The following is a 57,671-nucleotide window of genomic DNA, read 5'->3' as shown; positions in this document are numbered from 1 at the left end:
AGAGCCTGTTCTGGATCGGCCGTTACATCGAACGCAGCGACGGCACCGCGCGCATCCTGGATGTGCACCTGCAGCTGCTGCTGGAAGACCCGTGGATCGAGGAGAACCTGGCCTGCCGGTCACTGCTGCACCTGATGGGCAGCCCGGTGCCCCCGGACCGTGACCTCACCCGCAAGGATGTGCTGGCGACCCTGGCGGCCGACCGCACCAATCCGGCGTCGATCGCGTATTCGCTCGGTGCCGCCAGAGAGAACGCCCGCCGGGCCAGGGAGATCGTCTCCACCGAGCTCTGGGAATGCCTGAACACCACCTACACGAAGATGCCGAAGAACATCGCCAGCGCCAAGACCCACGACTTCTTCGGCTGGGTGCGCGAACGCGCGGCCCTGGCCGTCGGCATCGTCGAGTCCAGCGCCAGCCGGGACGACGCCTGGCACTTCTTCACCCTGGGCCGCAGCCTCGAGCAGGCCGACATGACCGCGCGGCTGCTGGCCACCCGGTCACTGACCGAGAACAGCGGACCGTCCTGGACCACGATCCTGCGCTCCTGCGGGGCATACGAGTCGTATCTGCGCACCTATCGTGGCGTGCCGTCAGCGCGGAACGCCGCCGAGTTCCTGCTGCTGGACCGGCTCTTTCCCCGGTCGATCGTGTTCTCGATTTCCCGGGCCGAGCAGTGCCTGCAGGAACTCGAACCCCGCACAGACCGGCTGGGCGTCTCCGAATCGTCGCAGCGGGTGCTCGGCCAGATCCGCAGCCAGCTGGAATACCGACCGATCATGGAGATCCTGAACGACCTGCCGGGGCACATGGACATGGTGCTGGACGCCACCAGCACCGCGTCGGAGTCGATCGGGCACCGGTACTTCCCGACCAGCGCGGTGCCGACCTGGACCGGAGAAGCCTCGTGAAGCGCCTACGGATTCGCCACACCACCGGCTACAGGTATCAGGGCGAAGTAGCCACCTCCTACAACGAGGCCAGGATGCTGCCGGTCACCTCCCCCGACCAGTTCGTGCTGTATTCCAACCTGGACATCAGCCCGGTCTCGAGCAACCACAACTACGTGGACTACTGGGGTACCAGGGTGTCGTCGTTCGAGGTGCTCACCCCGCACGCCGAACTCACCCTCACGGCCAACAGCCTCGTGGAGGTGTCGCCGCGGGAGCACGCGCTGCATCCGATGCCCTGGGCGGACCTGGCGGCGTTGGTGGCCCGCTCGACGGCTTCGGTCGAACAGTCCTGGCAGACCTCGCTTACCGAACCGCCGGCGGACGTGGTGGCCACAGCCGCCGAGATCGCCGGTCGGCTGGACCCGTGTGACGCTGCGCTGGCGATCTGCCGGTTCGTGGGGGAGAACATGGCCTACGTGCAGGGTGTCACCGGGGTCAAGACCAACGCCCGTGAGGCCTGGGCCGACAGGCGCGGCGTCTGTCAGGACATCACCCACGTGGCGCTGGGCGCGCTGCGGTCGGTGGGGATCCCGGCCCGCTACGTGTCCGGCTACCTTCACCCCAGGCCGGAGGCCCTGATCGGTGAGACCGTCACCGGCGAATCCCACGCCTGGGTGGAGTGGTTCTGCGGCGAGTGGCGCGGCTACGACCCCACCAACCTGATCGACATCGGTGACCGGCACGTGGGTGTGGGTCGCGGCCGCGACTACAACGACATCGCCCCCTTGCGCGGGGTGTACGCGGGGTCGAGCGGGTCGCAGCTGTTCGTGAAGGTGGAGATCACCCGGGAGTCGTAGCCGGGCGCTGGCGAAGACCGCCTCGCTGCATAGACTGGTAGTTGCAAGCGCGGTGTACTTGCGTCGTGTAGTCGGAGTCGGGTCGGGTCGAAAGAGCATGGAGAAGCACGAATGAGCATCGAAGACGACGCCGTCGAGGTTCGGGCGCAGGGTTGGCGCACCCTGGCCGCGCTGCATGGCCGCATCGAAGCCGTGCTGGAGCGGGCCCTGCAGGCCGGCTTCGACCTGTCGGTGGTCGAGTTCACCGTGCTGGACGCCCTCAGTCGCCAGCACGGCTGGCACATGCGGATGCAGCAGCTCGCCAGGGCCGCCGCCCTCTCGAGCAGCGCGACGACCCGCCTGGTGAACCGGCTGGAAGACCGGGCGCTGCTCACCCGCATCCTCTGCGCCGACGACCGCCGCGGCATCTACACCGAGCTCACCGAGGCCGGTGAGGCACTGCTGGCCCGCGCCCGACCGGTCTACGACGAGGCCCTGGCTGGCGCCCTTGCCGCCGCCGAAGAGGAACCTGAACTCGGCCCCCTGGTCGACGCCCTGCACCGCCTGCCCGACCTGGCCCGCGCCGCCGTCTGAATCCGCCCGCATCCGTGCGCATCCGCCCGCACGGACGCTCGCGACTTGCCGCACAATTCTCCATCCGGCGCTCCCCAGGCGCACATTGCGGCACGTCGGCACACTCTGTCTCAGGCGGGGGCGTGCGCCTCGAGGAACTGATACACCTCGGTGGGGTCGACGCCGGGGAAGGTGCCCGTCGGCAGGGCGGCTAGCAGGCTGGTGGGGGTGCGGGCGACCGGCCAGGCCTGGCCCTCCCAGCGGTCGGAGAGTTCGTCGGGCGCCCGGCGGCAGCAGGATTCGTCAGGGCAGCGCGACACGGCCCGGTTCGGGGTCTCCCTGCCGCGGAACCAGTTGACGTGGGCGAACGGCACGCCGACGCTGACGGAGTAGTCGCCCTCCTTGGCCTTCTCGATGCGGGAGGTGCACCAGAAGGTGCCGGCCGGGGTGTCGGTGTACTGGTACCAGGGGCTGAACCGGTCCGGCACGTCGAAGACCGTGCGCGCCGTCCAACTGCGGCACACCGTGCTGCCCTCCACGGCGCCGAGCGCGTCGCTGGGGAACTGCACGTCGTCGTTCTCGTACGCCTTGATGATGGTGCCGGACTCGTGCACCTTCATGAAGTGCACCGGGATGCCCAACCGCGCGGTGGCGAGGTTGGTGAACCGATGCGCGGCGGTCTCGTAGGACACCGAGAAGGCATCCCGCAGGTCTTCGAGCGAGATGCGCCGGGCCGCCTTGGCGTCGTTCAGCAGTCGCAGGGTGTCGGTCTCCGGCAGCAGGATGGCGGCGGTCAAGTAATTGGTCTCCACCCGCTGTCGCAGAAAATCGGCGTAATTTCCCGGTTCGACGTGCCCGCAGAGGTGGCTGGCGAAGGCCTGCAGGATCGGTGAGCGGCTGTCACGGGACGCGGCCTGCTCGGTGGGCAGATAAATTCGGCCGTTGCGCTTGTCGGTGACGGACCGGGTGGAGTGCGGCAGGTCGCCGACGTAGTGCAGCGAGAAGCCGAGGTGTGCGGCCATGTCGGCCACGACCTGATGCGAGACGGGGCCGCCGGAGTGCCCGACGGCCGTGAGGAGCTCGAGCGCTTGCGCCTCGAGTTCGGGGAAGTAATTGTCGCGGGCGCGCATCTCGGCGCGCAGTTGGGCGTTGGCCCGCCGCGCCTCTTCCGGGGTGGCCGCGCGTTCCCGGTGCAACCGTTCGATCTCGTTGTGCAGGGTGAGGATGGTCTGCAGGGTTTCGTCGGGCTGGCCGGGGCCGACCCGGAGCCGGGGCAGCCCGAGCGCCGTGAACACCGGCCCACGCTGGGCGCGTTCGACAGCGATCTCCAACGCCGCCCGGGGAGTGGGCGCATCCGTCCGCAGTAGTTCGTCGACGGTGGTGTTCAGGGCTGCGGCGATCAGGCGCAGCATCGACAGGCGCGGTTCCCGTTTGCCGTTTTCGATCATCGAGATCTGCGAGGGCGCCCGGTCCACCGCCGCGGCGAGTGTATCGAGGGTGAGGCCGAGTCGGTGCCTGCGGTCCCGGATGCGCCGGCCCAGGGTGAGCGCGTCGAGGCCGCCCTCGCCCGGCTCGGCGTCGCCCGGTGCGGGGGACCCGGCGGCTGACGGGCTCGGTGCTGGCGCTAGGGGCGGGAGAGCTGGATCGACGGTGACCATGTGCTCATGCTCACATGCGGTGATTGTTCACACAACCGGAAGAACAGGATTTCTTCTTCGGATTGGGCCCGGGGTGCGGTCGATGGCGCGCAGCAGAGTGGGTGCACGCACCAGTTCCGCAATGACGCTGACCGAGGAGAACACCATGACGAACCCCACCGCATCCGGCCCCACCGCATCCGGCAGCCCCGCCGCCCGCCCCGGCGACCAGACCCAGACGGCCGCGGAGCTTGCCCTGGAATGGGCGGCCGACCCGCGCTGGGAGGGTGTGCGCCGCGACTACACCGCCGACGACGTGATCGCCCTGCGCGGTGCCGTTCGTGAGGAACGCACCCTGGCCCGGCGCGGCGCCGAGAAGCTCTGGGAGCTCATCCACCAGAACGGCACCCCGGAGAACCCCGAGTGGGTCCACGCGCTCGGCGCCCTCACCGGCAACCAGGCCGTGCAGCAGGTGCGCGCCGGGCTCAAGGCCATCTACCTGTCCGGCTGGCAGGTCGCCGCCGACGCGAACCTGTCCGGCCAGACCTACCCCGACCAGTCGCTCTACCCGGCCAACTCGGTGCCGGCCGTGGTGCGGCGCATCAACAACGCGCTGCTGCGGGCCGGCCAGATCGAGGGCGCCGAGGCGGCCGCATCCGGGGCCGAGCCCGGCATCGACTGGATGGCGCCCATCGTTGCCGACGCCGAGGCCGGCTTCGGCGGACCGCTGAACGCCTACGAGCTGATGGCCTCCATGATCGAGGCCGGCGCGGCCGGTGTGCACTGGGAGGACCAGCTCGCCAGCGAGAAGAAGTGCGGCCACATGGGCGGCAAGGTGCTCGTGCCCACCGGCCAGCACATCCGCACCCTCAACGCGGCCCGGCTGGCGGCGGATGTCGCGGGCGTGCCCACCATCATCATCGCCCGCACCGACTCGCTCGCCGCCACCCTGATCACCAGCGACATCGACGAGCGTGACCAGGAATTCCTCACCGGCGGCCGCACCGCCGAGGGGTTCTACGACACCGCGAACGGACCCGACGTGGTGATCATGCGCGGCCTGGCCTACGCTCCGTACGCCGACCTGCTCTGGGTCGAGAGCAGCGAGCCCGACCTCGAGCTCGCCCAGCGCTTCGCGAAGGAGATCCACGCGCAGTTCCCCGGCAAGAAGCTCGCCTACAACTGCTCCCCGTCGTTCAACTGGAAATCCCACCTCAACGACGAGCAGATCGCCGCGTTCCAGCGGGAGCTCGCGGCCTGCGGGTACGCCTTCCAGTTCATCACGCTGGCAGGCTTCCACGCCCTCAACCACTCCATGTTCACCCTGGCCAAGGACTACTCCGAGCGTCAGATGAGCGCATACGTCGACCTGCAGGAGGCCGAGTTCGCCTCGGAGGCCGACGGCTACACCGCCACCCGCCACCAGCGGGAGGTGGGCACCGGCTACTTCGACCGGATCGCCACCGCGCTCAACCCCACCAGCGCCACCCTCGCGCTGGCCGGTTCCACCGAGGCCGAGCAGTTCTAGCCGGCCCGGCCCAGACATCCGCATCGCTTCGAAGGAGAAAACGATCATGACCACGACAACCCAGGCGACGGCCGAACGGCCGACACCGCCCACCACCGGGCGGGCCTTCGGTGAGACCAGCACCGGCAGCTTCGCCACCATCCATCCGCACCTCGAGGTGACCGGGTCCCTCGGTGAGCGCTACGACGAGATCCTCACCCCGGCGGCCCTGGAGTTCCTCGCCGAGCTGCATGACCGCTTCGCCGGCACCCGGCACGACCTGCTGGCCGCCCGGCTGCAGACCCGGGTGGACGCCGCCAACGGGCGCGACCCGCGGTTCCTGCCCGAGACCGCGCACATCCGCGATGACCCGACCTGGCGGGTGGCCGGCGCGGGCCCCAGCCTGGAGAACCGCCGGGTGGAGATCACCGGGCCGACAGACCGCAAGATGGCCATCAACGCGCTCAACTCCGGCGCGGCCGTGTGGCTGGCCGACCAGGAGGACGCGACCAGCCCCACCTGGGCGAACGTGATCGAGGGCCAGCTCACCCTGTACGACGCCGTGCGCGGCACCTTGTCGTACGACGGCCCAGACGGCAAGGCGTATCGGGTCACCGGCGCCCCCTCCGACCGGCAGGATGGCGGCACCCCGGGGTCCACCCCGACCATCGTCATGCGGCCGCGCGGCTGGCACCTGGTGGAGAAGAATCTCACCTTCGTCGACCGGGCCAACCGGCGGATGCCGGCCTCCGGCAGTCTGGTGGACTTCGGCCTCTACGCCTTTCACAACGCGCACCGGCTGATCGAGAACGGCAGCGGGCCCTACTTCTACCTGCCCAAGCTCGAGAGTCACCTCGAGGCTCGGCTGTGGAACGACATCTTCAGCCACAGCGAGGACCACCTGAACCTCGGACACGGCACCATCCGCGCCACGGTGCTGATCGAGACCATCCAGGCCGCGTTCGAAATGGACGAGATCCTCTACGAGCTGCGCGACCACTGTGCGGGCCTGAACGCCGGGCGCTGGGACTACATCTTCAGCATCATCAAGACCTTCCGCGCCAGGGGCCGCCGGTTCGTGCTGCCCGACCGCAAGGAAATCACCATGACGGTGCCGTTCATGCGGTCATACACCGAACTGCTGGTGGCCACCTGCCACCGCCGCGGCGCATACGCCATCGGCGGGATGAGCGCCTTCATCCCGAACCGGCGGGACCCCGCCGTGACTGAACGAGCCCTCGAACAGGTGGCCGCGGACAAGCGCCGCGAGGCCGGTGACGGCTTCGACGGCACTTGGGTGGCGCATCCCGACCTCATTCCCACCGCGAGGGCCGAGTTCGACGCCGTGCTCGGCGACCGGACCAACCAGCTGGAGCGCACCCGCGATGAGGTCCAGGTCACCGCGGCCGACCTTCTGGATGTGGCGTCGGCCGGCGGTCAGATCACCGAGGCCGGGGTGCGCGACAATGTGCGCATCGCCCTGCGCTACATCGAGTCCTGGCTGCGCGGCGTCGGCGCCGCGGCGATCGACAACCTGATGGAGGATGCCGCCACCGCGGAGATCTCCCGCTCGCAGATCTGGCAGTGGATCCACGACAACTCGGCCCTCGCCGACGGACGCCGGATCGACGCGGACTGGGTGGCCGGGCTGGTCGCCGAGGAGATGGCGGCGTTGCCCCGTACGGCAGAGGACAGGTTCGATGACGCCCTCGAGGTGTTCAGGGCCTCGGCGCTCGAACCCGAGTTCCCGACCTTCCTCACCGTCGCCGCCTACGCCCGCTACCTGTAGGCGACAGGCGTCAGCGAACGGCCCCGCCGGCACCCCCGGCCGGGCCGTTTGCGCGTCCGGAGCCGGACTGAGAAGCTGGGACGGTGACCGAGACCACACCGACAGACCCTGCTTCGACAGGCCCCGCACCGACAGGCCCCGCTTCGACAGGCCCCGCACCGACTGGCCCAGCACCGACCGACCCTGCACCGACCCGGCCCGCCGCCGAGGTGCGGATTCGCCCGGCCCGTCCCGACGAAGCCGCGGCGCTCGCCGAGCTGGCCGAGGCCACCTTCGCCCTGGCCTGCCCGCCGCACACCAGCGCCGACGCCATCGCCGCGTTCCTTACGCGTGTGCTCGCCCCGGCGAACTTCGAGGCCTTCCTCGCCGACCCGGACCGGCTCCTGCTCGTGGCCGAAACCGGCGCGGGCACCCTCACCGGCTACACGATGCTCGTCTTCGGTGAACCGCACGACGCGGATGCCGCCGGCGCGATCCGGATCCGCCCCACCGCCGAGCTGAGCAAATGCTATGTGCGCGCCGAGGCGCACGGCAGCGGCACGGCCGCCGCCCTGATGGCGGCCACTCTCGATGCCGCCCGGGAGCGTGGGGCCGCCGGCTCCTGGCTCGGCGTGAACCAGGAGAACGTGCGCGCCCTGCGCTTCTACGGCAAGCACGGCTTCGAACAGGTGGGTATCAAACGGTTCCTGGTGGGCGAGCGCTACGAAGACGACTACGTGCTGGAGCGCGCCCTCTAGATCCGCGAACCGTGAGAAAAAGCCCCGAAAACCTCGAGATTCCGGGGGTTAACTCACAGGTCGCGAGTTCTTGACCTGCTCGTAGGCGGCCAGGGCGGCCCGGCGGGTTTCGCCGAGGTCGACGATGGGCTGCGGGTAGGCCCCGGTGCCCCATTCGGGCACGTTCTGCCGCACGTATTCGTTGGCGGGATCGAACTTGGCCGCCTGCAGTTCGGGGTTGAACACCCGGAAGTACGGCGCGGCATCCGCCCCCGACCCGGCCACCCACTGCCAGCCGAAGGGGTTGCTGGCCGGGTCGGCGTCGACGAGGGTGTCCCAGAACCACTGCTCGCCCAGCCGCCAGTCGATGAGCAGGTTCTTGATCAGGAACGACGCCGTGACCATGCGCACCCGGTTGTGCATGCTGCCGGTGCGCCACAGCTCACGCATGCCGGCATCCACCAACCGGAAGCCGGTGCGGCCCTGCCGCCAGGCCTGCAGGGCGCGCTCGTCCAGCGGCGGCCAGGGGAAGGCGTCGAAGCCGGGGCGCAGGTTGGCCGTGGCCAGATCGGGTGCGTGGAAGAGCACGTGGTACGCGAACTCACGCCAGCCGACCTCGGTGAGGAACCGGGTCGCGCTGCTGGCGGCTGCGCCGGTGAGGCCCCGCCGGGCGACGTCGGTGGCGTGCCAAATCTGGTGCGGACTGATTTCGCCCCAGCGCAGGTACGGCGAGAGCCTCGAGGTGGCCTGTTGCGCCGGCAGGTCGCGTTCGGTGCCGTACCGCGGCAGGGCGTCGTCGAGGAAGGCCGCGAGCAGCTGCTGCGCGGCGCCTTCGCCGGGGGTCCAGGCCTCGCGCAGCCCGTCGGCCCAGTCCGGGTGGCGCGGCTCCAGCTCCCACGAGTCGAGGTCGTCGGAGGGCAGGGTGGCGGGGGTGCTGCGCGCTGGGCTGGCTGCGTCGGTGTCGCCGGGCAGATCGAGCGATGCCGGTGCGGGGTAGGGCGTCCGTGGCGGTGGGCCGGCGGTGCACGCCCGCCAGAACGGGGTGAACACCGTGTACGGGGTGCCGCCGCCGGTGCGGATGGTCCACGGTTCGAAGAGCAGGGAGCCGGCGAAGCTGTGCGCCACGATGCCGGCCTCGGTGAGGCTCGCCTTGATCTGGGTGTCCACGTCGCGCTCGGCTTCGCCGTACCGCCGGTTCCAAAACACCGCGCCGGCGCCGAGCTCATCGACGAGCTCGGCGATCACGGTCGCCGCGGCACCGCGGCGCAGCACCAGGCGGCCGCCGAGGGCCGCCGTGTCGGCGGCCAGGGAGACCAGGCTCTGGTGCAGCCACCAGCGGGCGGCGCCGCCGAGCGGGCGGATGCCGGGGGAGGTCTCGTCGAGAAGATAGACCAGCGTGAGCGGCCGGTCGCGATCGACCGCGGCGGTGAGGGCTGGGTTGTCACCCAGCCGCAGGTCATCACGCAACCAGACCAGCGAAGGCCCGTCGGGATGGGCCGGGCCTGTTTGGGCCGCGGAACCGCCTGCGCCGGTCACGCGGCGCTCTCGTCGACGTCGGAGACCCGCAACACGATCTTGCCGCGGGTGTGGCCGCCCTCGATGGCCCGGTGTGCGGCGCCGCCGTCCTCGAGATCGAAGACCGAGTCGATGTTCACCCGCACGCTGCCGTTGTCGATCAGTGCCGTGATGGTGTCGAGCACCCGGGCGTCGGCAGCGACCTTGTAGCCGGTGGCGCGCACGCCAGCGGCGGCGGCGTCGGCCTGCATGGTGGGCCAGCTGCCGGTGGGGGCGTTCACGAGCAGGCCGTCCGGCCGCAGCACCGCGAGCGAGCGGGTGCCGGTGTCATCGTGCACATTGCCGATCAGGTCGATGACACTGTCGAGGTTCGTGAGGTTCTCCTCGAACCGGGTGGTGCTGTAGTCGATCACCTCGTGCGCGCCGAGGCGCTGCAGGAACTCGATCGAGGCCGTGGAGCCCGTCGCGATGACGTGGGCGCCCAGGTGCCTGGCGAACTGCACGGCGAAGTGGCCGACGCCGCCGCTGCCGGCGTGGATGAGTATCCGCTGGCCGGGGCCGGCCTCGGCGAGGTTCACCATGCCCCAGGCTGTCATCGCGGCCAACGGGATGCCGGCGGCCTCGACATGGCTCACCGCGGCGGGCTTGCGGGCGACGGACAGGCTCGACACCACGAGGTATTCGGCGTAGCTGCCCGCGATCCGCGGCGGCCGGGCCATGCCGTACACGGCGTCGCCGGGCTGCAACTCAAAGGTGTCGTAGGGGGCGCGCACGACGACCCCGCTGAAGTCGTTGCCGAGCACTGTGGGGTAACCGCCGATTGCGGCTGCGGCGCCGGACCCGGCCCTGGTCTTCGCGTCGATGGGGTTGATGCCCGCGGCCACCACGCGCACGAGGAGCTCGTCGCCTACCGCGATGGGCAGTGGCAGCTCGGCCACGTGGAGTTCGTCGGGGCCGCCCGTGCGGTCGATGACCAGGGCGCGCATGGAGGTGGGCATAACCGGGGAAAAGGGCATGTGCCTATTCTGCGCCACTATCCTGGCGTCTTCCCGGCCGGGCGCCCCGGCCGGCTAGGTGCCGGACGGGCCGCGACTGGCGAAACGCTGCTGCAACAACACCGCGACCACGATGATGAGGCCCTTCGTGATGGACTGCACCGAGGTGTCCAGGTTGTTCTGGGTGAACACATTGGTGAGGGTGCTGAAGATCAGCACGCCGAGCACCGTGCCCACGATCGTGCCGCGGCCGCCGATGAGCAGGGTGCCGCCGACCACCACGGCCGCGATGGCGTCGAGCTCGTACAGGCCGCCGTGGGTGGATGTGCCCGCTGTGGTGCGGCCGAGCATCATGATCCCCGCGATCCCGGCGGTCAGGCCGCTGAGCACGTAGACGTAAACCAGGTGTCGCTTCACCCGGATTCCGGCCAGCCTGGACGCCTCCCGGTTGCCGCCGATGGCCACCGTGCGCCGGCCGAAGGTCGTGCGGTTCAACAGGAACCAGGCCAGGATGGCGACGATGAGGAAGACCCAGATCAGCAGGGGGACGCCGATGATGCTCGACCGGGTGAACTGCAGGAAGCCGGTTTCGATGACGATCTGGGTGCGGCGACCGGAGATGAGTTCGGCGAGTCCGCGGGCGCCGACGAGCATGGCTAGCGTGGCCATGAACGCCACGACATTGCCGTACGCGATCACGATCCCGTTGATCAGCCCGGCCGCGATCCCCACGCCGACCGGGATCAGCACCATCAACAGCCAGGAACTCTGGGTGGCGGCGGCCTGCACGGCGGTGAGGCTGGCGACCACGGTGGCCAGGCCCATCACCGACCCGACGGACAGGTCGATGCCGCCCGCGATGATCACAAAGGTCAGGCCGATGCTGATCACCCCGATGATCGAGGCGAAACGGATGATGGTGAGGAAGTTGTCGTAGCTGGCGAATCTGTCGCCGGCGGTGACGGTGCCCACGATCACCAGCACCACCAGCGCGATCACCAACCCGAGGTTGCGGCCGACGGATCCGCTCATGATCCGCCTGAGCACACCTGGACGGTTTTCGCCTCCGGTTTCGGGGACGGTCTGGGCGGCGATGGCACCGTTGGGTTCGCTCACGCTGCTGCTCCTTTCATGACCAGATCGAGCACGCCGGCCTCGTCGATGGCGTGCGCGTCGGTGGTGGTCAGCACCTCGCCGTCGCCGATGACGAGCACCCGGTCGGCGAGTCCGATGACTTCCTCGATCTCACTCGAGACCAGGATGATGGCGGTACCGGCGGCGGCCAGCCGGCGGATGAGGGCGTAAATCTCGGCGCGGGCGCCCACGTCGACGCCCCGGGTCGGTTCATCCAGCAGAAGCACCTTGGTGCCGTGCAGCAGCCAGCGGGCGAGGAGTACCTTCTGTTGGTTGCCGCCGGACAGCGTGCGGGTGGCCCGGTCGGGGTCGGCCGGTCGCAGCTCGAGGGCCTGCATCTGCTCGAGCGCTACTTGCCGTTCGCGGCGCTCGTCGAGGAAACCGCCGCGAGCGAACCTGGCGAAGGTCGACAGGGTGACGTTGCGGTAGACCTGTTCGTCCAGGATCAGGCCCTGGCTCTTGCGCTCTTCCGGAGCCAAGCCGATACCGGCCTTGACGGCGTCATTCACCGAGCCGGCCGCGAGCCGCACCCCAGCCACGGTCACGTGCCCGGCCGAGGCCTTGCGAGCCCCGTAGATGGTCTCCAGGATCTCGGACCGGCCGGACCCGACCAGCCCGGCGAGGCCGACGATTTCGCCCCCGCGCACGCTCAGGCTCACGTCGGCGAAGATGCCGCGCAGGCCGAGGCCCGCCACCTCGATGAGCACCGGGGCCTCGGCGGGCACCGGAACCCGGTCGGGGAAGACGTTCGCCACGGTCCGCCCCGTCATCAGGGTGATCAGGTCGGCGGTGGAGGTGTCCGCAACGCTCAGTCCGACGGCCATGCTGCTGCCGTCCTTGATCACGGTGATCCGGTCGCCGATCTGCCGGATCTCCTCGAGGCGGTGCGAGATGTACACCACGGCGACGCCCTGGGCGGTGAGCTCGCGGATGACCCTGAACAGGTTTCGCACTTCCTCGGAGTCCAGCACCGCGCTGGGCTCGTCCATGATGATCAGCTTCGTGTCGTGGGACAGCGCCCGCGCCATGCTGACGATCTGCTTGTTCGCGGCGGACAGCCGGCCCACCTCAGTGCTGGGCGACAGATTGCCGTGGCCGAGCCGCACGAGTAGGGCGCGGGCGGCGCGATTGGCCTCCTTCACCTTGAGCAGGCCCCCGGAGGAGCGCTCGTGCCCGAGGAAGATGTTCTCGGCGATGGTGAGGCCGTCGACGACGTCGAGTTCCTGGTACATCGTGGCGATGCCGAGGCCGAGCGCGAAGACCGGATGGATGATCGACACTTCATCGCCCTGCCACCGGATGACGCCCCCGTCGGGTTGATACACACCGGAGAGCACCTTGATCAGGGTGGACTTGCCGGCGCCGTTCTGCCCCAAAAGGCAGTGCACTTCGGCCGGGCGAACCTCCAGGTCGACCCCCTTGAGCGCCTGCACGCCGGCGAACGCCTTCGTGATTCCGTGCACCCTGAGCAGGGGTTCCGAATGGTCGTCGTCGATCATGCGGGCAACATAACACACATATGTCGATGCACGAGATTAAGTCGGCGATAAATGGGGATACTTCTGCTACTGTGTGCCGCGTCAGCGTTGATAGGCCTCCGGGATGCACCCTTTCGCCCGGTTTGCTGCGCACCTCTTCGTTGGCGAACCTGCGATTCACCAATAAGGAGGACCACATGCATGCACTACGCACCAGGCGCCGCACGATGCTCCTGGCCGCCGGAACCTCGCTCGCCATGGTCGGACTACTGGCGGCCTGCACCCCCGGCAGCACTGAAGAATCCGACACCGAACCCACCAGTGCCTCGCTCGAAGAGAACGCCGAGACCGGGGACACCGTCGTGATCGGCTTCTCCGGTCCCGCCGCCGACCACGGCTGGCTCGCCGCGATCAACTCGGCGGCCATCGCCGAGGCGGAGAAGTACCCGGACATCGACCTCAGGGTCGCCGAAGGCACCAACGACGCCAACCTCCAGATCAGCCAGGTGGAGGGCTTCATCAACGACGGCGTCGACGCCATCGTCCTGCTGCCCACCGACGGCGCCGCCTTGACCGAGGTCGCCATCCAGGCGATGGAGGCGGGAATCCCGGTGATCAACATCGACCGGGAATTCTCCAGCACCTTCGCCGCCCGCACCACGATCCTCGGCGACAACTACGGGATGGGGGTGAGCGCGGGCACGTACATCTGTGAGGAGGTCGGCGACAACCCTGACGCCGTCGTCGCGGAGATTGCCGGCGTCGACTCGCTGCCGCTGACCCAGGACCGTAGCCGCGGCTTCGCTGATGCCCTCGACGACTGCGGCCTGGCGGTCGAGAACCGGGTGGCGGCCGACTTCACAGTGCAGGGCGGCGAGGCGGCGGCATCCCAGCTGCTCTCTGCGGCCCCGCAGATCGACGCCCTCTGGAACCACGACGACGACCAGGGTGTCGGCGTGCTCGCGGCCATCGATGCGGCCGGCCGGGATGAATTCATCATGGTCGGCGGCGCCGGCTCGGCGAACGCGATGCGAGAGATCGAGTCCGGCGACAGCGTGCTGCAGGCCACGGTCATCTACCCGTCCACCCAGGCCGCAGATGGCATCCGGCTGGCCCGCCTGCTGGTGCAGGACAAGGCGATGAGCGATCTTGTCGAGGTCGAGGTGCCCACCCGCATCGTGCTGAACGCGCCGGTGGTCACGAGCGAGAACGTCGACAAGTACCTGCCGACCGCCTTCGAATCCTGACCAGGCGGGACGCCCGCGGGTACCCGCGGGCGTCCCGCGACACCCACTTCATTCACGCCACGCCGGAAAAGAGGACACGTTGGACGCTCGCCAGTTGAGGATTGCCATGGTCGGCCACGGATTCATGGGGGCGGCGCACTCCCAGGGCTGGCGGGTTGCGCCACGGTTCTTCGATTTGCCGGCGCGGCCGGAGATGGCGCTGCTCGTGGGCCGGAATCCCGATTCCGTGGCCGCCGCCGCCGAGAAGTGGGGTTGGGCCCAGACCAGCACCGACTGGCGGTCGGCGGTCACCCGCGAGGACATCGACGTGGTCGACATCGTCACCCCCGGCCACAGTCACGTCGAGATCGCGATAGCCGCCCTCGACGCCGGCAAGCACGTGCTTTGCGAGAAACCCCTGGCCAATACGGCCGAAGAGGCCGAACGGATGGCGGCCGCCGCCTCCCGCGCGGCGGCGAACGGCGTGTTCGCCATGGTGGGCTTCACCTATCGAAGGGTGCCGGCCGCCACCTTCGCCCGAGACCTGGTGGCCGCCGGAACCATCGGCGAGATTCGTCAGGTGCGCGCCGCGTACCTGCAGGACTGGCTGGTCGACCCCGCGGTGCCGTTGGCATGGCGGCTGCAGAAAGACCTGGCCGGGTCCGGCGCCCTCGGTGACATCGGTGCGCACGCCATCGACCTGGCCGAGTTCATCACCGGTCAGCGGCTCACCTCGGTGAGCGGGGTGATGAAGACGTTCGTGACGGAGCGACCGTTGCTGGCCAGTGTGTCCGGACTCTCCGGCACCGCCTCGGTCGAGCGCGGCGCGGTGACCGTGGACGATGTGGCCCTGTTCACCGGTCGTTTCGACGGCGGCGCTCTCGGATCGTTCGAGGCCAGCCGGATGTCGACGGGGCGCAAGAACGCCCTGCGAATCGAGGTCGCCGGTTCCCTGGGGGCGGTGTCGTTCGATCTGGAAGACCTCAACGCGCTCGGCTATTACGACAGGGCGGCGCCCGCAGACCGGCAGGGCTTCACCCGGGTGCAGGTCACCGAGCCCGAGCATCCGTATATCTCGGCGTGGTGGCCGGCGGGTCACCTGCTGGGCTACGAGCACGGGTTCACCCACCAGGCCCGGGATCTTGTGGAAGCGATCATGGCCGGCCGCCAGCCGACACCGTCATTCGCGGACGGCCTGCACGTTCAGCGGGTGCTCACGGCCGTCGAACGCAGTGCCGCGACCGGTAGCGCCTGGACCCCGACCCTCGAAAGTGCTTGAGCACACCCCCTCTACCCAGCACGGTTCCACCTCAACCCAGGAGAATACGATGCCCCGTCCCGTCACCCTGTTCACCGGCCAGTGGGCCGATCTGCCCTTCGAAGACGTAGCCAGGCTTGCGTCCGGCTGGGGCTACGACGGGCTGGAGATCGCCTGCTGGGGCGACCACCTGGATCCCTGGCGCTGGGATGACGACGCCTACGTGGCGGATCGGCTGGCGATATTGGCCCGGTACAACCTCAAGGTCTACGCGATCTCGAACCACCTCAAGGGCCAGGCCGTGTGTGACGACCCGATCGACCAGCGGCACCGGGACATCCTGCCCGACGTGGTGTGGGGAGACGGCGACCCTGAGGGGGTGCGACGACGTGCGGCCGAGGAGATGAAACACACCGCCAGGCTCGCCGCGAAGCTGGGCGTGAAGACTGTGATCGGCTTCACGGGTTCATCGATCTGGAAGTACATCGCCATGTTCCCCCCGGTGTCGCAGGAGGCCGTCGACGCGGGCTACCAGGACTTCGCCGACCGGTGGAATCCGATCCTGGACGTCTTCGATGAGGTGGGCGTGCGGTTCGCGCACGAGGTGCACCCCAGTGAGATCGCCTACGACTACTGGACCACGGTGCGCACCATGGAGGCGATCGGCCACCGGGAGGCGTTCGGGCTGAACTGGGATCCGAGTCACTTCGTCTGGCAGGACCTGGACCCCGTCGGATTCCTCTGGGACTTCAGGGACCGGATTTACCACGTGGACTGCAAGGACACCAAGAAGCGCATGGTGAACGGGCGCAACGGGCGGCTGGGCTCCCACCTGGCCTGGGCGGACCCGCGCCGGGGCTGGGACTTCATCTCCACGGGCCACGGTGATGTGCCCTGGGAGGACAGCTTCCGGATGCTCAACACCATCGGCTACGACGGGCCGATCTCGGTGGAATGGGAGGACGCAGGTATGGACCGCCTCGTCGGCGCCCCTGAGGCGTTGGAGTTCGTGCGGAGGTTGGCGTTCGAAGCGCCGACGGCCTCGTTCGACGCGGCATTCAGCAGTCGCTGACGGTCCTATTTCGCCAGCGCGGCGGTTTCCATCAGTTCCAGCACCATGGCGTCCACCCGGGCGGGCGAGAGGGCGTGATGGATGGCCAGCATGCTGGCGCCGATCACGGCGGCGTCCGGACCCGCGCCGGACTGGGTGATCTGCAGATGCTGGGTCGCCAGGGGCATCGACCTCGTGTACACGACCTCCCGCACGCCGGCGATCAGGTGTTCGCCGGCCTGCGCCATGGAGCCGCCGATCACGATGACGGACGGGTTGACCAGGCTGACGCAGGCTGTGAGCACCTCACCGAGGTCCCGGCCGGCCTGTCGCACGGCTTGGATGGCCTCGAGGTTGCCGCGCTTGACCAGGTCGACCACATCCTGGTTGGAGTCGACCGGCAGGCCCTGGCCGCGAAGCTGCGCGGCGAGGGCGGGACCGGACGCCAACGCCTCAAGGCAGCCGCGGTTGCCGCAGTGGCAGGGAACCTCGGCCCCACGCTGTACCTGCACGTGGCCGATGTCGCCCGCGATGCCCTGGGCGCCGCGCTGCAGGATGCCGCCGGAGATCACGCCGGAGCCGATGCCGGTGGCCACCTTGACGAAGATGAGATGGTCCACATCCGGCCAGGCGGTCTCGCGTTCCCCGAGCGCCATGATGTTCACGTCGTTGTCGACCAGTACCGGAACGTGGAAATGCGCTTGTAGGGTGCCGCGCACGTCGAACCGGTCCCAACCGGGCATGATCGGCGGGTTGATCGGGCGGCCGCTGCTGTATTCGACCGGTCCGGGAAGGCCCACCCCGATGGCGAGCAGGTCATCCGCGGGCCGGCCGGACGCGCGCAAGAGGCTGTCACCGGCCTCGATGACCCAGTCGAGCACCGAGACGGGCCCGTCGGCGACGGCGATGGCGGCGCTGGTCTCGTGCAGCGGGCGCCCGGTCAGGTCGCTGACCGCGATCCGTATGTGCGAGGCGCCGATATCCACGCCGAGCACGATTTTTGTGCCGGTGGCCAGCGCCACCTGCGAGGACGGCCGGCCACCGGTGGACGGTGCGTCCGTGCTGGGGCCGACGAGGCCGAGCTTGACGAGGGAATCGATGCGCAGGGCTATGGTCGAACGAGCGAGCCCGGTGAGAGCAGCCAGTTCGGTGCGTGTGCGGGAACGGCCGTCGCGAAGGATCTGAAACAGATCACTCGTGCCGGTGGAGCCGAGCGCATCTCCACGACTTATGTCGATCATTGGACAATCAAATCACATCGGTCGACTTATTTCTGTCGAACAGAATCGAATCATCGGGCGGCCGGCTCAGCGGCCGTAGTCGTAGGGTGGCGGGGCGGCGGCACGCTCGCGCTCGCGTTGGTGGTTGAGCAAATCGATCAGCTGGTCGGCGAATCCCACCAGGATCCTGATCTGGTCGTCGTCCCGGTCGATCCAGCGGCACTCCGGCACAGCGTTGCGCGGCACGAAGTTGTCGTGCTCCTCCCACACCAGCAGGGTGCGGTCGGCGCCGAGCACGTACTGCTGCCACCAGATCTGCCGCAGGTAGGAGCGGGGGATGCTGCGCCAGGGCTTGCTGGTGGTCTTGATCTCGGCGAGTTCGAAGACCCCGTTGCCCGCCAGGCCCAGGCCGTCGGGAGTGGCCAAGTGGCGGGGTTGACCCGCGGCATGGAACAGGTTGGTGCTCGGTTCGATGCCGTAGTTCGCCAGCACCCAGGCCGCGATCTCGGGTTCCCGGGCCCGACCGTGGTCGGTGTACGGGTTGCCGCCGAAACCGCTGCCGTTGATCTTCTCCCTCGCCGCGTTGTGCACGGATTTCTCGGTGGCGAGCTTGGCGACATCCGTGGCGGTGATGCCCTGGCTGCGAGCGCGCAGCCAGGCGACCCTGTCGGTGGAGTCGGCGACGATGCGCAGCAAGTGGGCGCTCACGGGCAGTGCGGCGGGCGCGGCCCGGACGGGCGGTGCGAGCATGTCGCCGGTCTCCTCGCCCAGGTCGAACAGGGCGAGCAAGTCATGGGGCACCTGCCCATTCTGCCGCACGCAGAGGCCGGATTTGTGCGGCCGGGCCGATGCCCGAGGGAACGGATGATGGGTTGGAAATCCCAAGCTGACTCGGACTGGGGGTGCGTACTTCCTAGGGAATGCGGGCCGCCTTCCCTAGGCTTGTCCTCATAAAGGGGGACCGGCCGCCAATCCAAAAGGCCGAGAGCGAGTAGGCCCGATCGGCCTTTACACCAGCCACGCAACCGTGGACAGGTGGCCGATAGCAGGCGGTCGTAGTGCACCACGATGTCATCGAGGCGCCCACCCACGCCCACCCACGCCCACTCGCGTCCATATCACCCGGGGCATCGTCCCGGGCCTCCTTCAGCGCGCCCCGCCGAGCGATTCGGCGCGCGCAATTCGTAGTACTGCCGCGCCTTCACCCGAGTGTGCGCGCATACACATTTCGACTGACCCATGAGGTAAAGAAAAATGACCACGATCCCTACCAAAGCCGCGACAATCTTCGGTTCCGTTCTTCTCGTCGGCGGCCTCGCCGTCGGAGGCGCTGCCGTGCCGGCGTTCGCCCACACTCCGGCCGTGAGCGCTGACTGCACGTCGCTGTCGATGAAATTCGAGAGTTACAACGTGATCGCCGCGAAGCCGGCCAGTGGCGGCAAACCGGCCGTTGCGGCCGACGCCACGCCGAATACGGTCACCGTCACCATCGACGGCGTCGCCTCGGCACCGGTGAAGTTCGGCAAGACCTATTCCTCGACGATCGCACTGGACGGCCAGAGGCCGCACACCTATTCGGTGGTTCTCGGCACGCACGACGGGTATGACCGCACCTTCGCCGACAAAACTGTCGCCTGCCCGACCCCGACGCCTTCAGTGCCGCCGGTGACGTCGACGCCGACGCCCACGCCTTCAGTGCCCCCGGTGACGTCGACGCCCACGCCCACGCCTTCTGTGCCGCCGGTGACGTCGACGCCCACGCCTTCTGTGCCGCCGGTGACGTCGACGCCCACGCCGATCGTGCCGTCGGTGAGCGAGACGCCCGCACCGATCGTGCCGCCGGCGAACGCCACGCCCACCCCGACGGCGACTGCCGTCACGCCGGCAGCCGTAACGGCGCCGGCGCCCACCCCCGCGGCGTCAACGCGTGAGCTTGCCGAAACCGGCGTCTCGACCTGGAGCGTTCCGGCCATTGCGGCGAGCGTCCTCGCGATGCTCCTTGGCGCCGGCCTGCTGCTGGCCCGCCGGTTCCGCCGCGCATAACCCGGCATAATCCCCAAGAACGCCCCGGACGAGGAATCGTCCGGGGCGTTCTGTCGTACTCGCGAGCACCTGCGGCCAGGCGGCCCGCTAACCGAGCGGGGGCCCGTCGGGTGCGGTCTGCGTGATGATGGCGCGAAGCAGGTGCATGGGCACCTTGGGCCTGCGGTTGTCATCGAGCAGTCCGTTGGTTTCCTGGAGGGTGTCGGTCAGTTGGGTATAACAGAACCCGGCCAGGAACGAACTGGAGTGGATTGCCGCCACGACGGCGTCCAGACGCTCGAGGAAATCGTCCGCGGTCTGGGCGCTCGAGTAGCCCCAGGCGTCACTGTCCGCATAGTGGGTGGCGAACGAGATGCCGCCGAATTCGGTGAGCATGACGGGCCGCTCACCGATCTCCTGGCCGGCGAGAAGGAGACGGCGCCCCGCGGGCCCGAGGTCGCTGAGAAGCCGGCGTTTTGCGTCGTCGTCGCTGTAACGCTCGCGGAGGGTGTCGCCGATCGATTCATAGTCGTGCACCGAGAGGATGTCGGAGTCGATGTGCTCCCATCCGTCGTTGGAGATCACCGGGCGGGACGGATCCAGCGTGCGGGTGAGCGCGACGAGTGCCCGCGCGTAATTCTGCTGCGCGGGGTCATGGGCGATGTGCTGCACGCCCCAGCTCTCGTTCAGCGGCACCCACGTCACGAGAGAGGGATGCGAGAGGTCCCGTTCCACGACTTCGGTCCACTCCGCCATCATCCGCCGCACGGCCGTGGCGCCGAATTCGAAGGCGCCGGGGGTCTCGCCCCAGACGAGGAGGCCGAGCCGGTCCGTCCAATAGAGGAAACGGGGGTCCTCGATCTTCTGGTGCACACGAGTCGCGTTGAAACCGAGTTCCTTGATGAGCTCGACGTCCCGGCGCAGGGCCTCCGGCGAGGGGCTGGCGAGATGCGACTGGGGCCAGTATCCCTGTTGCAGAACAGACCTCACATAGTAGGGCCGGTCGTTCAGAAGGAACCGGCCGCGAGCGATCGCCGCCGAGCGAAGGCCGAAATAGGAATGTACGACATCCACAGCCGTCCCCTGCGTGTCCGTTGAAGAACCGGTGCGTACCGTCAAAGTGGCATCAATCAGCCGTGGCGACTCTGGGGTCCACAGCAGCTCTTCGTAGGCTTGACCGTTCACCTGAGCCGGGAGCGCGATGGTGAAGACCTGGGTCGTCGCGGTGACGGCTACCGTCGCCTGGGTCAGGGGATCACCGTCGACACTCAGGCTGAGGCACACCGTCGTGCCGGCCGTGGGTCGTCGACTGACATCGATCCGAACACGAACCGTCGCATTCGGCAGGTCCGGTATCCAGTGCACGAGAGTGACGGCCAGGGGGTTCGTGGACTCGAGCCAGACCGGCTGCCAGATGCCGCTGGTGCGGTGATACCAGATTGAGTGCGGTTCGACGCGCCAATCCTGTTTGCCGCGCGGCTGAGTCACGTCGAGGGGATCATCCTCAGCCCTGACCACTATGGAGTGTTCGGCCACACCGGCCGCGACCGCGTCGGTGATGTCGAAGGAGAAGGGGGTGTGCCCACCCTCGTGCTGACCGAGAAACGTTCCGTCAACCCAAACGCTGGCGCGATAGTCGACCGCGCCGAAGTGCGCGCGCAGACGCTGGCCCGTGAAGAAGCCGGCCCGCGCCAGGTCGTTGTCGTCGAAGGACCGCGAATACCAGGCCACCGGGTGGAACCCGGTGTCGTGAATGCCCGAGGCGGCGGACTCGAAGGGGAACGGAACCTGAATGGTTCGATCGAATCGCGCGTCGGCGAACCAACGGGCTGCCAAACCGATGTCGGCGTCGTCGAAGGCGAAGCCCCAGTCCCCGGACAGTTCGGTCCAAGCGGGGCGGACGAGCTGGGGGCGCGGATAGCGCCCGTCCTGCTGGCTGGCGCGAAAGACGGCGGGCGCGAGATCGACGGTGCTACTCATGTCCTCCATCATGCACTGAATTTGCAGCGCTGTAAATCCGCAAATTGAATTGATGCCGTCGCAGCCGGGCCGGTCGGTTCAACCGTGGGGTACTGCTGGCGCGCTTTCCCGAATGACGAGGTCGAAATCCACCAGGCGATGGCGCCCCAGGCCGGTGTAGCCCATGATGCGCTCTTCCAGCATTTCGAGGGCGACGCGGGCCAGCGCGGGCATGTCCGGGGCGATCGTGGTGAGGCTCGGGAAGGTGACGGCCGCGAAGGAGATGTCGTCCCAGCCCACGACGGCCACGTCGTCGGGAATCCGGATGCCGCGTTCCTGGAGAGCGCGCAAGGCGCCGATCGCTGCGAGGTCGTCCCGGCACACCAGGCCGTCAAATCGCAGACCGCGATCCAGTGCTGCTCCGACGGCACGGGCGGCCTCGGCTGGAGCGATGGCCCGGGTGGGGATGAGCAGGGACATATCCAGGACCAGCCCCGATTCCTCGATCCCCTGCTGGTATCCGATGAGTCGCTGCGTGGACGTGGCGGATTGGCCGCTCTCCTCGTGACCCACGAAGGCAATTCGGGTCCGTCCGAGGGCGCTGAGGTGGCGCGTGGCCCGGTTGGCGGCGGCGACGTTGTCGATCATCACGTGGTCGACACCGATCGGCGCCGCGCCCTCGCCCAGCAGCACCATGGGTATGTCGCTGCGGCGCTGGGCCACTTCGGTGGACGTCATCATCGAGGGTTGGAAGAGCATGCCGTCGACGAGGCCGGCCTCACTCGACGAGAGGACGGCCCGCTCGCCGTCGATGGTGCCGGATGTCTCCTCGAGGAGCAGTCGGTAGCCGGCGCCCGTCGAGGCGGCTGCCGCTGAGACCAGACTCGCCAGCTCGGAGAAGTAGGCCAGGCGCACATCGGCGAACGCGAGTGCGATGAGGCCCGTGCGTCCCGTGGCCAGGCGTCGGCCGAGGGCGTTCGGCCGGTAGCCCAGATCATCAATGGCGCGTTGAACCCGCTCCCGCATCGCCGCGGAAACGTGGGGATGGTCGTGCACGACGTTCGACACTGTCTTCATCGACACGCCGGCGTGAACGGCGACGTCCTGGAGTCGCACTCCGGCCATTGCTGCTCCTTGAGTCGGCGCTGCGGGGGCGCGTGAGGGTTTCATCCATGACTCTAGCCTTCGTGCCCGTCTGCTTCGTGATGCGAAGGAAGCTTGACGGATGACTTTCTAGCGCTGTAAATTTATCCCGTCGCATCATCCGCTTTCTGAAGCCGTGCCGGAATGAACACATCACCCGGTCCGGCACCGGCCGGGCACCTGATCCGACTCATTCATCGCCGCGAGTCGGCGACTACTCAAAGGAGAGCACCATGAAGGAAGGATTCGCGCGTCGCGCGATTGCCGCAACCTTGGCGGTTGGAATGGGGGTTGCCCTCGCCGGTTGCAGCACTGGAGGCACGAGCGCCGGTGGTGGAGCCGTGTCCGGCGCGGACTACACCGGTCCCGACGTGACGATCAGCTTCTGGAATGGGTGGACGGGCGGCGCCGCCCCCGTTCTCGTACCGAAACTCGTCGAAGAGTTCAACTCTGAGCACCCGAACATCGTGGTCAAGAACGTTCCCATGGAGTGGGGGGACATCTCGAAGAAGATGCCGCTGGCCATCAAGGCGGGCAAGGGCCCCGACGTGGCCGTCGCCCACGGTGACGATGTCGCCACCTACGCGGCGCAGGGCCTCCTCCTTGAGGCCGACGCCATCATCGACGATCTCGGCTACTCCGCCGATGACTTCCCCGAGGGCCTGATGGACGCCGGCGCATACTCCGGCAGTCAGTACGGGATTCCCTGGAGCGTGACGCCGCTTGGCCTCTACGTCAACAACGATGTCCTGAAATCCGCCGGAATCGACCCCGCGACGGTACCCGCCGACAAGGACGGCTACATGGCCGCACTCGAGACACTCAAGGCAGCAGGCATCCAGGGCGAGTGGGTCGACGGCTACGTCTTCACCGGCACCTTCGAGTTCCAGTCCCTGCTCTGGCAGTTCGGTGGCGACCTGTACAACGACGATGTGACCAAGGCGACCTTCAACTCCGAGGCCGGCGTGCAGGCCCTCACTCACATGACCGACCTGATCGACCAGGGCTACAGCCCCGCGAATGTGGCCCAGGACGGCAACATCAAGGGCCTGCTCTCCGGGCAGACCGCTTACAACTGGAATGGCGTCTGGCAAACGACCAATGAGGCGTTCGACGCGCTGGACTGGACAGCGGCACCGGTTCCCCAGATCGGAACCGAGAAGGCCGTTTGGTCGAGCTCGACCCACTGGATGTTCCTGAACAACAAGGGCCAGGACGCCAACAAGACCTCCGCAGCAGCGACCTTCGTCAAGTGGATGAACGAGAACTCCAGCGGTTGGGCCGAAACCGGTGAGCTGCCCGCAGCAAATGACGTTCGTAACGACCCCGCCCTGATCGAGGCGTACCCCAACCTCGCGACCTTCATCGATGAGCTTCCCTACGCGCACTACGAGACCAGCGCGCCGGGCATCACCGCCGCGAACGCGCTCATCACCACCGCGCTCAACGAGGCGCTGACCGGCAAGAAATCACCCGCGGATGCTCTCGACGACGCGGCCAAGCAGGCCGACGCGATCCTGAAGCAGAACGAGGCGAAGTACGGTGACTAGTCTGGCACCCCTCCCCCCGACCGCCGTGGCGACCCCGATCCCTGCCCCTCGGCGCGCGAGCGCCGGGGGGTCGGGGACCCGCAGGCGAACCTGGACGGCCTATGCCTTCCTGGCTCCGTTCCTCGTTCTCTTCGCTACCTTCGTGGTCGGTCCCGCGGTCTTCGGAGTCTGGATCAGCGTCACCGACTGGAGCCCCTATAAGACCGAGCAGTCGTTCATCGGGCTGCAGAATTACATCGATCTCGTCACGCCGGGTTCGGTCTTCTTCGGCGATTTCTGGCAGAGCCTGGGTGCCACCGGGATCTTCACGGTGGCGAGCGTTCCCTTCCTGCTCGTGATCCCCCTCGGTGTGGCGCTGCTGCTCAACCAGAAAATTGCCGGCGGAACCGTGTTCCGGGCGATCTTCTTCGCACCGTTCGTTCTGGGTGTCGCGGTGATCGGAGTGATCTGGAAGTACATGCTCGACACGCAGTCGGGCATGATCAACCACCTCCTCGGCCTGATCGGTCTCCCCTCCGACATCCCCTGGACCGTCGACGTGCCGTGGGCGTGGGTCTCGCTGGTGGGCGTGACCGTCTGGTGGACTCTGGGGTTCAACGCCGTCATCCTGCTCGCCGGTCTCAAGGGCATCAACACCGACCTCTACGAAGCGGCCGCGCTCGACGGCGCGGGGGCGATCCGCAAGTTCTGGAACGTCACCCTGCCTGGACTGCGACCGGTGATGCTCTTCGTCAGCACCACCACGATCCTGGCGTCCGCGAACATGTTCGGGCAGTCCTACCTGCTCACCAAGGGCGGGCCGGCCAACCAGACCCGCACGGCGATCATGTACATCTCCGACCAGGGGCTCTCGCAGAACAACATGGCGGCAGCGGCGGCCATGAGCTACGTGCTCTTCGCCTTCCTGGCGATCATCAGCGTGATCAACTTCCGCCTTCAGCGGGACAAACCCTAAGGATCATCGATGACTACTCTCACTCCGCGACGGGTGGCGGGACCCGCACGCCTTCGGCGTGGTGCCCTCTACGCCGCGCTGATCGTCGTCGCCCTCACGATCATCCTGCCCCTCGTCTGGATCGTGATCACCTCATTCAAGACCGACACCGATGTCATCTCGAATCCGTATTCAATCCTTCCGAACCCGTTTTCAGTCGACGCGTACGGGACTCTGGCCAGCGGCCAACAGCCGATCTTCCGCTGGCTGCTCAATAGCCTCGTCGCGGCCACGCTGCAGACCGTGATCGTGCTGGTGACCGCCTCGATGGGCGCCTATGCGCTCGCGCGGCTGGAATTCAAGGGAAAGAAGTTCATCTTCGGGCTCATCATCGGCACCCTCCTGGTGCCGCCGGTGATCTTCCTCATTCCCAATTACCTGATCGTGCAGAACCTCGGTTGGCTCGACACCCTGTGGGCGGTCTCCGTCCCCGGCGCGGCCGGTGCCTTCGGCATCTTCTTCCTGCGCCAGTTCTTCGTCGGGCTGCCGACCGAGATCGAGGAAGCCGCGCGTATCGACGGGGCCGGGGATATCAGGATCTTCCTCCAGATCGTGCTGCCGCTGGCCAAGCCCGCGCTGTCGACGCTGGCAATTCTGACCTTTCTCGGCAACTGGAATGACTTCCTGTGGCCCATCTACGTTCTGCTGAGCCCGGAGAACCTCACTCTGCAGCCCGGCCTGTCCCAATTGCAGGGCGCCTATTCCACCCACTTCAGTATCGTCATGGCCGGCGCGGTCATCGCTTCGGTCCCGGTGCTCGTGCTGTTCTCGCTGGCCCAGAAGCAAATCGTTGAAAGTGTCGCCAGCTCGGGCGTGAAGGGGTGAGTCTGCGGCGGGCCGGCGCCTCTGTCCTCGCGTGTGCGGCGGTGGCGTTCCTCGGCGGTTGTGGGCCGGCCGGGTCTCTGGATGCCGCCGCAACCGACGTGCCGGCAGCCTTCGCGATAGACCAGGATTTTCCCGACCCGGATGTGCTGCTGGTCGGTGACAGCTACTACGCGTACGCCACCAATTCGCTCACCGCAAATGTCCAATTCGCCACCTCCACCGATCTCCAGTCGTGGGAGGTGCAGGACGGCGACGTTTTCCCTGACCTCCCGGACTGGGCCGACACCGGGAGGACCTGGGCGCCAGAGGTGACCTCTGGTCCGGATGGCACCTTCCTGCTCTACTTCACCGCCGCCGACAGGGCCTCAGGCCTGCAGTGCATCGGCGTCGCCAGCGCCGCATCGGCCACCGGCCCGTTCGTGGCAACATCGACGGTGCCGTTGATCTGCCCGACCGGCGAGGGAGGCGCGATTGACGCCGGCGCATTCGTCGATGCGGACGGGAGTAGATGGCTGCTCTGGAAGAACGACGGCAACTGTTGCTCCCTGGATACCTGGCTGCAGCTGTCACCGCTCTCGCCCGACGGCCGCACACTGACCGGCGAACCGACCAGGCTCATCAAGCAGTCGGAGGAGTGGCACGGCACCGTGGTGGAGGCGCCGATCCTGATCCGTCATGACGACGAGTACGTGCTCTTCTACTCGGCGAACAGTTACGCCGATGACAGTTACGCCATGGGTTTCGCCACGGCGCCGACACTCCAGGGGCCCTACACGAACGGTGCCGAACCGCTCTTCAGTACGGAGAGTTCCGGCGACCGCTATCTCGGCCCTGGCGGTCAGGACGTGGTCTCCCCGGGCCCGGACCAGCCCGGTGGTGACCAGATCGTGTTGCACTCCTGGGATCCGGCCTACGTCTACCGGGGGATGAGCGTTCTGCAGCTTGACTGGGTCGACGGGCGCCCGACGGTGGTCCCACCGGCCTGACGCCGAGCCGGCGGATTCCAGATGGCATCCGCCGACTCAGCGCGATCGCTCGGCACGGACCTCAGCCGAGGTCCTTGACCACACCCTGCTTGATCAAGAGGCGCCTCTGCGCACGCTTGGCGACAGCCGAATCGTGGGTGACCACGATCAGGGTCAGCCCCTTCGCCCGCCACAGGCCCTCGAGCAAGTCCATGATCTCGTCACGGGTCTGCTCGTCGAGGTTCCCGGTGGGCTCATCGGCCAGCAGCACCGTGGGCTCCTTGACCAGGGCGCGGGCGATCGCGACGCGCTGCTGCTGGCCACCGGAGAGCTCCGCGGGCAGGTGGCTGCCGCGCTCGCCGAGCCCGACGGAGTCGAGCGCCGCCGCGGCCCGCGAGATGCGCTCCGCCGTGGGAACCCCGAGCGGCGCGAGCGCGGTCTCCACGTTCTCCTGCGCGGTCAGGGTGGGGATCAGGTTGAAACCCTGGAACACGAAGCCGATCTCGCGCGCCCGGATTTCCCCCAACGGCCCCTGGCCGAGCTTGGACAGATCCGCACTGCCCAACTCGATGGTGCCCTCGGTGGGCCGGTCGAGGGCGCCCAGCATTTGCAGCAGCGTGGACTTTCCGCCGCCGGTCGGCCCTTGGATGGCGACCATCTGTCCATCCGGAATGGACAGGGTGACCTTGTTCAGGGCCGTGACCGAGCGCTTGCCCTGGTCGTATTTCTTGGTGACATTGGTCAGTTCATACATGGGAGCTCACTTCTGGTGATGAATTCGACGGAGGGGGTCACGCGATGCTGCGCAGTGCCTCGGAGGGGCTCAGGCGCGAGGCGCGCCAGCCGCCGATCGCGCCGGCGAGCAGACCGCCGAGCACGGCGAGACCGACGGCGATGAGGATGACCGACAGGGTCACCGGCACCTGCAGAACGATGTCAGAGGTGGTGGCTTCCACCATGGCCTGACCGAATCCGCCGGCACTGCCGCCGGGGCCGCCCATGGCGGATGCCGGGTCGGCAGTGGCCGCGCCCGCGGTGAGCGTGGGGGCCGCGAGGTTGATCACCAGGATTCCGGCCAGGCCGACCGCGATGCCGACGACGCCGCCGATCAGGCCCTGAACCAGGGATTCACCGGCCACCTGGCGCACGATCCGGCCGTTCGACCAGCCGATCGCCTTGAGGGTGCCGAACTCCCGGGTGCGCCGGGTGACGCCGGAGATCGTGAACAGGATGGCGATCAGGAACGCCGCCGCGAGCACGATGAGCGACAGCCAAAGGCCGAGGTTCTTCACCAGGTCGGCGGCGCTGGAGAGCGACCCTGACACGCTCGAGGCGAGGTCGGACTGGGTCTGCACCGTGGCCTCCGGCAGGGCGGTCTCGACGTCGGCCTGGATCTGCTCGATGTCGGTGGAGGACGCGGCCTGCACGTAGATGTCGGTGACCTGATCGGTCAGGCCGGACAGGGTCTGGGCGACGTCGAGCGGGATGTAGACGTTGGAGGCCGTGGCGGCATCCGCCGAGGAGGCCGTGACCAGGCCGACCACGGTGAAGTCGGTGTCCGCGATGGCGACGGTGTCGCCCACGACGAGTTCGGCGGTGGTGGCGTAGTCGGCGTCGAGGACGGCGACATTGGTGCCGGCGTCAGTGGTCTCCAGGCTGCGTCCATCCGTGAGGCTCACGGCCGAGAGGGGCCCGACGGCCTCAGCGGCCGGGTCCAGGCCCAGCACTGTGAAGGAATCGACGCTGAAGGAGCTGCCGCCGGCACCGTCGGGTCCACCGCTGGGCGGGGTTCCGCCGGCCGCGTCGTCCCCGGTCTGCGGTGTCCCGGCGGAGAAATCGGGCAGGGCGCCGTCGAAGGTGGTGTTGCTCAGCGACAGGGTCGCGGCGGCGGCGGAGACGTTGTCGATGCCGCCGACGGTGTCCAGCGCCGTGGCGTCGAACGCGGTGGTGCCCCGGTCGACGGAGAGCCTGGACTGGCTGACGGTGGTGGTCCCGTCGGCGGTGGCGCCGGCATCCGCGCCGAAGTCGAAGTTCGCCGGCCCGCCGGCGCCTGCTTCGCCCTCGGTGGGCGCGGCCGGGGTCTGGCTGACGGTGATGTCGGTGCCGACGCCGTAGACCGAGGCCAGCACGGTGGACTGTGCCAGCTGTACTCCGCTCGACACTGCGTTGACGATAATGACCAGGGCGATGGCGAGGGCCATGCCGATGGCGACGATGGCGGTCTGCTTGCGGCGACCCGCCAGCTCTCGTCGCAGATACGTGACAAACATCGATTCTCCAGTCCGGCGGCAGGGAGGTTCCCGCCGTTGCCTTCGAAGCTAAGGAGCCCGGTTATGGCTGCACTATGGCCTGCCTATGAATACGCCCAGAAGGCCGCAGGGTCCCGCTCTCTCAGGATCGTCGTGGGCGGCGCATAGCCGGTTCATAGGAAAGGCGGGGATACTTCGGAGCATGAGCACCCGAACCAACGAGCAGCCGACCCACGGACCACGCCTTCGCAAGGCCGACGGCTCCCCGATCCGGGTGCTCGTCGTCGACGACGAACCCACCCTCACCGACCTGCTCTCGATGGCCCTCCGCTACGAGGGCTGGGAGGTGCGCACGGCCGGGGAGGGCCGGGCCGCGCTCACCCTGGCGCGGGAGTTCCGGCCGGACGCCATCGTGCTCGACATCATGCTGCCCGACATCGATGGTCTGCAGGTGCTCCAGCGGCTGCGGGCGGATGGCTACCAAACGCCGGTGCTCTTTCTCACCGCCAAGGACTCGCTCGACGACCGCATCGCCGGTCTCACCGCCGGCGGCGACGACTACGTCACCAAGCCGTTCAGCCTGGAAGAGGTCGTCGCCAGGCTCCGCGGCCTCATCCGGCGCTCCACGATGGCCGTCTCCGACTCCAGCGACCCCCGCATCACGGTGGGCGACCTCACCCTCGACGAGGACAGCTACGAGGTGTTCCGCGCGGGCGAACAGATCGAGCTGACCGCGACCGAGTTCGAACTGCTGCGTTTCCTGATGCGCAACCCGCGCCGGGTGCTCAGCAAGGCCCAGATCCTCGACAGGGTCTGGAGTTACGACTTCGGCGGCAAGTCGTCGGTGGTGGAGATCTACATTTCCTATTTGCGCAAGAAGGTGGACGCCGGTCGCGAGCCGATGATCCATACCGTGCGCGGCGCCGGTTACATGCTGAAGATCGCCTGATGAAACCCGGAGCACCCGTCGGCGACACCCCCATCATCCCGACCCGCAGCGGCCGGGCCCCCTGGACCCTGCGCCGCCGACTGGTTGTGGCCGTGGTGGGCCTGCTTGCCCTTGTCAGCCTGGTCATCGGGGTGGTGAGCGTGGCCATCCTCAGCGCCAACCTGATGGACGGCCTCGACCAGCAGGTGGAGAGTGTGGCCGAACGCTCCAGCGTGGTCGTCGGCGGCGGACGGCCGACCGGCACCGACTTCAACGCCGGCACGCCCACGGCCAGCGAGGTCCTCAACGGGCCCTCTCAACCGCCGAGCACCCTCGCCCTGGTCTACGACGGCAGTGCCGTCACGGCGGGCTACACCGACGACACCGGCGCCGTCGTGGCTCTGAGCAACGACCAGATCACCCAATTGCTCACCGAACTCGACGCCGCGGTGCAGGAGGGGCGCACGTCGGTCCCGTTCAGTGTAGATCTCGGCGGCGACGTGGGCGAGTACCGGGTCCTCGCGCAGGCCGCGCGCACCGGCGCCCTCTACCTTGTCGGTCTGCCCGTGTCCTCGGTGACCGGCACCGCCACCCAATTGGCGCTCATCATCGCCGTCGTGTCGCTGGCCGGCCTCGTGCTGGCGGCGTTCCTCGCCACCGCGATAGTGCGTCTGGCCCTGCGTCCGCTGCAGCGGGTGACGGCCACGGCCACCCGGGTCTCCGAACTGCCACTGGACCGCGGCGAGGTGCTGCTCGTCGACAGGGTTCCGGCCGCGGACACCGACCCCCGCACCGAGGTCGGCCGGGTGGGCTCAGCGCTCAACCGGATGCTCGACCACGTCGACATCGCCCTGGAAACCCGGCAGGCCAGCGAGAACAAGGTGCGCCAGTTCGTGGCGGATGCCAGCCACGAACTGCGCACCCCGCTCGCGTCGATCCGCGGCTACTCCGAGCTCACCCGGCGCAGCGGCCAGGAACTGCCGCCGGACGCCATCCACGCTCTCGGGCGCATCGAGTCGGAGTCGGTGCGGATGACCGGTCTCGTCGAAGACCTGCTGCTGCTCGCCCGCCTGGACGAGGGTCGCGAGCTGGAACGGGAACCCGTGGACCTCACCATGCTGCTCGTCGACGTGGTCAGCGACGCCCATGCGGCCGGCCGGGACCACAGCTGGGACCTCGACCTGCCCGAAGAGCCTGTGCTGGCGGCCGGCGACGGTCCGCGCCTGCACCAGGTTTTCGCGAACCTGCTGGCCAACGCCCGCGTGCACACCGACGCGGGCACCCGGGTGCAGGTGGCGCTCGGCGTCGAGGGGCCAGACGCCGTGGTCACCGTGACCGACGACGGTCCCGGCATCCCGGAGAACCTGCAGGAGACCCTGTTCGAGAGGTTCGCCCGCGGCGACAGCTCCAGGTTCCGCGGTACCGGAGGCAGCACCGGTCTCGGCTTGGCCATCGTGCAGGCCGTGGTTCTGGCCCACGACGGCGAAGTCACGGTGGACAGTCGGCCGGGGCGCACCAGCTTCCGCGTGGCGCTGCCCCTGGCCTGACCTACCGTGCGCCGTCGGGGGAGTTCAGCCGTTTCAGCAGCAGGGCGAACTGCTGCAGGTCGGCTTCGGGCCACGAGGTCAGCCGGCCGTGCAGCAGGCTCTTGTCGCCTCCCGGCACGGCCGCCATCTTCTCCATCGCCAACGGGGTTGCCGCGAGGAACCTGGCGCGCCCGTCGGCCGGGTCCGCGGCCAGCTCGAGCAGGCCGAGGTCCTCGAGCAGCCGGGCCTGACGGCTGATCACACTGCGGTCCACCTCGAGCAACTCGGCCAGCGCGCTGGCGTGCGTGGGTCCGCAGCGTCGCAGGGTGCGCAGGATCTTGAGGCCGAACGGTTGCAGCGCCGGGTCGATGCGCAGGGCCGAATCGCGCAGGGCGCCGCGCACATAGGCCGCCAATTGCATCATCTGCTCCTCGACGTCGGCCAAGGCCTCGGCGGCCTCGGTCGCGGTGTCGGGGGACAGGGCGGCCGTGACGCCGGGCTCGGCGACCGGGGGAAGCTCGCCGTGGTCGGTCATGACCATCACACTAGCGACCGGTGCTCGGGTTTTCCGACGGGTCGGTGCCGGGCTGCACGCGGATCGAGCCGGTCGGGTGGGCCAGGCCCACCGGGGTGAGGCCGGCGGCGGCAGCGCCCACTTCGATCAGCATGTCCTCGGCGTCTTCGAGTTCGCGCAGGTCGTTGTCCTCGAGGTTTTCGGGTGCCTTCTTCGTCGCCTGGGCCTTGGTCAGGGCGATGGCGGTCTGGGTACCGAGCGACGCGTTGGGCATCAGCGCGACCATCACCAGGGTGATCACGGCGAGCGGCACTCCGAGCAGGAAGACCGTGCCGACGCCGGTGCCGTAGGCCGACTCGACGACGACGCGGATGGCGTCAGGCAGGGTGTTGACGTGCGGGATGACGCCGGAGCCCAGCGTCTTCACCGCGATGGCCTGGTCGGCCGGCGCGAGGGTGCCGATGCCGTCCTTGATGTTCTGGGCCACGACGGTGCCGAGCACCGAGCCGAGAACCGAGACACCGATGGTGCCGCCGAGGCTGCGGAAGAACGTGACAGCGCTGGTGGCCACACCCAGGTTGGTGACGTCGATCGAGTTCTGAACGACCAGGACCAGGTTCTGCATGACCATGCCCAGGCCCGCGCCGAGCACGAACATGAAGATACCGACCAGGATCAGGTTGGTGTCGTACTGCAGGCTGCCGAGCAGCAGGAGCCCGGCGACGACGAGGACCGAACCAGAGACCATGACGGCCTTCCACTTGCCGGTGCGGCTGATCAGGGTGCCGAACAGCGTGGACGAGATGAGCAGGCCGCCCATCATCGGGATGGTGAGCAGGCCGGACTGGGTGGGCGTGGCCCCGCGGGCCAGCTGCATGTACTGGCTGAGGAAGACGGAGGTGCCGAACATCGACACGCCCACCGAGATGCTGGCGACGGTGGCGAGGGTGAAGGTGCGGTTCTTGAACAGCGTCAGCGGGATGATCGGCTCCGGCACCTTGAACTCGACGATCACGGCGGCGATGAGCAGCAGCGCGGCGGCGGCGACCATGACGAAGGAGGTGACGGATGTCCACTCGAAGTTGTTGCCGGCCAGGGTGACCCAGATCATCAGCAGCGAGACGCCGCCGGCGATCAGCACGGCACCGAGGTAGTCGATCTTCACCACGCGCTTGACCCGCGGGGGCAGGTGCAGGGTGCGCTGCAGGAGCACGATGGCCACGATGGCGACGGGCAGGGCGATGAAGAAGTTCCAGCGCCAGCCGAAGGCATCCGTCACCACGCCGCCGAGCAGCGGGCCGCCGACGGTGCCGAGGGCCATGACGCCGCCGAACAGGCCGGCGTACTTGCCGCGGTCCCGGGGGCTGATGATGTCGGCCATGATGATCTGGCTGAGCGCGGCGAGACCGCCGGCGCCGAGGCCCTGCAGCACGCGGAAGCCGATGAGGGTTCCGGTGTCCTGCGAGAAGCCGGCCAGTGCCGAGCCGATCACAAAGGTGGCCAGGGCCAGCTGGATGAGCAACTTGCGGTTGAAGAGGTCGGCGAACTTGCCCCAGATGGGCGTGGACACCGTGGTGGCGAGCAGGGTGGCGGTGATGACCCAGGTGTATGCGGACTGGTCACCCTTCAGGTCGGAGATGATGATCGGCAGCGAGGTGCTGACCACGGTTCCGGCGAGGATCGACACGAACATGCCCAGCAGCAGGCCGGACAGGGCCTCGAGGACCTGGCGCTTGGTCATGGAACCGTCGGCCGTGATTGCCCGGTTCGGGGGAGTGGTGGTGCGAGAACGGCGTGACATGAATCTCCAGCTAGATAATTGACAGATGTCAACTATAAATACATAGTGGACCTTTGTCAACTAGTTTGCGAAGCCGGGTGGGGTGCTGGCCCGATTTGCGCACCGCCAGGGGGATCCCGTATGGTGGGGAACAGCCAAAGACCGCCGGTTGTCGCTGCCCAGAAATGGAAAAGCGATCGAAGGTTCATTCACGTGAACGGCCCGCGCAGGTGTTCGAAGTTAGCCAGTCAAACTGGCCTCAGCTCCGGCGCTTGCGCTGGAGCTTTTTTCATGTCTGCGCCCCGGGCTACCGGCACATGAATATTTAGAGGAGCGCCATGGCGAACAAGGAAGCAACGGTCGCCGAGCTGCAGGAGAAATTCCAGAGCTCGACCGCCGTTCTGCTCACCGAGTACCGCGGACTCACTGTTGCGAAGCTCAAGGAGCTGCGCACGTCCATCAGTGAGGACGCCACGTACGCCGTGGTAAAGAACACGCTCACCAAGATCGCGGCCAACAACGCCGGCATCACGTCTTTCGACGAGGAGCTCGTTGGTCCGTCCGCTATCGCTTTCGTACACGGTGACCCTGTCGCCGTCGCGAAGAAGCTGCGTGCCTTTACCAAGGCAAACCCTCTCCTGGTTGTCAAGGGCGGTTACTTCGACGGTAACCCCCTGACCGCCGCAGAGGTAGGCAAGCTCGCCGACCTCGAGTCCCGTGAAGTTCTGCTCGGCAAGCTTGCCGGCGCCTTCAAGGCCTCGCTGTTCGGAGCCGCATATCTGTTCAACGCACCGCTGTCGAAGGCTGTTCGCACCATCGAAGCGCTGCGTGAAAAGCAGGAGTCCGCGAACTAGGCATCTGCCTGTACCGCGGTGAGTAACTAAGAAACTAATAGGAGAAAAATCATGGCAAAGCTTTCCACTGAAGAGCTGCTCGAGCAGTTCAAGGGCCTCACCCTCATCGAGCTCTCCGAGTTCGTCAAGGCATTCGAGGAGACCTTCGAGGTCACCGCGGCTGCACCCGTCGCCGTCGCCGGAGCCGCTGGCCCCGCCGCCGCTGCCGAAGAGGTCGAAGAGCAGAGCGCGTTCGACGTCATCCTCGACGCCGTTGGCGACAAGAAGATCCAGGTCATCAAGGTTGTGCGCGAGCTCACCAGCCTGGGCCTCGGCGAGGCCAAGGCCGTTGTCGATGGCGCGCCGAAGGCCGTCCTCGAGGGCGTTGCGAAGGAAGCTGCCGAGAAGGCAAAGGCTTCCCTCGAGGCCGCTGGCGCCACCGTCACCCTCAAGTAATCTCGCCCCGCAAGGGGTTAGTTGCTCGCACGGGCGTCGCATCCATTGGATGCGGCGCCCGCTGCCGTTAACCCGCGAACTGTGAGAAAAGCACCAAAACTCTCGAGTTTCTGGGGCTTTTCTCACGGGTCGCGGGCGATTCGGTCTGTATATGGTGGGGGGATGCCCGCAGCACTTCCTGACATCCTCGGGGACCTCGTGTCCGTCAACCACCGGCTCACCCGCGTCGCGGCCCGCGCAGCGCGCGGCACGGAATCGCCCGCTCTGTGGCGCACCCTCAGCGTGCTGCTCTCCAGCGGCCCGATCCGCCTGGGCGACCTGGCCGAGCGCAGCCGGGTCTCGCAGCCCACCGCCACCAAGCTGGTGGGCAGCCTCGTCGACCGAGGCTGGGTCGAACGCGCCGGCGACCCCGACGATGCCAGGGCCAGCCTCATCGCCAGCACCCCGGCGGGTGTCGCGGCTCTGATCGCCTGGCGGACCGAGCTGGTCGCCGCCCTGCTGCCCTACTTCGCCGACTTGCCCATCGACGATGTCGGCACCCTCGAACGCGCCGTCGCCATCCTGCGCGACAGGGTCGAGGTCGGCGAGCGGATGGCCGCACCGCACCGCGTAACGCCGCCGGACCGGATGGCGGCGGCGCCCCGCCCGGCCTCCGAGCCCCGGTGACCGCCCATTCAGCGTGTGCGGCCGGCCCGGTTAGTGCGAGCGGTGGTCCTGGATGGTCATGCGCGGGCCGCGGCGCGGGGCGCGGTAGCCGCTGCCCAGGATGAGGCGCACCACACGCTGGCGGTGTCCCGCGAAGGGATCGAGCAGTTCGAGCATGCCGTCGTCGTCGACGGGGGATCCGGTCAGGGCCCAGCCCACCTGGGCGGCCAGATGGTAGTCGCCCACGCTCACCGAATCGGGGTCACCGTGCGAGCGCTGAGTCACCTCCGCGGCGGTCCAGCGGCCGACGCCGGGCAGGGACTGCAGCCGTCGTGAGGCCGTGACGGCGTCGACGGGCCGGTCGAGGGATGCCGCCACGGCCGCAACAGAAACGGCCGTGCGTGAGCGGCGCGGATCGACGCCGGCCCGGTGCCAGTCCCACGACGGCACCAGGCGCCAGCGTTCCGGTCCGGGGGAGACCATCATCCCCGCTGGTGCGGGGCCCGGGGCCGCCTCGCCGTGCTGGCGGATGAGCCGGTACCAGGCCCGGTGGGCCTCGAGAGTGGTGACCTTCTGTTCGATGATTGCCGGGATCAGCGCCTCGAAGACCAGCCCGGAGCTGCCCAGCCAGACGCCGGGGTTACGGCGGCGGACCTCGGCAAGAACACCGTGGCCGCCGAGGTCGAGTCCGGTCCAGTCGTCGCCGTCGCCCAGCAGGGCGGGTACCTGGGCGATGCACCACTCGGCGCCCGGTCCCCAGGCCTTGGCGTCGACGCCGCCGTCGGCGGCCTGCCGGAGCAACAGGGTCGCCGGTCCGAGCGGGGTGCGTTGGGTGCGCCAGAGCCCGGCGGCATCGGCGCGGGCGGTGGGGTCGCCGCGACCGCGACTGTGCGGGGCCATGGTGGCCGCCAGGTCGAACGGGCGCCGGGGTGCGTACCGGGTGGATGCCCGGGGGGTGGCATCCCGGTCCGTGCCGGCGGTGGCGTCGTCTGAAGGGTCGGAAATCATCCCCTCGAGGCTAACCCGCGCCGCTGACGGTCTGGGGCGACCACCCCAACTGTTGCGCACGGGCAACAGTTGCGGAGCCGGGTCACCGGGGTGCGCTGGTGCTGGAGCGCATGACCAGGTTGGTCGGCGCCCTGGTGAGACCGGGTGTGACCGGCGCCGACGGCTGCTCGAGCGCACCCAGCAGGGACTCAACGGCCATCCTGGCCTGGTTGCGCGGGTGCTGTTCGATGGTGGTGAGCCGGAACATCTCGGCATACGGATGGCCGTCGATGCCGATCACCGAGAGCTCGGACGGGATCAGGATGCCGAGCTCCCTGGCCGCGACGATGAGGCCGAACGCGATCTCGTCGCTCGCCGCGAAGACCGCCGTCGGCCGCCGGTGCGGATTACCGAACAGCGCCAGACCGGTCTCGTACCCCCCGGGAACCGTGAAGGCGCAGGGGGCGAAGCGGCCATCCCTGGACAGGCCGGCGGCGTGCATGGCCGTGTTGAAACCGGTGAGCCGTTTGGTGTGCACGGCAAAGTCCATCTGGTCCACCTGATCACCGCCGACATGACGGATGTCGGTGTGCCCGAGGCTGATCAGGTGTTCGGTGGCCAGGCGCGCGGCCGCGATGTCGTCGATCGCGATGGTATGCACGCCGGGGATCTCACCGCCGATGCCCACCAGAGGACGGCCCAGCCGGTGCAGGAGCTCCACCTCGGCATCGCTGAGCTCGACGCCCACGGAGATGACACCGTCGAACCGCTTGCGGGCGAGGAAGAAATCGAAGACCCGCTCCCGTTCGGCCGAATGTGCGGGGAGGTTGTAGAGCGTCATGTCGTAGCCCTCGGCGAGCAGGGACTGCTCGAGGCTCTCCAGGATCTCGGAGAAAAACCAGCGGCTGATGAACGGAATGATCACGCCGATGCTCTTTGTCCGGCCGGTCACCAGGCTGGCCGCATTGGGCGAGGCGACGTAGCCGATCAGGGCGGCGGCGTCGACCACCTTCTGACGCGTTTCGTCCGACACGTAGCCCCGGCCGCTGAGCGCCCGGGAGGCCGTGGCCTTGGCGACGCCGGCCATGCGTGCTACATCCGCGATCGCGCTCATGCCAGCCTCCCCGTCGTTGGAACCGCTCTGGCCACCATATCTCCTCGGCGGCCGGGCTGGAATCGGTTCCAGAAATTCGACACCGAAGTGTGACCGGTTTGAAGCGTCGCTGGCATGAGAGCGCGATCTTTGTCAATCTGTAACCATATTGGGCTTGTGTCGAACGAATCTGTGCCGTACTTTGTGGTGTGGAACCGGTTCCTTGTGCAACCGTTTCCAGCACTACGAGCAGTTCCTGCAGCACCTTGGTGTTTGTCCGGGGGATCCCGGCGCACCGCAACCACTCAACGAGGAGGAAGAATGCGGTCATTCCACCGCCGAATCACAGCACCCATCGCCATGGTCGCGATTGCCGGGCTGACATTGGCCGGCTGTTCCGGTGGTCCCGGCAGCACGAGCGCCGAAGCCGGAGCCGAGGGTGACGGTGTCGTCACCGTCTACGGCACCATCGCTGACACCGAGGCCGAGCTTCTCGAAGAGTCCTGGAAGGCTTGGGAAGAAGAGAACGACATCGACATCCAGTACGAGGCGTCGAAGGAATTCGAAGCTCAGATTGCCATTCGTGCTCAGGGTGGCAGCGCTCCAGACCTCGCGATCTTCCCGCAGCCCGGCCTGATGGCCGACCTCGCCAGTCGCGACTTCCTCAAGCCGGCCCCCTCGTCCGTTGAAGACAACGTCGACGAGTTCTGGTCCTCCGACTGGAAGGCATACGGCACCGTCGGCGACACGTTCTACGGCGCTCCGCTGATGGCCAGCGTCAAGGGCTTCGTCTGGTATTCCCCGGCCAAGTTCACCGAGTGGGGTGTCGAAGTTCCCGAGACCTGGGACGAGCTCCTCGCCGTGACGAAGACCATCCAGGAGAAGACCGGCACCGCCCCGTGGTGCGCCGGATTCGGCTCTGGTGACGCAACCGGTTGGCCGGGCACGGACTGGGTCGAGGACCTCGTTCTGCGTGAGGCCGGCGCTGAGACCTACGACAAGTGGGTTGCCAACGAGATTCCGTTCACGGACCCGGCGATTGCATCCGCATTCGACTCCGTCGGCGAGATCCTGCTGAACCCGTCCTACGTCAACGCCACCTTCGGCGATGTGAGCTCGATCAACAGCATCGCGTTCGGTGACGTAGCCACGCCGCTCGCCGAGGGCACCTGCGCCCTGCACCACCAGGCATCCTTCTTCGACGGCTTCATCACGGATGCCGGCGGCGAGGTCGGTCCCGACGGTGACGTGTGGGCCTTCATCACCCCGGCCCAGGAGGCCGGTAGCCAGGCTGTCACCGGTGGTGGCGAGATTGTCGGAGCGTTCTCGGACGACGCAGACACCCAGGCCGTGCAGACGTACCTCTCCAGCGATGACTGGGCGAACAGCCGCGTCAGCCTCGGCGGGGTCATCAGCGCCAACTCGGGTCTCGACCCGGCCAACGCGCAGAGCCCGATCCTGCAGGAAGCCATCAAGATCCTTCAGGACTCGGAAACCACTTTCCGCTTTGACGCCTCCGACCTGATGCCCGGCTCCGTTGGCGCCGGCACCTTCTGGAAGGGAATGGTCAACTGGATCAATGGAGCCCCGACGGGTGAGGTGCTCACGAGCATCGAAGCCGGCTGGCCCTCCAACTAGTCTGGTTCGACAACCGGCTCGTCTAACAGCCCAACCGTGCGGGTCGTCCTCTGAGGAGGGCGACCCGCACCCCCTACTGGTGTACCGGGGCGGTTGTATTCCGCCCCACCAGCAAAACACTGTGAGTCCGCAGTCGTACTCGAGAGGTTTCACATGTCGGCATTCCTTGCCTGGCTGGCTGACTTGCCGCCCCTGGTTCAAGTCCCCATCATCATTCTCGCGTTCGTGGCCCTGGTGGCCGCGATCCTGTTCTTCGTCGAAATAGCCCCGCGAACGGGCACCGTTTACACCGTCATCCGTCTCGCCGTCTGCATCGCCGCACCCCTGCTGATCCTGGTCGCTGCCGGATCGTACTGGTGGGCCATCGCCGCGGCCGCCGTCCTCGGTGGGGTCTTCTTCATCGTCGACTACCGCTCGCGCTCCGGCGCCGGCTACCTCTTCCAACTCTTCGGCTTTCTCGCGCCGGCCATCCTGCTCCTGATCGTCGGCCTCGTCATTCCGACCATCCAGACCACGGTGCAGGCGTTCATGAACTCGCGGGGAACCGAGTTCATCGGCTTCGACAACTTCATCTGGGTGTTCACGCAGCCCGAGGCCATCCGCACCGTACTCAACACGATCGTCTGGGTGCTCATCACCCCGCTCGTATCGACGATCGCCGGCCTGGCCTACGCGGTCTTCATCGACAAGAGCCGCGGTGAGAAGTACTTCAAGATCATGGTCTTCATGCCTATGGCCATCTCCTTCGTCGGGGCGTCCATCATCTGGCGCTTCATCTACACGGCGCGTCCGGCCGACCAGAATCAGATCGGCCTGCTCAACCAGATCGTGGTGTGGCTCGGCGGCAACCCCGTCGACTTCCTCGCCGTCGCACCCTGGAACACGGTCTTCCTGATCGTCGTGCTGATCTGGGTACAAACCGGATTCGCCATGGTGGTGCTCTCCGCGGCCATCAAGGGTGTGCCGGCCGAGCAGCTGGAGGCCGCTGAACTCGACGGCACCAACGCGTGGCAGAAGTTCACCAACGTCACGGTTCCCGGCATCCGCAGCGCCCTCATCGTTGTCCTGACGACGATCTCCATCGCCTCCCTCAAGGTCTTCGACATCGTCCGGACCATGACGGCAGGCTCCAACGACACGAGCGTCATCGCGAACGAGATGTACACGCAGTTCAAGAACTTCGAGCAGGGCCGGTCCGCCGCCTTCGCCGTGATCCTGTTCCTGCTCGTCCTTCCGATCGTCGTCTACAACGCCCGCCAGATTCAGAAGCAGAGGGAAATCCGATGAGCGCGATTCTTCCGGTGGAGCTCCCCGTCGACAAGAACACCAAAAACCAGCTCCGCCGCGGCGAACGCCGCGGGGAGTTCACCGCGGCCAAGCGCACCAAGAAGCGGTTGACCAGCCGGGGCGCCACGATCGCGGCACTCGTGATCGCCGTGCTCTGGACGGTGCCCACCTTCGGTCTCTTCGTCTCCTCGTTCCGCCCGGCCCAGGAGGTGCGCACCACCGGATGGTGGACGCTCTTCTCGAACTGGGGCCTCACCCTGGACAACTACAGCGAGGTGCTCCAGGCCGGTAACAGCCAGCTGAATCTGGCCGGCGCGTTCATCAACTCGATCGCGATCACCCTGCCGGCCACGCTTCTGCCCCTGATCATCGCCAGCCTCGCGGCCTACGCGTTCGCGTGGATCAACTTCCGTGGCAAGAACGTGCTGTTCATCGCGGTTTTCGCGCTGCAGATCGTTCCGCTGCAGATGGCCCTGGTGCCGCTTCTGCAGTTCTTCTCACGGGGTGAGATCTTCGGCTTCCCGGTGGTCTCCTCGATCAGTGACGCCGGCGGCTATTCGCAGGTGTGGATCGCACACACGATGTTCGCTCTGCCGCTGGCCATCTATCTGCTGCACAACTTCGTGTCTGAGATCCCCGCCGACGTCATCGAGGCGGCGCGGGTCGACGGCGCCGGTCACGGGCAGATCTTCTTCCGGATCGTGCTGCCGCTGACCATGCCCGCGATCGCGTCCTTCGCCATCTTCCAGTTCCTCTGGGTCTGGAACGACTTGCTCGTGGCGCTGATCTTCGCGGATGGCGCGGTGGCACCGATGACCAAGCTGCTGGCCGAGATCACCGGTAGCCGGGGCCAGGACTGGCACCTGCTCACAGCGGGCGCGTTCATCTCGATCCTGGTTCCGCTGATCGTCTTCTTCAGCCTGCAGCGCTACTTCGTGCGCGGCCTGTTGGCCGGTTCCACGAAGGGCTAGCTTCCCCACCTGGCCGGGCCGGCACTGGACTCGGCTGCGACGGACCGGTCCCGGATTTCCGGGGCCGGTCCGCTGTCTTAGAGTGAGACCATGAGCGGATCGCACGGCACGGGCGGACGTCCCCCTGAAGAGTTTCGTGGCCGCCGCAACCGCGTCAGCGGTGACGACCCGGCCGCCCAGAAGGCGCAGAACGCCGAAGCGCCCGAGATTCCCAACCTGTTCGGCCGCATCAGGGCCCTGTTCGCCCCGCACGCCCGGAAGCTCACCGTCACCGTCATCCTGGTGCTAATCTCTGCGGCACTGTCGGTGCTTCCGCCGCTGCTGATCCAGCGCGCGTTCGACGAGGGTCTGTTCCCGCCCTCCGGCGGCCCGGACCTGCAGCGGCTGACCGTGCTGGTGGCGCTGATGATCGCGGCCTATCTCACCACCGCGCTGCTGGGTGTCTGGCAGACCTGGCTCACCGCAACCGTGGGCAACTCGGTGATGGGTGAACTGCGGGTGCGGCTGTTCACCCACCTGCAGGCGATGGAGCTGAGCTTCTTCACCCGCACCAAGACCGGCGTGATCCAGTCCAGGCTGCAGAACGATGTCGGCGGGGTGGCGAGCGTGCTCACCAACACCGTCTCCAGTGTGCTCGGCAACGCCGTCACGGTGATCGCCGCGTTCGTGGCAATGCTGCTGCTCAACTGGCAGCTGACGATCGTGGCCGTGATCCTGATGCCGATCCTGGTCTTCGCACAGCGCCGGGTGGGCCGGGTCCGGGCCCGCATCGCGGGCAAGACCCAGGAGTCCCTCTCCGACATGACCGCGATCACCCAGGAGACCCTGAGCGTGTCCGGCATCCTGCTGTCCAAGAGCTTCACCCGGCAAAAGGCCGAGATCGCCCGGTACGCGCACGAGAACGACAACCAGGTGCACCTGCAGGTCAGCCAGCAGATGAGCGGCCAGTGGTTCTTCGCCATGGTCAGCATCTTCTTGTCCAGCATCCCGGCCATCGTCTACCTGGTCGCCGGCCTCCTCCTCACGAACGGCGCCACCGACATCACCGCGGGCACCGTCGTGGCCTTCACCACGGTGCAGGCGCGGCTGCTCTTCCCTTTGCTGGGGCTGATGCGGGTGGCCCTGGACCTGCAGACCTCCAGCGCACTCTTCGCGCGCATCTTCCAATACCTCGACCTCACCCCCGCCATCAGCGACGCTCCCGGAGCCCGCCCGGTGCCCGCAGTCACCGGCCGGGTGCAGTTCGACACCGTCACCTTCGCCTACCCGGATGCCGACGCCGACGCCCGGCCGACCCTCGACGCGGTCTCGTTCACGATCGAACCCGGCGCGTTCGCCGCCTTCGTCGGGCCCAGCGGCGCGGGCAAGACCACGGTGTCGTACCTGATCCCGCGCTTCTACGAGGCGACGGGCGGCCGGGTGCTGTTCTCCGGGGTCGACGTGCGTGACCTCGAGCAGGAGTCGCTGGTCTCCCACATCGGCATCGTCAGCCAGGAAACCTACCTCTTCCACGCGACCATCGCCGAGAACCTCCGGTACGCCAAACCCGAGGCCACGGATGCCGAGCTCGAGATCGCCGCGCGGGCCGCGAACATCCACAACACCATCGCGTCTTTCCCGGACGGCTATGACACCGTGGTCGGCGAGCGGGGCTACCGGCTCTCCGGCGGCGAGAAGCAGCGGGTGGCCATCGCCCGGGTGCTGCTGAAGGACCCTGAGGTGCTGATCCTCGACGAGGCGACCAGCGCCCTGGACGCGATCTCCGAGCGGGTGGTGCAGGCCGCCCTCGATACCGCTTCCCGCGGGCGCACGACCATCGCCATCGCCCACCGCTTGTCGACGATTGTGACCGCCGATGTGATCTTCGTCATCGACCACGGTCGCGTCGTCGAGGCCGGCACCCACCAGGAGTTGCTTGCCGAGGGCGGCACCTACGCATCCCTCTACGCAGAGCAGACCCCCGTGCAGGCTCGCGAACTGTGAGATAAGCCCCGAAAACCTCGAGTTTCTGGTGCTGAGGTCACGGCTCGCGGTCGGCGAGCATGGACTCCATGAGGGTGATCTCGGCCTCCTGGGAGATGATCACCGAGTTCGCAAAACCGAGCACCGAGGTGTTGTTGGCACGATCTTGCACCGACTCGGCCATTTCGACGGCGCCCAAGTGGTGGGCGATCATCAGGGTGAGAAATCGGCGCTCGGCGTCGACTCCCGTCGATGCGGTGAGGTCGGCGATCTCCTCGTCGGTGGCGAGCCCGGGCATCGGGGCGCCCGGGATGTGGGTTCCCTCGGGGTGCGCGTGAGAGGTGTCCGAACGGCCGGGCCGGGTCATCCAGGTCATCGAGGGTTCGGGGCCGGCCTGGGACAGGTCCCACTCGGTGAGCCAGCCGTAGAGCTGGCCGGCCTGCTGCGCCTGGGTAGTGGCGATGTCGTAGCCGAGCAGGCGCACATCCGCCGCCTCGGTGCGGTCGCGGATGATCATGGCCAGTTCGACCCCCTGCAGGTGGTGCACCTGCATGTCGCGCGCAAAACCGGCCTCGGCGCTGGTCGATGTGGGCGTGGGATTGTCGATGGTGCTCAGCCGGCCGACGGAGAAGCCGACCAGGCCGATCGCGACGGCCGCAATCGCGGCCGTGACGACCAGCGCGGCACGCCGGGCCGAGCTACGCCTTTCCGGGGGCATCGTAGGCGCCGGTGCAGAGCGCGCCGGGTTCGGGAACGTTGTTGCTCTTCCAGTGCTCTTCGAAGAACGCGGCGATGCGCTCATCGTCGGCCGAGTCGACCTGCAGTTGCACGTTCCAGCCGCTCACCACGATGGGGGCGGGCAGGCCGTCGAACGGCGAGAGGATCACGTAGGTAGACGGGAGCGTCTGCTTGAGCGTGGCCAGCTCGTCATCGGAGATGGCGGGGTCGTAGGTCACCCAGAGGGCACCGTGCTCGAGGGAGTGCACGGCGTTCTCGTTCGGCACTGGTTCGGTGTAGACGCCGCAGTTCAGCCAAGTTGGATTGTGGTCGCCGCCGGCGGGCGGGGTCTGCGGGTACGAGACGGGGGTCTCCACGTGCAACGAGGCGTTCTCGAACGTTTCCACACCGTCGATGTCGGCACCGTCGCCACCGGCGGAGTAGCTCGCGCTCTGCGGGGTGAGCACGATCGAGGTGATCAGCAGGCCGATGACCGCGACGGCCACGGTGATCCCGCTGATCAGGCCGATGCGCCGGTTGCGGGCGCTGCGTTTTTGATCGCGGTGGTACTGCTCGAGCTTCTGGGCGCGCTGCGCCGCCCGTTGCTGCTTGACGCCGGGCTTGGGCGACGAAGATCCGGATGTGCCGGTGGGCGGGGCAGGGGTCACGAGGGGCCTCTTTCGTTTGCTGTGCACTTATTCGAACGCATGCACCGGTGCGTGGGCTTCCTCGGTTTGTGATCTCACAGATGCTTCACAGGCTGGCCGCGCCTCCCGGGCGGCGACTAGAGTGAAGGAGTGATCACCCTGACGTCGTGTCCCTGTTGCTGCTTTCGCTAGCCGACCCGCACACTCACACTCTCGGTACCAGGACCGCCCACCCAGGCCAGCGGCCACGCCTGCATCGTCCCGCGACACGTCGATCGACGTAAGGATCCCATCATGAAAATCGCTGACACCATTCTCGACCTCATCGGCAACACGCCGCTGGTCAAGCTGCACAAGGTCACGGAGGGCGTGTCCGCCACCGTGCTGGTCAAGCTCGAATACCTCAACCCCGGCGGGTCCGCGAAGGACCGCATCGCGACCCGCATCATCGACGCCGCCGAGCGTGACGGGCAACTGCTGCCGGGCGGCACCATCGTCGAGCCGACCTCCGGTAACACCGGCGTCGGCCTGGCCCTGGTGGCCCAGCAACGCGGCTACAAGTGCGTATTCGTGCTGCCGGACAAGGTGGGCGAGGACAAGCGCAATGTTCTCACCGCCTACGGCGCCGAGATCGTCGTGACACCGACATCCGTCGCCCCCGACGACCCCGAGTCGTACTACAGCGTGTCGGACCGCCTCGCCCGCGAGATCCCCGGCGCCTTCAAGCCCAACCAATACGCCAACCCGAACGGCCCGCTCAGCCACTACGAGTCCACCGGCCCGGAGATCTGGCGCGACACCGACGGAACGGTCACCCACTTCGTCGCCGGCGTCGGCACCGGCGGCACCATCACCGGAACCGGCCGCTACCTGCGGGAGGTGTCGAACGACGCCGTGCGCATCATAGGCGCCGACCCCGAGGGGTCGGTCTACTCCGGCGGCACCGGTCGGCCCTACCTCGTCGAGGGCGTCGGCGAGGACTTCTGGCCTGGCGCGTACGACCCGGCCGTTCCGCACGAGATCATCGCGGTCTCCGACGCCGACTCCTTCGCCATGACCCGCCGTCTCGCCCTCGAAGAGGGCATCCTGGTCGGCGGCTCCAGCGGCATGGCGGTCGTCGCGGCGCTGCGGGCCGCGAAGGACCTGCCCGCCGACGCCGTCGTGGTCGTGCTGCTGCCGGACGGCGGCCGCGGCTACCTGGGCAAGATCTTCAACGACGGCTGGATGCGGAGTTACGGCTTCTCGAATGCGCCCGCCGGCCACACCGTCGCCGACCTGCTGCACTCCAAGACCGGCACCCTTCCGGCGTTCGTCTATGTGCACCCGAACGACACCGTGCGCGACGCCATCGAGACCATGACCTCGGCGAGCGTGTCACAGCTGCTCGTACTGACGGCCAAGCCGCCCGTCGTGATGGGCGAGGTTGTGGGTGCGCTCGACGAGCGCAGCCTGATGGGCCGGGTGTTCTCCGGCGAAGCCCAGCTCACCGACAAGGTCGGCTCGATCGTGGGCGACGCCCTGCCACTGATCGGCGTGAACGAGCCCGTCGGTTCGGCGCGCGCCGCGTTCGCCGAACACGATGCGCTGCTCGTCACCGACGGCGGCAAGCCGCTCGGCGTGATCACCCGGCACGACCTCCTCACCTACCTCAGCGTCTGAAAGCGATAACACCATGAGCCAGTCCGAGAACCAGAAGTTCAACACCATCGCCATCCACGCCGGTCAGGAATTCGACCCGACCACGGGCGCCGTCATCCCGCCGATCTACCAGACCTCCACCTACGTGCAGGACGGCATCGGGGGACTGCGCGGCGGCTACGAGTACAGCCGCGGCGGCAACCCCACCCGCACGTCACTGGAAACCATGCTCGCCGCACTCGAAGGCGGCCGGCACGGGCTGTCGTTCGCCAGCGGCCTCGCCGCCGAGGACAGCCTGCTGCGCTCGGTCCTCGTTCCGGGTGATCACGTGGTGCTCGGCAACGACGTCTACGGCGGCACGCACCGGCTGATCAACCGAGTGCACGGCGCCTGGGGTGTGCGCAACACGACGGTGGAGATGAGCGACCTGGCCGCTGTCGAGGCCGCGATCCTCCCCGGCGAAACGAAGATCCTCTGGGTGGAGACGCCGAGCAACCCGCTGATGAAGATCAGCGACATCGCCGGCCTCGTCGAGATCGGCCACCGGCACGGCGTGCTCGTGGTCGTGGACAACACCTTCGCGTCCCCCGCCCTGCAGCAGCCCCTCGCCCTCGGCGCCGACGTCGTCGTGCACTCCACCACCAAGTACCTCGGCGGACACTCCGACGTCATCGGCGGCGGCCTGGTCATCAACGATGACGAGCTCGCCGAGAAGGTCAAGTTCATCCAGTTCGCGGCCGGCCCGGTGTCCGCGCCGCTGGACGCCTGGCTCACCGTGCGCGGCATCAAGACCCTCGCGGTGCGGATGGACCGGCACAGCAGCAACGCACTCACCATCGCCCGGTACCTCCAGACCCACCCCGCCATCGAGAAGGTCTACTACCCGGGCCTGGAAAGCCACCCCGGCCACGAGCTGGCCAAGGCCCAGATGAGTGCCTTCGGCGGCATGCTCTCCCTGGCGTTCCGCGGCGGCGAAACCGCGGCCCGGCGGTTCGCCGAGTCGATGCACCTGTTCCAGCTGGCCGAATCGCTCGGCGGCGTCGAATCGCTGGTGAACTACCCGTCCGAGATGACCCACGCCTCGGTGCGCGGCACCGAGCTCGAAGTGGCCACCAACATCGTGCGCCTGTCGGTGGGCATCGAAGACATCGACGACCTGCTGGCCGACCTCGCTCAGGCCCTGCCCAGCGCCTGAGGCCGGCGCCGGGTGGTGCTGTGGCAGCACGCGGTCACTCCGGGGTGGCGGGAAGTCGATGAACCATGTCAGTTCTGCCATTGGCGGGGCCGCGCGGATCGGGCACACTGGACCCAAGGGAGCGGTTTTGCTCCCAACCAGGTCTTTTTCCCCTCCCCGTGACCGATCAGAGAGAACTCCTATGCCGGCTTCCGCCTCCAGCTTCGTCGACCTCAGCCACGAGATCAGCGCGGGGCTGGTGACCTACCCCGGACTGCCGGCGCCGGTGATCACACCGCACCTCACCAGGGCGGATTCGCGCAGCCGTTACGCGGAGGGCACCGAGTTCGCCATGGACACCATCACGATGATCGGCAACACCGGAACGTACCTCGACAGCCCGTTCCACCGGTACGAGGGCGGGGTCGACCTGGCCGGGCTGCCGCTCGAGGCTCTCGCCGACCTGCCCGCACACGTGTTCCGCTGCGAGCAGGCGTCGGAGCGAGGGATCCCGGCGGCTGTCTTCGACGGCCTGAACCTGGGTGGAACCGCCGTTCTGCTGCACACGGGGTGGGACCGCCACTTTGGCACGGCAGCTTACGCGAGAAGTGCGCCGTTCCTCACCGGGGACGGCGCCGCGGCGTTGGTGGCCGCCGGCGTGACCCTGGTGGGAATCGATTCCCTCAACATCGACGACACCGAGTCCGGCGGGGAGCGGCCGGCGCACTCACTTCTGCTGGCCGCGGGGATCCCCGTGGTCGAGCACCTCACCGGGCTCGGCGGGCTCCCCGACCGGGGAGCCCGATTCACCGCCGTGCCACCGCGGGTGCGGGACTTCGGCACCTTCCCGGTGCGGGCGTTCGCCCGGCTGCCCTGACCCTGCGACTGTTCCCCGTGCGGACACGTGCGCCCGGTGCGCCGGGAACAGTTGTCCGCACGGGGAACAGTTAGCCGCTATCGGACGCTGTGCACCACGCGGGTGAATCCGGCCGGCACCAGGACGGTGCCGTCGACCGTGGCCTGGGTGAGCAACTCGGTTCCGGTGGCCGGCCAGGACTGGTCGGCATCCGTGTGGTTGATCACGAACAGGAACTCGTCGGTGTCGGTGGACCGGATGATGGTCTCGACGCCGTCGATGCCGCGGGCCGCCTCGATGCCGGCGGTGTTGAGGACGTCCAGCAGCAGGGAGTCCAGGTCGGTTCCGGTCAGCTTGGTCGAGATGTACCAGGCCGACCCCGCACCGAACGCGTTGCGGGTGAGGGCCGGTCCGCCGGCGGCCGGGCCGTCCACGTACCGGGCCAGCACCTCAGCGGTGGAGACCTCGATGTCGTCGGTCCAGGCGGTTCCGGTGCGGGAATCGCTGAGGGTGACGGTCTCGTTCTCGTGCAGGGGCAGGAACTCCGGGATGGTCAGGCCGAGCACCTCCCGGAGCGCGCCGGGCGCGGCTCCAGGGTAGACGGTGTCGTTCTCGTCGACGATGCCGGAGAAGTAGGAGACGACCAGGTGGCCGCCGTCCCGCACGTAGCCGGTGAGGTTCTCCGAGGCCGCCGGACCGGCGAGGTAGAGGCTGGGCGCGATAACGAGGTCGTAGCCGGTGAGGTCGTCGCGCGGATGCGCGAAGTCCACCGACACGTTGCGGTTCCACAGCGCCGTGTAGAAGGCCTCGAGGCGTTCGCGGTGGCCCAGTTCGGCGCTCGGGCGCCATTCGAAGTCCTGTGCCCAGAACGACTCGGTGTCCCAGAGCAGCGCGACGCGAGCCTGCACGCGGGAGCCGCGCACGGCCTCGAGGGACCCGAGGGTTTCGCCCAGGGCGACGACCTCGCGCCAGACCCGGGTCTCGGCTCCGGCGTGCGGCAGCATCGCGGAGTGGAACTTCTCAACGCCGAACCTGGAGGCCCGGAACTGGAAGAACAGGATGCCGTCGGCGCCGCGGGCCAGGTGGGAGAGTGAGTTGCGGGCCATCTCGCCGGCACGCTTGGCGATGTTGCGGGGCTGCCAGTTGACGGCGCCGGTGGAGTGCTCCATCAGGATCCACGGGGCGCCGCCGGCCAGCGACCGGGACAGGTCGGCATCCATGGCCAGCAACACATGGTTGTCGGCGCGTTCGGCCACCAGGTAGTGGTCGTTGGCGACGATGTCCACCTCCCTGGCCCACTTCCAGTAGTCGGGGGAGAGGCAATTGGTGGCCATGAAGTTGGTGGTCACGGGGATGTCCGGGGTGAACCGGCGGATGACATCGCGCTCGTTGATGTAGCACTCGAGCAACGCGTCGGAGGTGAACCGGTGGAAGTCCAGGCGCTGCGCCTGGTTGCTCACCGAGGCCGACTGGCGGGGCGCGTCGATCTCGTCCCACTCGCCGTACACCTGTCCCCAGAAGGTGGTGCCCCACTTCTCATTGAGGGTGTCAAGGGTGCCGTAACGCTTCTGCAGCCAGACCCTGAAGGCGGCGACGGAGTGGTCGTCGTAGGAGTCGCTGATGGGCGCACCGTACTCGTTGTGCACGTGCCAGAGCACAAGGGCGGGGTGGTTCGCATACCGGCGGGCGAGCTGCTCGGTGATGGCCGCGGCGGCCCGGCGGTAGTCGGGGCTCGACGGGCTGACCATGCCGCGGGAACCGTTGCCCAGGGTGATGCCGTCCCGGGTGACCGGCCGGGAGTCCGGGTATTTCTTCCAGAACCAGGCCGGCGGGGCCGCGGTGGGCGTGGCGAGGTCGATGTCGATGCCGGCCTCGTGCAGCAGGCCGAAGATGTCGTCGAGCTTGCTGAAGTCGTATTCGCCCTCGCGTGGCTCCAGGATGCCCCAGGCGAAGATCGCGATGCTGACCAGGTTGATCCCGGCCTGCTTCATCAGCTTGATGTCTTCCAGCCAGGTCTCGCGGGGCCACTGCTCCGGGTTGTAGTCGCCACCGTAACGAAGCCCGGTCGTGCCCTTCAACCACCGGTCTGTCGCGGGCGCTCTGGCGGGGAATGGGGTGTGGATCGACATTGGTCTAAGGCTCCTTCAACTGTGTGCGCTCCCAGTTCTAGCACAGCGGATTGGCATAATCCAGATCAAGACCGCATGTTGACACGGCTAGAAATGTGTGAATTACTAGTACCGCTCCCAGTCAAGCCCGAGTTTTCTCGATACGACAGCTGGGCGCCACCACACAGCACCCAGCTTTCATCAAGGAGGACGAATGCGCACGTCAATTCGGGTAGGGGCAGTGGCCATGGCCACGGCCGCCGCACTGCTCATGTCAGGTTGTTCGGCAAACACGGGCGGGGGTGACGACGGCCCGGTCGAACTGAACTACTGGGCCTGGGCCCCGAACCTCGAAGAGGTCGTTGACATCTGGAACGCGGAGAACCCCGACATCCAGGTCACCGTGCAGAAGCAGGACGGCGGCGACCCCGCCATCACCAAACTGCTCACGGCCATCAAGGCCGGCAGCGGTGCACCCGACCTGATCCAGGCCGAGTACCAGAAGATCCCCACCCTGGTCTCCTCCGACGCTCTCGCCGACCTGTCCGAATACGGCGCCGGCGACGTCCAGGATGCCTTTGCCGACGGCGTCTGGGACTCCGTCACGCTCGGATCCGACGCGATCTACGCGATCCCCCAGGACAGCGGACCGATGATGTTCTTCTACCGGGCCGACATCCTCGAGCAGCTCGGCCTGGCCGTGCCCACCACCTGGGACGAATACGCCGACGTCGCCCGCGCCGTGCACGCCGCTGACCCGGCCAAGTACCTGGGCACCTTCTCGTCCAATGACGCCGGCTGGTTCACGGGCATGGCCCAGCAGGCCGGTGCCTCCTGGTGGGGCATCGACGGTGAGGCCTGGAGCGTCGACATCGCCGAAACCCCCACCGAGACCGTTGCCGGTTACTGGGGCGGCCTCGTCGAAGAGGGCGTCATCGACAACAAGCCCATGTACACGCCCGAGTGGAACGCCGGCCTGAACAACGGCGAACAGGTGGGCTGGCTGAGCGCCGTCTGGGCACCCGGCGTGCTCGGCGGCAACGCTGCAGACACCGCCGGCCTCTGGAAGGCCGCGCCGATGCCGCAGTGGGATGTCGACGCGCCCGCGACGGGCAACTGGGGCGGATCGTCAACGGCCGTCACCACGCAGTCCGACCACCCGGAGGAGGCCGCCAAGTTCGCCACCTGGCTGAACACCGACGCCGAAGCCGTCCAGGCCCTGGTCACCACGGCCGGGATCTACCCCGCCGACGCCGAACAGGCCAAGGCCGCGCTGACCTCCCCGCCGGAGTTCTTCAGCAACCAGCCGGACTTCTACGAGGTCGCCGCGGAGGTGGCCGACACCGTGAGCCCGTTCACCTACGGACCGAACGTGAACGTGGCCTACAGCGCCTATAACGACGAGTTCGCGAAGGCGGCCGACGCCAAAACCCAGAGCGCCTTCCTCGATGCCGTCACTGCCATGCAGAAGATCACCACCGACGACATGAAGAAGAGCGGCTTCACGGTCGAATAGACGCGGTCGAATAGACGCGGTCGGGTACCGTCGCGTCTCGCCCCGGAGAGTCCGCCGGCCCACCGGCCGGCGGACTCCCTCCACCATCCATCACCACCCCAGATCGTGTCGATTGAGGACAACCCGTGACAGTGACAGAGGCCCCCGTGGCCACCCGGAGCAGCACCCCGACGGTTCGCCGGGGACGCGGCACCTTTCGTTCGAGGGTGCTCGTGCCCTACGCCATGCTGGCGCCCGGCATCATCCTGTTCGTGGCCTTCATGGCCGCGCCCATCGTCTACACGCTCTTCCTGAGCTTCCAGAAGACCAAGGTGTCCGGCCTCGGTCTCGGCTCCGGCGCTCGCAGCACGGTCTTCGCCGGCATCGACAACTACGTCACGACCCTCACGAACACCGAATTCGGCGCCAGCGTCGGACGAGTGCTGGTCTACGGCTTCATCCTGATCCCACTGATGCTGGGCCTCGCGCTGCTCTTCGCCCTGCTGCTGGATTCCCGCCGCACCCGCGCCGCCGGCTTCTCCCGCACCGCCATCTTCCTGCCGTACGCCGTTCCGGCCGTGATCAGCTCCCTGCTCTGGGGCTTCCTCTACCTCCCCGCCGTGAGCCCGTTCTACTTCGTCTTCGACAAGCTCGGCTGGGACGTGCCCTCGCTGCTCTCCTCCGGCGGGGTCACCTTCGCGATCGCCAACATCGCCCTCTGGGGCGGCGTGGGATTCAACATGATCGTGATGTATACCTCCCTCAAGTCGGTACCGTCCGACATCTACGAAGCCGCCAAACTGGACGGAGCCAGCGAGATCCAGATCGCGCTGCGAATCAAGGTCCCCATCATCGCCCCGGCGATCGTGATGACCGCGCTGTTCTCGATGGTCGCCACCCTGCAGGTGTTCGCCGAGCCCACCACGCTCCGCCCGCTCACCAACTCGCTGTCCACCAGTTGGTCGCCGCTGATGCTGGTCTACCGGGATGCGTTCACCCGCGACGACATCTACTCCGCCGCCGCCACCTCGATAGTCATCGCCCTGGTGACCTTCGCCTTCTCATTCCTGTTCCTGCGCGTCGTGCAGAAACGCGCCTTCGGCCAGGAGGACTGACCCATGACAACCACACTCACGCCCACCCGGCCCGACCGCGCCCAGCGTAAGGCCGAGCGGGCCTCGGCTCGCACCTTCCGACAGAAGGCCAGCCCGGTATCCACCGGCATCCTCATCATCGGTGCGATCTACTGCCTGTTCCCGGTCTTCTGGGTCCTGATGGCGTCGAGCAAGGACAGCTCCGAACTGTTCTCCACCTTCACGCTAATGCCGAGCACCCACCTGTGGGACAACATCGTGCAGCTCAGCCAGTACCGCGACGGCCTGTTCTGGCGCTGGGTGCTCAACACCGCGATCTACGCGGGCGTCGGCGCCCTGGCCTCCACCTGGATCTCGGCGATCTCCGGCTATGTGCTGGCCAAGTTCGAATTCCCCGGCAAGAAGGTCGTCTTCTCGATCCTTCTGATGGGAGTGCTGGTTCCCGGCGTCATCCTGGCCATCCCGCAGTACTTCCTGCTGGCCGAGGTGGGCCTGACCAACACCATGTGGTCGGTGCTGCTGCCCCAGATCATCAGCCCGTACGGCATCTACCTGGCCCGCATCTACGCCGCTGCCTCCGTGCCCACCGAGGTCATCGAGGCCTCCCGCACCGAGGGAGCCGGCGAGCTGTACATCTTCAACCGCATCGCCCTGCCGATGATGGGCCCGGGACTGGTGACGATCTTCCTGTTCCAGTTCGTGGCGGTCTGGAACAACTTCATGCTGCCCTACATCATGCTCGGCGACGACAAACTGTTCCCGGTGACCGTCGGCTTGAGCGGCCTGCTCAACCAGGGCGCATCCGCACCGTCGATGTACACCCTCGTGATCACCGGCGCGCTGCTGTCGATCATCCCCCTGATCATCCTGTTCCTCGTTCTGCAGCGCTACTGGAAGGTGGACCTCGCCGCCGGTGCGGTCAAGGCCTGACGGTCGCTAGGCTTCACTCGTGACCCCGCCACCCGCCAAGCGCCGGCCGACCATCGATGATGTGGCCGCCGCTGCCGGCGTGTCCAGGGGCACGGTGTCCAGGGTGCTCAACGGCGGCCACTGGGTGAGTCCGGATTCGCTGGCCTCGGTCAACAGCGCGATCAAGAAGACCGGTTACCGGGTCAACCCGCACGCCCGCAGCCTCGCCACCAGCCGGGCGAATTCGGTGGCGTTCCTGCTCACCGAATCACACGACCGCCTCTTCGAAGACCCGAACTTCGCGGTGCTGATGCGCGGTGCGTCGAAGGCGCTGTCCGAACACGACATCTCGCTGGTGCTGATCATGGCCGGTAACGAGGACGAACAGCGCCGGGCGACCGAGTTCATCACCGCCGGTCACGTCGACGGGGTGCTGCTCGTGTCCTCGCACAGCGGCCGGCGCGGCCTGATCTCCGAGATCATCGCCGCGAACGTGCCGGCGATCGCCTGCGGGGTGCCGCTGGGCTTTGAGAGGAAGATGGGTTACGTCGCCGCGGACGACTACGAGGGGGCCAGGGAAATGGTCCGCTATCTGCACGGGCTCGGCCGTTCCCGTATCGCGACCATCGCCGGACCGGAAGATACCTCTGGAGGCATGCGTCGGTTCGAGGGATATGCCGACGAACTCGGGGCGGCCTTCGACCAGAGCTTCGTGGCCCGCGGCGACTACAGCCGGGCCAGTGGGGCGCTGGCGATGACCGAGCTCCTGGAGAGCCAGCCCGACCTCGACGCCGTCTTCGCGGCGAATGACATGATGGCGGCCGGCGCCATCGACGTGTTGCTGGCGTCCGGCCGCCGGGTACCTGACGACGTCGCCGTCGGCGGCTTCGACGACGCCCCAGTGGCGACCATGACCATTCCGGGTCTGACCACGATGCACCAGCCGTTCGAGAGGATCAGCGAGGAAATGGTGCGTTTGCTGCTGCGAGTCATCGATGGTGAACGGCCCGCCGCCATCGTGCTGCCCACCGATCTGGTGGTGCGCGAGAGCGCCTGAGTCGAGTGCGCTTCCGCGACAAGGTGCCCTTGTGACTGTCACATGGCTCCATTGCTGGGGCATGTGACCGTCACATAGTGCACTTCGTCAAGGCGCGTCGCGTGCATAATTGGGGTGCGTCCACAATTGTGACCGTGCACATTCGAACGAGGCCTCCTCCCGTGCCAGCTGATCTGCCCAAGAGTCGCGCACCCAGCATCCGGGATGTCGCGCGCCTTGCCGGCGTGTCGCACCAGACGGTCTCCAGAGTGCTCAACAACCACCCGAGCATCCGTGATTCGACCAAGGCCCGCGTGCAGCAGGTCATGGAGGACCTGCAGTACCGCCCCAACCGGGCGGCCCGTGCCCTGTCCCGCGGCACGTCGCGCACCATCGGGGTACTCGCGGCGTCGAGTTCGCAATACGGACCGGCCAGCAGCATCGCCGCCATCCAGGATGCCGCCCGCGAAGCCGGCTACTACGTCAACACCGCCAATCTCACCTCCGTCGACCCGGACACCATCGAGGCCGCCCTTGACCACCTGATGCTGCAGTCCGTGGAGGGAATCGTCGTCATCGCCCCGCAGATGCGGGTCTTCGACGTCCTCGAACAGCTCTCCATCGCCGTGCCATACGTGACCTTGCAGTCCACCGGGAAGCTGAATGAACACGGCCTGTCTTTCGACCAGATCTCCGGTGCCCGGGCCGCGACACGGCACCTCATCGACCTGGGTCATCGCAATATCTACCATCTGGCCGGTCCGCAGGACTGGATCGAGGCCGAGGCCCGCATGCGCGGCTTCCTCGACGAGATGGGGGCGATGGATGTGCCGACCACGGCGCCCATCCTGGGCGACTGGACCGCCGACTTCGGCTACTACGCCGGCCGCGAGCTGTTGCGGGTGCGCGATTTCACCGCCATCTTCTCGTCGAACGACCAGATGGCGCTCGGCCTGATGCATGCCATCAGGGATGCCGGACTGAGCATCCCGGGCGACGTCAGCGTGGTCGGCTTCGATGATATTCCGGAAGCGGCACATTTCTGGCCGCCGCTCACGACGGTGCGGCAAGACTTCCCCGAACTCGGTCGACGCTGCATGGCGCTGCTGCTCGACGACATCAGCGCCGTCTCCCCAGAGCGCCGCGGCGCCATCATCCCCGAGCTCGTCGTGCGGGCGTCCACGGGCCCGCCGGCATTCTGACCGGCACCATCTGGCGCCAGGTCGGGCCCCTGATCAAGGCTGTTACCCAAAGGTGACAATCCGAACTTGACAGATGTTTCCCAGATGCGACTAACATGAGGTCAGCAATGTGACCGTTCACATTTGAAGTTTCACCCGTAGCACCTCAGACAAGGGAGTCGATTCTGTGAGCACGTCCACCGCGCAGCGCGCCGCACAGGCCGCAGCTGCAGACGAGTCTTACGCCTCCGGAATCGGCAACCCTGCAGCTGCCGCGGTGTCGGCATGAGCACCTTCGGCCCGCAGANAGATCGAGGTCGCGATCGCGCGTGTGCGGGCGGATATCGCTCGGCTGCACGGTGAGCTGACGGCCAATGGCTTGGTGGTGTGGACCGGCGGTAACGTGTCGGGTCGGGTGCCGGGCGCGGACTTGTTTGTGATCAAGCCGTCCGGGGTGGATTATGCGGATCTGGCGCCGGAGAACATGATTCTCTGTGATCTGGATGGCAGTGTCATTCCGGAGACTCCGGGTGCGGACCGGTCGCCGTCGTCGGACACGGCTGCGCACGCGTATGTGTACCGGAACATGCCCGAGGTCGGCGGGGTGGTGCACACGCATTCCACTTACGCGACGGCGTGGGCTGCGCGTGGTGAGGAGATC

50 protein-coding genes (1 of these 50 running past the window's edge) are annotated in these 57,671 nt (G+C 67.6%); 32 read left to right on the top strand and 18 right to left on the bottom strand.

Going from position 1 to position 57,671, the window contains the following annotated elements:
• The 3 genes from E3O57_RS16710 to E3O57_RS16700 form a co-directional block, all read left to right on the top strand.
• Positions 1–911, top strand: the 3' portion of a protein-coding gene (locus E3O57_RS16710) for an alpha-E domain-containing protein (RefSeq protein WP_088455021.1). It extends 19 nt beyond the left edge of the window; only the last 911 of its 930 coding nucleotides appear in the window; the start codon falls outside the window, past its left edge; it ends in the stop codon at positions 909–911.
• Positions 908–1,750, top strand: a complete 843-nt coding sequence (locus tag E3O57_RS16705; protein WP_088455022.1) for a transglutaminase family protein — start codon at positions 908–910, stop codon at positions 1,748–1,750. The genes E3O57_RS16710 and E3O57_RS16705 overlap by 4 nt, the downstream gene beginning before the upstream one ends.
• Positions 1,751–1,861: 111 nt before the next feature.
• Positions 1,862–2,323, top strand: a complete 462-nt coding sequence (locus E3O57_RS16700) for a MarR family winged helix-turn-helix transcriptional regulator (RefSeq protein ID WP_088455023.1) — start codon at positions 1,862–1,864, stop codon at positions 2,321–2,323.
• Positions 2,324–2,433: 110 nt separating this feature from the next.
• Here the strand turns inward: E3O57_RS16700 and E3O57_RS16695 are convergent, their stop codons facing one another.
• Entirely contained in the window at positions 2,434–3,960 is a 1,527-nt protein-coding gene (locus E3O57_RS16695; protein ID WP_088455024.1) for a helix-turn-helix transcriptional regulator, read from the bottom strand.
• Positions 3,961–4,105: 145 nt separating this feature from the next.
• Here E3O57_RS16695 and aceA point away from each other — a divergent pair, with 145 nt between their 5' ends.
• The 3 genes from aceA (at position 4,106) to E3O57_RS16675 (ending at position 7,972) form a co-directional block, all read left to right on the top strand.
• Positions 4,106–5,467 carry an isocitrate lyase gene (gene aceA, locus E3O57_RS16690; RefSeq protein ID WP_103460576.1) on the top strand — a complete coding sequence of 454 codons (1,362 nt, stop codon included), beginning with the start codon at positions 4,106–4,108 and terminating at the stop codon, positions 5,465–5,467.
• A gap of 46 nt (positions 5,468–5,513) precedes the next feature.
• Positions 5,514–7,235 (top strand): malate synthase A, encoded by a 1,722-nt coding sequence (gene aceB / locus E3O57_RS16685; RefSeq protein ID WP_103478471.1) that lies wholly within the window; start codon positions 5,514–5,516, stop codon positions 7,233–7,235.
• Between the two features lie 83 nt (positions 7,236–7,318).
• Positions 7,319–7,972, top strand: coding sequence for a GNAT family N-acetyltransferase (locus E3O57_RS16675; protein WP_341476104.1), 654 nt, complete (start codon positions 7,319–7,321; stop codon positions 7,970–7,972).
• Between the two features lie 48 nt (positions 7,973–8,020).
• Here the strand turns inward: E3O57_RS16675 and E3O57_RS16670 are convergent, their stop codons facing one another.
• The 4 genes from E3O57_RS16670 to E3O57_RS16655 form a co-directional block, all read right to left on the bottom strand.
• Positions 8,021–9,418 carry a deoxyribodipyrimidine photo-lyase gene (locus E3O57_RS16670; protein ID WP_241990473.1) on the bottom strand — a complete coding sequence of 466 codons (1,398 nt, stop codon included), beginning with the start codon at positions 9,416–9,418 and terminating at the stop codon, positions 8,021–8,023.
• 65 nt (positions 9,419–9,483) lie between these two features.
• Positions 9,484–10,482, bottom strand: a complete 999-nt coding sequence (locus E3O57_RS16665; RefSeq protein WP_241990472.1) for an NADP-dependent oxidoreductase — start codon at positions 10,480–10,482, stop codon at positions 9,484–9,486.
• Positions 10,483–10,536: 54 nt separating this feature from the next.
• A complete protein-coding gene (locus tag E3O57_RS16660) occupies positions 10,537–11,577 on the bottom strand; it encodes an ABC transporter permease (RefSeq protein ID WP_370290195.1) in 1,041 nt (346 codons plus the stop codon).
• A complete protein-coding gene (locus tag E3O57_RS16655; RefSeq protein ID WP_103460528.1) occupies positions 11,574–13,094 on the bottom strand; it encodes a sugar ABC transporter ATP-binding protein in 1,521 nt (506 codons plus the stop codon). Before E3O57_RS16655 ends, E3O57_RS16660 begins: the two co-directional genes overlap by 4 nt.
• 176 nt (positions 13,095–13,270) lie before the next feature.
• Here E3O57_RS16655 and E3O57_RS16650 point away from each other — a divergent pair, with 176 nt between their 5' ends.
• The 3 genes from E3O57_RS16650 to E3O57_RS16640 all read left to right on the top strand — a co-directional run bounded on the left by E3O57_RS16650 (position 13,271) and on the right by E3O57_RS16640 (position 16,629).
• Complete coding sequence (locus E3O57_RS16650; protein WP_103478467.1) at positions 13,271–14,320, top strand: substrate-binding domain-containing protein; 1,050 nt, start codon at positions 13,271–13,273, stop codon at positions 14,318–14,320.
• Positions 14,321–14,426: 106 nt separating this feature from the next.
• Positions 14,427–15,578 (top strand): Gfo/Idh/MocA family protein, encoded by a 1,152-nt coding sequence (locus E3O57_RS16645; RefSeq protein WP_103460526.1) that lies wholly within the window; start codon positions 14,427–14,429, stop codon positions 15,576–15,578.
• A gap of 49 nt (positions 15,579–15,627) precedes the next feature.
• Positions 15,628–16,629, top strand: coding sequence for a sugar phosphate isomerase/epimerase (locus E3O57_RS16640; protein WP_103460525.1), 1,002 nt, complete (start codon positions 15,628–15,630; stop codon positions 16,627–16,629).
• 5 nt (positions 16,630–16,634) lie between these two features.
• Here the strand turns inward: E3O57_RS16640 and E3O57_RS16635 are convergent, their stop codons facing one another.
• The gene (locus tag E3O57_RS16635) at positions 16,635–17,849 is read right to left on the bottom strand and encodes an ROK family transcriptional regulator (RefSeq protein WP_174776354.1); all 1,215 of its coding nucleotides are present in this window, start codon (positions 17,847–17,849) and stop codon (positions 16,635–16,637) included.
• A 66-nt stretch (positions 17,850–17,915) separates the two neighbouring features.
• Positions 17,916–18,578, bottom strand: coding sequence for a YqaJ viral recombinase family protein (locus E3O57_RS16630; RefSeq protein WP_103460573.1), 663 nt, complete (start codon positions 18,576–18,578; stop codon positions 17,916–17,918).
• Between the two features lie 504 nt (positions 18,579–19,082).
• Between E3O57_RS16630 and E3O57_RS16625 the strand changes: the two genes are divergently transcribed.
• Positions 19,083–19,871, top strand: coding sequence for an LPXTG cell wall anchor domain-containing protein (locus E3O57_RS16625; RefSeq protein WP_133159692.1), 789 nt, complete (start codon positions 19,083–19,085; stop codon positions 19,869–19,871).
• 87 nt (positions 19,872–19,958) lie between these two features.
• Here the strand turns inward: E3O57_RS16625 and E3O57_RS16620 are convergent, their stop codons facing one another.
• Both E3O57_RS16620 and E3O57_RS16615 read right to left on the bottom strand, forming a co-directional pair.
• Positions 19,959–21,830, bottom strand: a complete 1,872-nt coding sequence (locus E3O57_RS16620; RefSeq protein ID WP_103478489.1) for a glycoside hydrolase family 2 protein — start codon at positions 21,828–21,830, stop codon at positions 19,959–19,961.
• A 78-nt stretch (positions 21,831–21,908) separates the two neighbouring features.
• On the bottom strand, positions 21,909–22,934 hold the full coding sequence (locus E3O57_RS16615; RefSeq protein ID WP_103478466.1) for a LacI family DNA-binding transcriptional regulator: 1,026 nt from the start codon (positions 22,932–22,934) through the stop codon (positions 21,909–21,911).
• Positions 22,935–23,185: 251 nt separating this feature from the next.
• Between E3O57_RS16615 and E3O57_RS16610 the strand changes: the two genes are divergently transcribed.
• From E3O57_RS16610 to E3O57_RS16595, 4 genes are all read left to right on the top strand, one after another.
• Positions 23,186–24,502, top strand: a complete 1,317-nt coding sequence (locus E3O57_RS16610) for an ABC transporter substrate-binding protein (protein WP_088455032.1) — start codon at positions 23,186–23,188, stop codon at positions 24,500–24,502.
• 142 nt (positions 24,503–24,644) lie between these two features.
• Positions 24,645–25,457 carry a carbohydrate ABC transporter permease gene (locus E3O57_RS16605; RefSeq protein ID WP_240632341.1) on the top strand — a complete coding sequence of 271 codons (813 nt, stop codon included), beginning with the start codon at positions 24,645–24,647 and terminating at the stop codon, positions 25,455–25,457.
• Positions 25,458–25,466: 9 nt separating this feature from the next.
• Entirely contained in the window at positions 25,467–26,321 is an 855-nt protein-coding gene (locus E3O57_RS16600; RefSeq protein ID WP_103478465.1) for a carbohydrate ABC transporter permease, read from the top strand.
• Positions 26,322–26,362: 41 nt separating this feature from the next.
• On the top strand, positions 26,363–27,307 hold the full coding sequence (locus E3O57_RS16595; RefSeq protein WP_165787842.1) for a glycoside hydrolase family 43 protein: 945 nt from the start codon (positions 26,363–26,365) through the stop codon (positions 27,305–27,307).
• A gap of 61 nt (positions 27,308–27,368) precedes the next feature.
• Here E3O57_RS16595 and E3O57_RS16590 read toward each other — a convergent pair whose 3' ends face one another.
• Both E3O57_RS16590 and E3O57_RS16585 read right to left on the bottom strand, forming a co-directional pair.
• Positions 27,369–28,040, bottom strand: coding sequence for an ABC transporter ATP-binding protein (locus E3O57_RS16590; RefSeq protein ID WP_103460520.1), 672 nt, complete (start codon positions 28,038–28,040; stop codon positions 27,369–27,371).
• Between the two features lie 37 nt (positions 28,041–28,077).
• Positions 28,078–29,556: an ABC transporter permease gene (locus tag E3O57_RS16585; RefSeq protein ID WP_088455037.1), complete on the bottom strand. Its 1,479-nt coding sequence runs from the start codon at positions 29,554–29,556 to the stop codon at positions 28,078–28,080.
• A gap of 181 nt (positions 29,557–29,737) precedes the next feature.
• On the opposite strand from E3O57_RS16585, the gene E3O57_RS16580 reads away from it, so the two are divergent.
• Together E3O57_RS16580 and E3O57_RS16575 are read left to right on the top strand one after the other, a co-directional pair.
• Entirely contained in the window at positions 29,738–30,484 is a 747-nt protein-coding gene (locus E3O57_RS16580; protein WP_103460518.1) for a response regulator transcription factor, read from the top strand.
• On the top strand, positions 30,484–32,010 hold the full coding sequence (locus tag E3O57_RS16575) for a cell wall metabolism sensor histidine kinase WalK (protein ID WP_103460517.1): 1,527 nt from the start codon (positions 30,484–30,486) through the stop codon (positions 32,008–32,010). The genes E3O57_RS16580 and E3O57_RS16575 overlap by 1 nt, the downstream gene beginning before the upstream one ends.
• A 1-nt stretch (position 32,011) precedes the next feature.
• Here the strand turns inward: E3O57_RS16575 and E3O57_RS16570 are convergent, their stop codons facing one another.
• On the bottom strand, positions 32,012–32,524 hold the full coding sequence (locus E3O57_RS16570; RefSeq protein WP_103460571.1) for a MarR family winged helix-turn-helix transcriptional regulator: 513 nt from the start codon (positions 32,522–32,524) through the stop codon (positions 32,012–32,014).
• A 10-nt stretch (positions 32,525–32,534) separates the two neighbouring features.
• Complete coding sequence (locus E3O57_RS16565) at positions 32,535–34,304, bottom strand: MDR family MFS transporter (protein WP_370290191.1); 1,770 nt, start codon at positions 34,302–34,304, stop codon at positions 32,535–32,537.
• A gap of 317 nt (positions 34,305–34,621) precedes the next feature.
• Here E3O57_RS16565 and rplJ point away from each other — a divergent pair, with 317 nt between their 5' ends.
• From rplJ to E3O57_RS16550, 3 genes are all read left to right on the top strand, one after another.
• A complete protein-coding gene (gene rplJ / locus E3O57_RS16560) occupies positions 34,622–35,137 on the top strand; it encodes a 50S ribosomal protein L10 (protein WP_088455040.1) in 516 nt (171 codons plus the stop codon).
• A gap of 51 nt (positions 35,138–35,188) precedes the next feature.
• Positions 35,189–35,572: a 50S ribosomal protein L7/L12 gene (gene rplL, locus E3O57_RS16555; RefSeq protein WP_066592329.1), complete on the top strand. Its 384-nt coding sequence runs from the start codon at positions 35,189–35,191 to the stop codon at positions 35,570–35,572.
• Positions 35,573–35,734: 162 nt separating this feature from the next.
• Positions 35,735–36,238, top strand: coding sequence for a MarR family winged helix-turn-helix transcriptional regulator (locus E3O57_RS16550; protein ID WP_103460516.1), 504 nt, complete (start codon positions 35,735–35,737; stop codon positions 36,236–36,238).
• 30 nt (positions 36,239–36,268) lie between these two features.
• On the opposite strand, the gene E3O57_RS16545 is transcribed toward E3O57_RS16550, so the two are convergent.
• Positions 36,269–37,225 (bottom strand): DNA-3-methyladenine glycosylase, encoded by a 957-nt coding sequence (locus E3O57_RS16545; RefSeq protein WP_103478463.1) that lies wholly within the window; start codon positions 37,223–37,225, stop codon positions 36,269–36,271.
• A gap of 82 nt (positions 37,226–37,307) precedes the next feature.
• Positions 37,308–38,318, bottom strand: a complete 1,011-nt coding sequence (locus E3O57_RS16540; protein WP_103460514.1) for a LacI family DNA-binding transcriptional regulator — start codon at positions 38,316–38,318, stop codon at positions 37,308–37,310.
• A gap of 300 nt (positions 38,319–38,618) precedes the next feature.
• Here E3O57_RS16540 and E3O57_RS16535 point away from each other — a divergent pair, with 300 nt between their 5' ends.
• From E3O57_RS16535 to E3O57_RS16520, 4 genes are all read left to right on the top strand, one after another.
• Positions 38,619–39,935, top strand: a complete 1,317-nt coding sequence (locus E3O57_RS16535; protein WP_103460513.1) for an ABC transporter substrate-binding protein — start codon at positions 38,619–38,621, stop codon at positions 39,933–39,935.
• Between the two features lie 153 nt (positions 39,936–40,088).
• On the top strand, positions 40,089–41,222 hold the full coding sequence (locus E3O57_RS16530; RefSeq protein WP_103460512.1) for a carbohydrate ABC transporter permease: 1,134 nt from the start codon (positions 40,089–40,091) through the stop codon (positions 41,220–41,222).
• A complete protein-coding gene (locus E3O57_RS16525) occupies positions 41,219–42,193 on the top strand; it encodes a carbohydrate ABC transporter permease (RefSeq protein ID WP_088455046.1) in 975 nt (324 codons plus the stop codon). The genes E3O57_RS16530 and E3O57_RS16525 overlap by 4 nt, the downstream gene beginning before the upstream one ends.
• A 90-nt stretch (positions 42,194–42,283) precedes the next feature.
• Entirely contained in the window at positions 42,284–44,176 is a 1,893-nt protein-coding gene (locus E3O57_RS16520; RefSeq protein WP_103460511.1) for an ABC transporter ATP-binding protein, read from the top strand.
• Between the two features lie 37 nt (positions 44,177–44,213).
• Here E3O57_RS16520 and E3O57_RS16515 read toward each other — a convergent pair whose 3' ends face one another.
• Together E3O57_RS16515 and E3O57_RS16510 are read right to left on the bottom strand one after the other, a co-directional pair.
• On the bottom strand, positions 44,214–44,873 hold the full coding sequence (locus E3O57_RS16515) for a DUF305 domain-containing protein (protein ID WP_165787841.1): 660 nt from the start codon (positions 44,871–44,873) through the stop codon (positions 44,214–44,216).
• Entirely contained in the window at positions 44,854–45,540 is a 687-nt protein-coding gene (locus E3O57_RS16510) for a DUF3105 domain-containing protein (protein WP_103478461.1), read from the bottom strand. Before E3O57_RS16510 ends, E3O57_RS16515 begins: the two co-directional genes overlap by 20 nt.
• Before the next feature lie 273 nt (positions 45,541–45,813).
• Between E3O57_RS16510 and E3O57_RS16505 the strand changes: the two genes are divergently transcribed.
• The 3 genes from E3O57_RS16505 to E3O57_RS16495 all read left to right on the top strand — a co-directional run bounded on the left by E3O57_RS16505 (position 45,814) and on the right by E3O57_RS16495 (position 49,208).
• A complete protein-coding gene (locus E3O57_RS16505; protein ID WP_103460508.1) occupies positions 45,814–47,178 on the top strand; it encodes a cystathionine beta-synthase in 1,365 nt (454 codons plus the stop codon).
• Positions 47,179–47,191: 13 nt separating this feature from the next.
• Positions 47,192–48,352 (top strand): cystathionine gamma-synthase, encoded by a 1,161-nt coding sequence (locus tag E3O57_RS16500; RefSeq protein WP_103478460.1) that lies wholly within the window; start codon positions 47,192–47,194, stop codon positions 48,350–48,352.
• Between the two features lie 181 nt (positions 48,353–48,533).
• Positions 48,534–49,208: a cyclase family protein gene (locus E3O57_RS16495; protein WP_241990471.1), complete on the top strand. Its 675-nt coding sequence runs from the start codon at positions 48,534–48,536 to the stop codon at positions 49,206–49,208.
• A gap of 77 nt (positions 49,209–49,285) precedes the next feature.
• Here E3O57_RS16495 and E3O57_RS16490 read toward each other — a convergent pair whose 3' ends face one another.
• Positions 49,286–51,316, bottom strand: coding sequence for a beta-galactosidase (locus E3O57_RS16490; RefSeq protein ID WP_103478458.1), 2,031 nt, complete (start codon positions 51,314–51,316; stop codon positions 49,286–49,288).
• A 193-nt stretch (positions 51,317–51,509) separates the two neighbouring features.
• Between E3O57_RS16490 and E3O57_RS16485 the strand changes: the two genes are divergently transcribed.
• The 6 genes from E3O57_RS16485 to E3O57_RS16460 all read left to right on the top strand — a co-directional run.
• A complete protein-coding gene (locus tag E3O57_RS16485; RefSeq protein ID WP_103460504.1) occupies positions 51,510–52,811 on the top strand; it encodes an ABC transporter substrate-binding protein in 1,302 nt (433 codons plus the stop codon).
• 224 nt (positions 52,812–53,035) lie between these two features.
• Complete coding sequence (locus E3O57_RS16480; protein ID WP_088457822.1) at positions 53,036–53,905, top strand: carbohydrate ABC transporter permease; 870 nt, start codon at positions 53,036–53,038, stop codon at positions 53,903–53,905.
• 3 nt (positions 53,906–53,908) lie between these two features.
• On the top strand, positions 53,909–54,814 hold the full coding sequence (locus tag E3O57_RS16475; protein WP_088455055.1) for a carbohydrate ABC transporter permease: 906 nt from the start codon (positions 53,909–53,911) through the stop codon (positions 54,812–54,814).
• Between the two features lie 19 nt (positions 54,815–54,833).
• Positions 54,834–55,850 carry a LacI family DNA-binding transcriptional regulator gene (locus E3O57_RS16470; RefSeq protein ID WP_103460503.1) on the top strand — a complete coding sequence of 339 codons (1,017 nt, stop codon included), beginning with the start codon at positions 54,834–54,836 and terminating at the stop codon, positions 55,848–55,850.
• A gap of 161 nt (positions 55,851–56,011) precedes the next feature.
• Positions 56,012–57,031, top strand: coding sequence for a LacI family DNA-binding transcriptional regulator (locus E3O57_RS16465; protein WP_103460502.1), 1,020 nt, complete (start codon positions 56,012–56,014; stop codon positions 57,029–57,031).
• Between the two features lie 289 nt (positions 57,032–57,320).
• Positions 57,321–57,671 (top strand): class II aldolase/adducin family protein (locus E3O57_RS16460; RefSeq protein ID WP_174776356.1); only part of this gene is annotated, 351 nt, incomplete at its 3' end.

Origin of the sequence: Cryobacterium sp. TMN-39-2 (genome assembly GCF_004402745.1) — a bacterium.
Classification (GTDB): domain Bacteria; phylum Actinomycetota; class Actinomycetes; order Actinomycetales; family Microbacteriaceae; genus Cryobacterium; species Cryobacterium zongtaii.
Note: the sequence above shows the minus strand (reverse complement) of the source record. Positions and strands in the feature narration are given on the sequence as shown.

Bases quoted from the DNA above. Each gene is read 5' to 3' on its own strand.
- rplL (WP_066592329.1), top strand. From the start codon at position 35,189: ATGGCAAAGCTTTCCACTGAAGAGCTGCTCGAGCAGTTCAAGGGCCTC.
- E3O57_RS16650 (WP_103478467.1), top strand. From the start codon at position 13,271: ATGCATGCACTACGCACCAGGCGCCGCACGATGCTCCTGGCCGCCGGA.
- aceB (WP_103478471.1), top strand. From the start codon at position 5,514: ATGACCACGACAACCCAGGCGACGGCCGAACGGCCGACACCGCCCACC.
- E3O57_RS16490 (WP_103478458.1), bottom strand. From the start codon at position 51,316: ATGTCGATCCACACCCCATTCCCCGCCAGAGCGCCCGCGACAGACCGG.
- E3O57_RS16565 (WP_370290191.1), bottom strand. From the start codon at position 34,304: ATGTCACGCCGTTCTCGCACCACCACTCCCCCGAACCGGGCAATCACG.
- E3O57_RS16615 (WP_103478466.1), bottom strand. From the start codon at position 22,934: ATGGCCGGAGTGCGACTCCAGGACGTCGCCGTTCACGCCGGCGTGTCG.
- E3O57_RS16610 (WP_088455032.1), top strand. From the start codon at position 23,186: ATGAAGGAAGGATTCGCGCGTCGCGCGATTGCCGCAACCTTGGCGGTT.
- E3O57_RS16655 (WP_103460528.1), bottom strand. From the start codon at position 13,094: ATGATCGACGACGACCATTCGGAACCCCTGCTCAGGGTGCACGGAATC.
- E3O57_RS16545 (WP_103478463.1), bottom strand. From the start codon at position 37,225: ATGATTTCCGACCCTTCAGACGACGCCACCGCCGGCACGGACCGGGAT.
- E3O57_RS16580 (WP_103460518.1), top strand. From the start codon at position 29,738: ATGAGCACCCGAACCAACGAGCAGCCGACCCACGGACCACGCCTTCGC.
- aceA (WP_103460576.1), top strand. From the start codon at position 4,106: ATGACGAACCCCACCGCATCCGGCCCCACCGCATCCGGCAGCCCCGCC.
- E3O57_RS16665 (WP_241990472.1), bottom strand. From the start codon at position 10,482: ATGCCCTTTTCCCCGGTTATGCCCACCTCCATGCGCGCCCTGGTCATC.
- E3O57_RS16575 (WP_103460517.1), top strand. From the start codon at position 30,484: ATGAAACCCGGAGCACCCGTCGGCGACACCCCCATCATCCCGACCCGC.
- E3O57_RS16700 (WP_088455023.1), top strand. From the start codon at position 1,862: ATGAGCATCGAAGACGACGCCGTCGAGGTTCGGGCGCAGGGTTGGCGC.
- E3O57_RS16630 (WP_103460573.1), bottom strand. From the start codon at position 18,578: ATGCTCGCACCGCCCGTCCGGGCCGCGCCCGCCGCACTGCCCGTGAGC.
- E3O57_RS16620 (WP_103478489.1), bottom strand. From the start codon at position 21,830: ATGAGTAGCACCGTCGATCTCGCGCCCGCCGTCTTTCGCGCCAGCCAG.
- E3O57_RS16525 (WP_088455046.1), top strand. From the start codon at position 41,219: ATGAGCGCGATTCTTCCGGTGGAGCTCCCCGTCGACAAGAACACCAAA.
- E3O57_RS16520 (WP_103460511.1), top strand. From the start codon at position 42,284: ATGAGCGGATCGCACGGCACGGGCGGACGTCCCCCTGAAGAGTTTCGT.
- E3O57_RS16495 (WP_241990471.1), top strand. From the start codon at position 48,534: ATGCCGGCTTCCGCCTCCAGCTTCGTCGACCTCAGCCACGAGATCAGC.
- E3O57_RS16530 (WP_103460512.1), top strand. From the start codon at position 40,089: ATGTCGGCATTCCTTGCCTGGCTGGCTGACTTGCCGCCCCTGGTTCAA.
- rplJ (WP_088455040.1), top strand. From the start codon at position 34,622: ATGGCGAACAAGGAAGCAACGGTCGCCGAGCTGCAGGAGAAATTCCAG.
- E3O57_RS16590 (WP_103460520.1), bottom strand. From the start codon at position 28,040: ATGTATGAACTGACCAATGTCACCAAGAAATACGACCAGGGCAAGCGC.
- E3O57_RS16500 (WP_103478460.1), top strand. From the start codon at position 47,192: ATGAGCCAGTCCGAGAACCAGAAGTTCAACACCATCGCCATCCACGCC.
- E3O57_RS16535 (WP_103460513.1), top strand. From the start codon at position 38,619: ATGCGGTCATTCCACCGCCGAATCACAGCACCCATCGCCATGGTCGCG.
- E3O57_RS16600 (WP_103478465.1), top strand. From the start codon at position 25,467: ATGACTACTCTCACTCCGCGACGGGTGGCGGGACCCGCACGCCTTCGG.
- E3O57_RS16475 (WP_088455055.1), top strand. From the start codon at position 53,909: ATGACAACCACACTCACGCCCACCCGGCCCGACCGCGCCCAGCGTAAG.
- E3O57_RS16540 (WP_103460514.1), bottom strand. From the start codon at position 38,318: ATGAGCGCGATCGCGGATGTAGCACGCATGGCCGGCGTCGCCAAGGCC.
- E3O57_RS16645 (WP_103460526.1), top strand. From the start codon at position 14,427: ATGGTCGGCCACGGATTCATGGGGGCGGCGCACTCCCAGGGCTGGCGG.
- E3O57_RS16570 (WP_103460571.1), bottom strand. From the start codon at position 32,524: ATGACCGACCACGGCGAGCTTCCCCCGGTCGCCGAGCCCGGCGTCACG.
- E3O57_RS16485 (WP_103460504.1), top strand. From the start codon at position 51,510: ATGCGCACGTCAATTCGGGTAGGGGCAGTGGCCATGGCCACGGCCGCC.
- E3O57_RS16635 (WP_174776354.1), bottom strand. From the start codon at position 17,849: ATGATCGACATAAGTCGTGGAGATGCGCTCGGCTCCACCGGCACGAGT.
- E3O57_RS16695 (WP_088455024.1), bottom strand. From the start codon at position 3,960: ATGGTCACCGTCGATCCAGCTCTCCCGCCCCTAGCGCCAGCACCGAGC.
- E3O57_RS16640 (WP_103460525.1), top strand. From the start codon at position 15,628: ATGCCCCGTCCCGTCACCCTGTTCACCGGCCAGTGGGCCGATCTGCCC.
- E3O57_RS16625 (WP_133159692.1), top strand. From the start codon at position 19,083: ATGACCACGATCCCTACCAAAGCCGCGACAATCTTCGGTTCCGTTCTT.
- E3O57_RS16515 (WP_165787841.1), bottom strand. From the start codon at position 44,873: ATGCCCCCGGAAAGGCGTAGCTCGGCCCGGCGTGCCGCGCTGGTCGTC.
- E3O57_RS16550 (WP_103460516.1), top strand. From the start codon at position 35,735: ATGCCCGCAGCACTTCCTGACATCCTCGGGGACCTCGTGTCCGTCAAC.
- E3O57_RS16505 (WP_103460508.1), top strand. From the start codon at position 45,814: ATGAAAATCGCTGACACCATTCTCGACCTCATCGGCAACACGCCGCTG.
- E3O57_RS16585 (WP_088455037.1), bottom strand. From the start codon at position 29,556: ATGTTTGTCACGTATCTGCGACGAGAGCTGGCGGGTCGCCGCAAGCAG.
- E3O57_RS16480 (WP_088457822.1), top strand. From the start codon at position 53,036: ATGCTGGCGCCCGGCATCATCCTGTTCGTGGCCTTCATGGCCGCGCCC.